This is a genomic window from Plantibacter sp. ME-Dv--P-095, from assembly GCF_030209365.1.
Classification (GTDB): Bacteria; Actinomycetota; Actinomycetes; order Actinomycetales; family Microbacteriaceae; genus Plantibacter.
The window spans coordinates 114,087-171,757 of the sequence record NZ_JARVSB010000004.1; the positions used below are offsets into that span (position 1 = coordinate 114,087).

At 68.5% G+C, this 57,671-nt stretch carries 46 protein-coding genes, 2 tRNA genes and 1 pseudogene (1 of these 49 only partly in view); 27 read left to right on the forward strand and 22 right to left on the reverse strand.

Annotation, left to right across the window (positions count from 1 at the left end; translation table 11 throughout):
- The first annotated feature begins 14 nt into the window (after positions 1-14).
- The gene (locus QRN26_RS05700; protein WP_082455859.1) at positions 15-737 is read left to right on the forward strand and encodes a ferritin-like fold-containing protein; all 723 of its coding nucleotides are present in this window, start codon (positions 15-17) and stop codon (positions 735-737) included.
- Between the two features lie 75 nt (positions 738-812).
- Here QRN26_RS05700 and QRN26_RS05705 read toward each other — a convergent pair whose 3' ends face one another.
- Positions 813-1,112, reverse strand: coding sequence for a hypothetical protein (locus tag QRN26_RS05705; RefSeq protein ID WP_056007235.1), 300 nt, complete (start codon positions 1,110-1,112; stop codon positions 813-815).
- Between the two features lie 2 nt (positions 1,113-1,114).
- Entirely contained in the window at positions 1,115-1,339 is a 225-nt protein-coding gene (locus tag QRN26_RS05710; protein WP_056007232.1) for a DUF3107 domain-containing protein, read from the reverse strand.
- A gap of 140 nt (positions 1,340-1,479) precedes the next feature.
- Here QRN26_RS05710 and QRN26_RS05715 point away from each other — a divergent pair, with 140 nt between their 5' ends.
- On the forward strand, positions 1,480-4,653 hold the full coding sequence (locus QRN26_RS05715) for a UrvD/REP family ATP-dependent DNA helicase (protein WP_285035817.1): 3,174 nt from the start codon (positions 1,480-1,482) through the stop codon (positions 4,651-4,653).
- Positions 4,650-7,925: an ATP-dependent helicase gene (locus tag QRN26_RS05720; protein WP_285035819.1), complete on the forward strand. Its 3,276-nt coding sequence runs from the start codon at positions 4,650-4,652 to the stop codon at positions 7,923-7,925. Before QRN26_RS05715 ends, QRN26_RS05720 begins: the two co-directional genes overlap by 4 nt.
- Here QRN26_RS05720 and QRN26_RS05725 read toward each other — a convergent pair.
- Positions 7,835-9,064, reverse strand: coding sequence for a phosphotransferase (locus tag QRN26_RS05725; protein WP_082498478.1), 1,230 nt, complete (start codon positions 9,062-9,064; stop codon positions 7,835-7,837). The two genes, QRN26_RS05720 and QRN26_RS05725, sit on opposite strands and share 91 nt — an antisense overlap.
- 63 nt (positions 9,065-9,127) lie before the next feature.
- On the opposite strand from QRN26_RS05725, the gene nudC reads away from it, so the two are divergent.
- Positions 9,128-10,066, forward strand: a complete 939-nt coding sequence (gene nudC / locus QRN26_RS05730; RefSeq protein WP_056007227.1) for an NAD(+) diphosphatase — start codon at positions 9,128-9,130, stop codon at positions 10,064-10,066.
- 25 nt (positions 10,067-10,091) lie between these two features.
- Positions 10,092-11,822, forward strand: coding sequence for an ATP-dependent helicase (locus QRN26_RS05735; protein ID WP_056778271.1), 1,731 nt, complete (start codon positions 10,092-10,094; stop codon positions 11,820-11,822).
- Here the strand turns inward: QRN26_RS05735 and QRN26_RS05740 are convergent.
- Positions 11,776-12,579 (reverse strand): annotated as a pseudogene (locus QRN26_RS05740) (TOMM precursor leader peptide-binding protein); the annotation flags it as partial. The gene QRN26_RS05735 and the pseudogene QRN26_RS05740 sit on opposite strands and share 47 nt — an antisense overlap.
- A 75-nt stretch (positions 12,580-12,654) precedes the next feature.
- Entirely contained in the window at positions 12,655-14,070 is a 1,416-nt protein-coding gene (locus QRN26_RS05745) for a zinc-dependent metalloprotease (protein WP_369796414.1), read from the reverse strand.
- Positions 14,071-14,190: 120 nt separating this feature from the next.
- On the opposite strand from QRN26_RS05745, the gene QRN26_RS05750 reads away from it, so the two are divergent.
- The 3 genes from QRN26_RS05750 to QRN26_RS05760 all read left to right on the forward strand — a co-directional run bounded on the left by QRN26_RS05750 (position 14,191) and on the right by QRN26_RS05760 (position 18,558).
- Positions 14,191-15,321: a YlbL family protein gene (locus QRN26_RS05750; RefSeq protein ID WP_056007220.1), complete on the forward strand. Its 1,131-nt coding sequence runs from the start codon at positions 14,191-14,193 to the stop codon at positions 15,319-15,321.
- Between the two features lie 70 nt (positions 15,322-15,391).
- Positions 15,392-18,316 carry a UPF0182 family membrane protein gene (locus tag QRN26_RS05755; protein ID WP_082455856.1) on the forward strand — a complete coding sequence of 975 codons (2,925 nt, stop codon included), beginning with the start codon at positions 15,392-15,394 and terminating at the stop codon, positions 18,314-18,316.
- A gap of 168 nt (positions 18,317-18,484) precedes the next feature.
- A tRNA-Met gene (locus tag QRN26_RS05760) sits at positions 18,485-18,558 on the forward strand.
- A gap of 96 nt (positions 18,559-18,654) precedes the next feature.
- On the opposite strand, the gene ald is transcribed toward QRN26_RS05760, so the two are convergent.
- Positions 18,655-19,779: an alanine dehydrogenase gene (gene ald, locus QRN26_RS05765; RefSeq protein WP_285035843.1), complete on the reverse strand. Its 1,125-nt coding sequence runs from the start codon at positions 19,777-19,779 to the stop codon at positions 18,655-18,657.
- Between the two features lie 170 nt (positions 19,780-19,949).
- On the opposite strand from ald, the gene QRN26_RS05770 reads away from it, so the two are divergent.
- From QRN26_RS05770 to QRN26_RS05785, 4 genes are all read left to right on the forward strand, one after another.
- Positions 19,950-20,432 carry an Lrp/AsnC family transcriptional regulator gene (locus tag QRN26_RS05770; protein WP_056007214.1) on the forward strand — a complete coding sequence of 161 codons (483 nt, stop codon included), beginning with the start codon at positions 19,950-19,952 and terminating at the stop codon, positions 20,430-20,432.
- Between the two features lie 398 nt (positions 20,433-20,830).
- Positions 20,831-22,201, forward strand: coding sequence for a quaternary amine ABC transporter ATP-binding protein (locus QRN26_RS05775; RefSeq protein WP_285035844.1), 1,371 nt, complete (start codon positions 20,831-20,833; stop codon positions 22,199-22,201).
- Entirely contained in the window at positions 22,198-23,199 is a 1,002-nt protein-coding gene (locus QRN26_RS05780) for an ABC transporter permease (protein WP_285035845.1), read from the forward strand. Before QRN26_RS05775 ends, QRN26_RS05780 begins: the two co-directional genes overlap by 4 nt.
- A gap of 68 nt (positions 23,200-23,267) precedes the next feature.
- Positions 23,268-24,164, forward strand: a complete 897-nt coding sequence (locus tag QRN26_RS05785; protein ID WP_285035846.1) for a glycine betaine ABC transporter substrate-binding protein — start codon at positions 23,268-23,270, stop codon at positions 24,162-24,164.
- A gap of 60 nt (positions 24,165-24,224) precedes the next feature.
- Here the strand turns inward: QRN26_RS05785 and QRN26_RS05790 are convergent, their stop codons facing one another.
- Positions 24,225-25,421 (reverse strand): aminotransferase class I/II-fold pyridoxal phosphate-dependent enzyme, encoded by a 1,197-nt coding sequence (locus QRN26_RS05790; RefSeq protein ID WP_285035847.1) that lies wholly within the window; start codon positions 25,419-25,421, stop codon positions 24,225-24,227.
- Between the two features lie 158 nt (positions 25,422-25,579).
- Here QRN26_RS05790 and QRN26_RS05795 point away from each other — a divergent pair, with 158 nt between their 5' ends.
- The 6 genes from QRN26_RS05795 (at position 25,580) to QRN26_RS05820 (ending at position 32,784) form a co-directional block, all read left to right on the forward strand.
- Entirely contained in the window at positions 25,580-27,262 is a 1,683-nt protein-coding gene (locus tag QRN26_RS05795; protein WP_285035848.1) for a S1C family serine protease, read from the forward strand.
- Between the two features lie 120 nt (positions 27,263-27,382).
- Positions 27,383-28,450 carry a glycosyltransferase family 2 protein gene (locus QRN26_RS05800; protein WP_285035849.1) on the forward strand — a complete coding sequence of 356 codons (1,068 nt, stop codon included), beginning with the start codon at positions 27,383-27,385 and terminating at the stop codon, positions 28,448-28,450.
- Positions 28,451-29,278, forward strand: coding sequence for a CDP-alcohol phosphatidyltransferase family protein (locus tag QRN26_RS05805; RefSeq protein ID WP_056007196.1), 828 nt, complete (start codon positions 28,451-28,453; stop codon positions 29,276-29,278).
- Positions 29,278-30,162 (forward strand): glycosyltransferase family 2 protein, encoded by an 885-nt coding sequence (locus QRN26_RS05810; RefSeq protein WP_056778255.1) that lies wholly within the window; start codon positions 29,278-29,280, stop codon positions 30,160-30,162. The genes QRN26_RS05805 and QRN26_RS05810 overlap by 1 nt, the downstream gene beginning before the upstream one ends.
- Positions 30,163-30,229: 67 nt before the next feature.
- Positions 30,230-31,522, forward strand: a complete 1,293-nt coding sequence (locus QRN26_RS05815; RefSeq protein ID WP_285035850.1) for a CDP-glycerol glycerophosphotransferase family protein — start codon at positions 30,230-30,232, stop codon at positions 31,520-31,522.
- A gap of 53 nt (positions 31,523-31,575) precedes the next feature.
- Complete coding sequence (locus QRN26_RS05820; RefSeq protein ID WP_285035851.1) at positions 31,576-32,784, forward strand: acyltransferase family protein; 1,209 nt, start codon at positions 31,576-31,578, stop codon at positions 32,782-32,784.
- Here QRN26_RS05820 and QRN26_RS05825 read toward each other — a convergent pair.
- From QRN26_RS05825 to QRN26_RS05845, 5 genes are all read right to left on the reverse strand, one after another.
- Positions 32,705-34,180 carry a glycosyltransferase gene (locus tag QRN26_RS05825; RefSeq protein WP_285035852.1) on the reverse strand — a complete coding sequence of 492 codons (1,476 nt, stop codon included), beginning with the start codon at positions 34,178-34,180 and terminating at the stop codon, positions 32,705-32,707. The genes QRN26_RS05820 and QRN26_RS05825 overlap by 80 nt on opposite strands.
- Before the next feature lie 52 nt (positions 34,181-34,232).
- Positions 34,233-35,129, reverse strand: a complete 897-nt coding sequence (locus QRN26_RS05830; protein ID WP_056007182.1) for a hypothetical protein — start codon at positions 35,127-35,129, stop codon at positions 34,233-34,235.
- A 74-nt stretch (positions 35,130-35,203) separates the two neighbouring features.
- On the reverse strand, positions 35,204-35,962 hold the full coding sequence (locus QRN26_RS05835) for an ABC transporter ATP-binding protein (protein WP_056007179.1): 759 nt from the start codon (positions 35,960-35,962) through the stop codon (positions 35,204-35,206).
- Positions 35,962-36,729 (reverse strand): ABC transporter permease, encoded by a 768-nt coding sequence (locus QRN26_RS05840; protein ID WP_056007176.1) that lies wholly within the window; start codon positions 36,727-36,729, stop codon positions 35,962-35,964. The genes QRN26_RS05835 and QRN26_RS05840 overlap by 1 nt, the downstream gene beginning before the upstream one ends.
- Positions 36,730-36,846: 117 nt before the next feature.
- The gene (locus QRN26_RS05845) at positions 36,847-37,539 is read right to left on the reverse strand and encodes a phosphocholine cytidylyltransferase family protein (RefSeq protein WP_056778242.1); all 693 of its coding nucleotides are present in this window, start codon (positions 37,537-37,539) and stop codon (positions 36,847-36,849) included.
- Positions 37,540-37,810: 271 nt separating this feature from the next.
- On the opposite strand from QRN26_RS05845, the gene QRN26_RS18955 reads away from it, so the two are divergent.
- From QRN26_RS18955 to QRN26_RS05860, 3 genes are all read left to right on the forward strand, one after another.
- Positions 37,811-39,649 (forward strand): ABC transporter ATP-binding protein, encoded by a 1,839-nt coding sequence (locus tag QRN26_RS18955; protein ID WP_502927370.1) that lies wholly within the window; start codon positions 37,811-37,813, stop codon positions 39,647-39,649.
- Positions 39,625-41,196 (forward strand): hypothetical protein, encoded by a 1,572-nt coding sequence (locus tag QRN26_RS05855; RefSeq protein WP_285035853.1) that lies wholly within the window; start codon positions 39,625-39,627, stop codon positions 41,194-41,196. Before QRN26_RS18955 ends, QRN26_RS05855 begins: the two co-directional genes overlap by 25 nt.
- 100 nt (positions 41,197-41,296) lie before the next feature.
- A complete protein-coding gene (locus tag QRN26_RS05860; protein WP_086473833.1) occupies positions 41,297-41,572 on the forward strand; it encodes a DUF3039 domain-containing protein in 276 nt (91 codons plus the stop codon).
- Between the two features lie 41 nt (positions 41,573-41,613).
- Here QRN26_RS05860 and QRN26_RS05865 read toward each other — a convergent pair whose 3' ends face one another.
- Positions 41,614-42,942, reverse strand: coding sequence for a nicotinate phosphoribosyltransferase (locus QRN26_RS05865; RefSeq protein WP_285035854.1), 1,329 nt, complete (start codon positions 42,940-42,942; stop codon positions 41,614-41,616).
- 88 nt (positions 42,943-43,030) lie between these two features.
- Between QRN26_RS05865 and murI the strand changes: the two genes are divergently transcribed.
- The 4 genes from murI (at position 43,031) to QRN26_RS05885 (ending at position 46,224) form a co-directional block, all read left to right on the forward strand.
- Entirely contained in the window at positions 43,031-43,876 is an 846-nt protein-coding gene (gene murI / locus QRN26_RS05870) for a glutamate racemase (protein ID WP_285035855.1), read from the forward strand.
- A complete protein-coding gene (rph, locus tag QRN26_RS05875) occupies positions 43,869-44,603 on the forward strand; it encodes a ribonuclease PH (protein WP_056778236.1) in 735 nt (244 codons plus the stop codon). Before murI ends, rph begins: the two co-directional genes overlap by 8 nt.
- Positions 44,603-45,232 carry a non-canonical purine NTP pyrophosphatase gene (locus tag QRN26_RS05880; RefSeq protein ID WP_056778234.1) on the forward strand — a complete coding sequence of 210 codons (630 nt, stop codon included), beginning with the start codon at positions 44,603-44,605 and terminating at the stop codon, positions 45,230-45,232. Before rph ends, QRN26_RS05880 begins: the two co-directional genes overlap by 1 nt.
- Positions 45,233-45,309: 77 nt before the next feature.
- A complete protein-coding gene (locus QRN26_RS05885) occupies positions 45,310-46,224 on the forward strand; it encodes a cation diffusion facilitator family transporter (RefSeq protein ID WP_056778231.1) in 915 nt (304 codons plus the stop codon).
- A gap of 45 nt (positions 46,225-46,269) precedes the next feature.
- Here QRN26_RS05885 and QRN26_RS05890 read toward each other — a convergent pair whose 3' ends face one another.
- Together QRN26_RS05890 and QRN26_RS05895 are read right to left on the reverse strand one after the other, a co-directional pair.
- Complete coding sequence (locus tag QRN26_RS05890; protein ID WP_056778227.1) at positions 46,270-47,016, reverse strand: DedA family protein; 747 nt, start codon at positions 47,014-47,016, stop codon at positions 46,270-46,272.
- Between the two features lie 52 nt (positions 47,017-47,068).
- Positions 47,069-47,150 (reverse strand) — tRNA-Leu (locus tag QRN26_RS05895).
- A gap of 255 nt (positions 47,151-47,405) precedes the next feature.
- Between QRN26_RS05895 and QRN26_RS05900 the strand changes: the two genes are divergently transcribed.
- Positions 47,406-49,319: an anthranilate synthase family protein gene (locus tag QRN26_RS05900; RefSeq protein ID WP_056778224.1), complete on the forward strand. Its 1,914-nt coding sequence runs from the start codon at positions 47,406-47,408 to the stop codon at positions 49,317-49,319.
- Positions 49,320-49,374: 55 nt separating this feature from the next.
- Here the strand turns inward: QRN26_RS05900 and QRN26_RS05905 are convergent, their stop codons facing one another.
- The 5 genes from QRN26_RS05905 to QRN26_RS05925 form a co-directional block, all read right to left on the reverse strand.
- On the reverse strand, positions 49,375-50,118 hold the full coding sequence (locus tag QRN26_RS05905; protein WP_285035856.1) for an NAD(P)H-hydrate epimerase: 744 nt from the start codon (positions 50,116-50,118) through the stop codon (positions 49,375-49,377).
- A gap of 73 nt (positions 50,119-50,191) precedes the next feature.
- Positions 50,192-50,584: a barstar family protein gene (locus QRN26_RS05910; RefSeq protein ID WP_285035857.1), complete on the reverse strand. Its 393-nt coding sequence runs from the start codon at positions 50,582-50,584 to the stop codon at positions 50,192-50,194.
- Positions 50,585-51,362: 778 nt separating this feature from the next.
- Entirely contained in the window at positions 51,363-54,107 is a 2,745-nt protein-coding gene (locus QRN26_RS05915) for an ATP-dependent DNA helicase (protein WP_285035858.1), read from the reverse strand.
- A 131-nt stretch (positions 54,108-54,238) separates the two neighbouring features.
- Complete coding sequence (locus QRN26_RS05920) at positions 54,239-54,496, reverse strand: hypothetical protein (RefSeq protein ID WP_285035859.1); 258 nt, start codon at positions 54,494-54,496, stop codon at positions 54,239-54,241.
- A gap of 12 nt (positions 54,497-54,508) precedes the next feature.
- Positions 54,509-54,706 carry a hypothetical protein gene (locus QRN26_RS05925; protein ID WP_285035860.1) on the reverse strand — a complete coding sequence of 66 codons (198 nt, stop codon included), beginning with the start codon at positions 54,704-54,706 and terminating at the stop codon, positions 54,509-54,511.
- Between the two features lie 1,070 nt (positions 54,707-55,776).
- On the opposite strand from QRN26_RS05925, the gene QRN26_RS05930 reads away from it, so the two are divergent.
- Positions 55,777-57,000, forward strand: a complete 1,224-nt coding sequence (locus tag QRN26_RS05930) for an SAVED domain-containing protein (RefSeq protein ID WP_285036071.1) — start codon at positions 55,777-55,779, stop codon at positions 56,998-57,000.
- Here the strand turns inward: QRN26_RS05930 and QRN26_RS18905 are convergent.
- Both QRN26_RS18905 and QRN26_RS05935 read right to left on the reverse strand, forming a co-directional pair.
- Entirely contained in the window at positions 56,898-57,476 is a 579-nt protein-coding gene (locus QRN26_RS18905) for a M67 family metallopeptidase (protein WP_350223911.1), read from the reverse strand. The two genes, QRN26_RS05930 and QRN26_RS18905, sit on opposite strands and share 103 nt — an antisense overlap.
- Positions 57,452-57,671 carry the end of a HesA/MoeB/ThiF family protein gene (locus QRN26_RS05935; RefSeq protein ID WP_285035862.1) on the reverse strand. The gene runs 1,076 nt beyond the window's last position, so the window shows 220 of its 1,296 coding nt (coding positions 1,077-1,296); its start codon lies beyond the right edge, outside the window; the stop codon is at positions 57,452-57,454. Before QRN26_RS05935 ends, QRN26_RS18905 begins: the two co-directional genes overlap by 25 nt.

Here is a 57,671-nt window from a genome sequence, read left to right on the forward strand (position 1 = left end):
GATAGGGTGGTCGCATGGCAGGTTGGTTTGCACGACGTCGGCGTCGTCCCGGCACGGAGACGCCTCGGTTGCGCTCCCGCGGCGACACGGTCCAGGCGACTCGCGTCGATCTCCACGAACTCGCTCCGAGCACGGCGGACTACCTCGGTCAGGTGGCGCAACTGCAGCTCGGCTTCTTCATGACGCTCTCGTTCGCGGTCGAACACGCCCCGAGCGACGCCGATCGCGAGACGCTCGCCGAGGCGGCCGCGACCGCCCTGCGCAAACACCAGGCGCTCCTCGCCTGGCTCCGCCGGACGAACGACGACCCGACCGCGGTGCTCGCACCGTTCGCCAGGTCCCGCGACGAGTTCCAGGCGATCCTGCGCACCGGCACGTGGGACGAACTCCTCCTCGGCATCCTCGTCACCCGCGGATTCCTCGACGAGTTCTTCGCGGAGCTCGCGCGCGGCCTCGACGGAGCGGACGCCCGCGACCTCGCGGCGATCGTCGCCCCGGGTCCGGAGGAGGACCCGCTCGTCGGGATCCTGCACCGCGTGATCGCCTCCCACCCGGAACGTGCCTCGACCCTCGCGATGTGGGGACGACGCCTCCTCGGCGACACGATGCTCGTCGCGAGGTCGGCGCTCGTGACCGAGAGCAAGGCCCTGCCCGACGACGCCAGGGTCGAACCGATCTACACGGAGCTCATCGCGAACCACACGAGGAGGATGGACGCCCTCGGTCTGACGGCCTGAACGACGTCACCACCTCCGACGAACGATGCCGCCGCTCCGGATGGAGCGGCGGCATCGTTCGGTCTGGCGGGCGCGTCAGACGGTGACCCCGTGCTGGAGCCGCGCGAGCATGGCGTCGTCGGATGCGGTGCGGACACGCACGAGCACGATGTCGACCACGACGCTCACGATCGCTGAGGCGCCGAAGGCGGCGACCCAGATCCAACCGCCGTCCCAGGCCATGCCGGCCCAGGTCGCCACGACCCACACGACGGCGGCGACGAGGGTGGCGACCGCCGGGACGAGCGCCGCTCCGTGCTGGTCCCTGCCCGGCAGGAGGTAGCGGACGGCCAGCCCGAGGATGGCGCCGCCGAGCACGACGAAGAGGAGCTCCATGATCAGCCGACGAATCCGATGCGGCGCGACTCCTCGGTTCCGAGCTCGACATAGCCGATGCCCGCGGTCGGGATGAGGTAGCTGGTGCCCTTGTCGTCCTTCAGCGAGAGCAGCTTCGCATCCGTCTCGAGGGCGGTCTTGACCGCCTGTTCGATCTCGGCGGCGGGCTGCGAGGTCTCGAAGCCGATCTCGCGAGGGCTGTTGAGGATTCCGATGCGAATTTCCACTTTGAGTGCCTTTCGGTTGCGTAGGGCAAGACTACGGGAGTCATCGTCGACGGACCGGCCGCGGTCGCCTGCTGTCAGCGAACACCGGAACGCCGCCCCGGGTCGCGACGATGTCGGCGGGCTCCGGTAACGTGCGGTCCATGACCGGTTCCGACGCCTCCGACCTCCCAACGGTCGCGGTCCACGACCAGCACCGCGCGGCCTCCGTCGAGGCCCTCGTCCCACTCGACGACGCGCAGTCCGCCGTGCTGCGGCTCCCGGACGCACGGTCGGCCGTGGTGCTCGGTGCGCCGGGCTCCGGGAAGACGACGACGCTCGTCGAGGCGGTCGCCGAGCGCGTGCACGCTCGCGGCTACGGTACCGACGAACTGCTCGTCATCGCTGCATCCCGATCCTCCGCGCAAGTCCTCCGCGACCGCCTCGAGGCGCGGGTCGGCAGGGCGACGCCCGGGTCGCTCGCCCGCACGGCGATCTCCCTGGCACTCGAGGTCATCGCGGGGTCGGGGGCGTTCGCTGGCACCGGGCGGCCCCGGCTGCTCACCGGTGGCGAGCAAGACCAGACCATCGCCGAACGCCTCCTCGGCGACGAGGTGGACGGCACCGGCCCGGTCTGGCCCGCGGAGCTCGGGCCCGAGGTCAGGCGACTCCAGGGCTTCCGCACCGAACTCCGCAACCTCATGGAGCGGAGCGTCGAACACGACGTCGCGCCCGCGGAGCTGCGTCGGCTCGGCTCGCTCCACGACCGCCCGGAGTGGATCGCCTCCGCCGCCTTCATCGAGGGCTTCCTGGCCGACGACTGGCGCGGTCACCTCACACCGGCTGCCGCGCTGGCGCGTGCGGCACGGCTCCTCGACGAGCAGCAGCCGGGCACCGGTGTCCTCGGTCGGCTCCGGGTGGTCTTCGTGGACGATGCGCAGGAGGCGACGCACGGGGTGCTGCAGCTCCTGGCCGCTCTCGCCCGCCACGGGATCACCATCGTCGCCTTCGGCGACCCCGACCTCACCACCGGCGCCTTCCACGGTGCTCGCGCCGACGCCCTCGGGCGGTTCGGCGAGGTGCTCGGCCGCCCCGTGGACACGCTGCTCCTCGAACAGGTGCATCGCGGCACCCCCGGCATCCGAGCGACCGTGCGCGGCGTGACCGACCGCATCGGGACGGCGGGTGCCGGACGCCACCGGCAGGCCGCGGCACCGATCGCGGACGCCGCGGCTCAGGCGCGCCCCGTCGTCACCGTCGCCGCAGGGTCGCCCGCCGAGCAGATCGCCGTCATCGCGAGGTTCCTCCGTGAACGTCACGTGCTCGACGGGGTCCCGTGGGCCGAGATGGCCGTGGTCGTGCGGAGCGGCGGGCTCATCCCGGCGATCGAGCGCGGGTTGTCGTCGCTCGAAGTGCCCACGCGGGCCAGTACCGGCGGAGCGCCACTGCGGGAGCACCCGTTCGTCAGGGCGGTCCTCCTCGCCGTGTCGGTCGCGCTCGGACGCACGCCGCTCGACGCCGAAGTCGTGACCGAGCTGCTCCACAGTGCCCTCGGCGGGCTCGACTCGATCGGCGTCAGACGCCTCCGAGCGGCGCTCCGGCACGCCGACCTCGCGCACGGGCTCGACCGCAGCGCCGATCGTCTGCTGGAAGAGGCGTTCGCCGTCCCCGGCGCGCTGATCGGACTCGAGACGCCGTCGGCCGCCCGCGCCCGGTCCCTCGCCGACAGCCTCGCCGAGGCCCGCGCGCAGGCCGCGGCAGGGGCTTCGGCAGAGGAACTCGTCTACGGGCTCTGGTCCCGGAGTGGTCTCGAACGCGGCTGGGTGGCCTTGTCGAAGGGCAGCGGTCAGGCTGCCGAGGAGGCGAACCGCGACCTCGACGCGATCACGCAGCTGGCCGACGCCGCACGCACCTTCGTCGAGTCCGAACCCGAGACCCCGGCATCCGTCTTCCTCGACCGACTCCTCGAACAGACGGTCGGCGACGATTCCCTGGCTCCGACGGGATTCCGGCAGGCGGTCACGATCGCGACACCGGCCGCCCTCGTCGGGACGGCGTTCGACACCGTCGTGGTCGCCGGGATGCAGGACGGGGTCTGGCCGAACCTCCGGGTCCGGGACTCCCTGCTCGGTGCCTCGGAGCTCGTCGAGCTGCTGGAGGGCACCGCGACGCCCACCGCCGACGCCAGACGGGCGGTCCTGCACGACGAGCTCCGACTCTTCGCGCAGGCGACCTCGCGGGCGAACCGGTCGCTCATGGTGGTCGCGGTCGTCGACGACGACCACCAGGCGAGCCCGTTCCTCACCCTGCTTCCGGAACCGGACCCACATCGTGCGGCGCTCTCACCCTTGTCGCTCCGTGGGCTCGTCGGCAACCTCCGTCGCTCGCTCACCCGTCGTGTCCGTCCCGCCGACCCGGCGGAGCGCGCCGCGGCGGCGTCCGCCCTGGCCATCCTCGCGGAGGCGGGCGTACCGGGTGCGCCGCCGGAGGAGTGGTACGGCGTGGCGGATCCCACCTCGACGGAACCGCTCCACGACCCGACCGTCGAGGAGCTCCCGGTCTCCCCGTCGCGCATGGAGGCCTTCGAGGAGTGCCCGTTGCACTGGGCGATCGCCCGCCTGGGCGGCGGAGCGTCGGGGTTCGCCTCCGGACTCGGCACGATCGTCCATGCCGCTCTCGAACACGCCGAGTCGTCCGACGAGTCGGCGCTCTGGGCGGCCGTCGAGGACCGCTGGGACGAGCTGCACTTCGAGGCCTCCTGGGAGGGCGAGGCGACGAAGCGCCGGGCGGCGGAACTCGTCCACCGTCTGTCCGCGTACCTGCACGATGCGGAGCGGGCCGGGGTGACGTCGATCGGGAACGAGAGCCGGTTCAGCCTCCGTATCCCGATCGGTGAGCTGGGCGGGGCAGCCGTCCTCGGCGGGTCGATCGACCGCGTCGAAGTCGTGCCGGCCACCGACGGCACGAGGCGCGTGGTGATCGCCGACCTCAAGACGGGCGGTTCGGCACCCCGACAGGATCGCGATGTCGCCGACATGGCTCAGCTCGGCGCCTACCAGCTCGCCCTCGCGTCCGGCGCGATCGCCGGCACCGAAGGGATGCCGAGCGGTGGGGCGAAGCTCATCGTCGTCTCGGCGGGAACCAAGCGCAAGGAGTACTACGACCCGGCTCAACCGGCGCTCGACGACGAGGCACTCGACCGCTTCCGCGAGCGCGTGGTCGCCGACGCCATCGGCATGGCCGGCGCGGTGTTCGAGGCGCGGGTCGGCACCCACTGCCACGACCCGTTCGCCTTCGGCGAGTGCGCGATCCACGTCGTCCCAGCGGTAAGCTCATGAGCACGGACCAGACGTATTCGGCCGAGACCCTCGCAGGCCTGCTCGGACTCCCGCAACCGACCGCACAGCAGGTGGAGGTCATCGAAGCGCCGATGGCTCCGGTGCTCGTCGTCGCCGGAGCGGGGAGTGGGAAGACCGAGACGATGGCGTCGAGGGTCGTCTGGCTGCTGGCCAACCGCCACGTCGACGTCGGCGGCATCCTCGGTCTCACCTTCACCAGGAAGGCGGCGGGGGAGCTCGCGGCCCGGATCGGGAAGCGGATCGCCGCCCTCCAGGACGTCGGGATCCTCGATCCCGCGGCAGACGCCCTCTTCGACCGCCCGGACGTCTCGACCTACAACGCCTACGCGAACGCGCTCTTCCGCGACAACGCCCTCCTCGTGGGCCGCGAACCGGAGTCCGTCCTGCTGTCGGAGGCGTCGGCGTGGCGGCTCGCGCGCCGCATCGTCGTCCGACACGGCGACGAACGGCTGTCGAGCCTCGGCAAATCGGTCGACCAGGTCGCCGAACTCGTCCTCTCGCTCAGTCATGAACTGGCGGAGATCGACGGCACGACCGAGGAGCTGCTGGGCTTCGTCGAGCAGTTCGTCGGGATCGCCGAGCTGCCCGACGGCGGCCGTGGTTCCTACGCACATGTGGATCAGGCGGTCGCCGTCGTCGGTGCGCTGCCGGTCCTCCTCGACCTGGCTCTGCGCTACGCGGACGAGAAGCGACGGCAGGGACTCGTCGAGTTCTCCGATCAAGTCGCGCTCGCGCTGGCCGCGTGCGAGCGGTCGCCGAAGGTCGCCAAGGTCGCGCGCGAACGAGCGGGCGTCGTCCTGCTCGACGAGTACCAGGACACCTCCGTCGTGCAGACGAGACTCCTGTCGACGTTGTTCGCCGACCACCCCGTCATGGCGGTCGGCGATCCCCATCAGTCCATCTACGGCTGGCGTGGTGCGAGCGCCGCGAACCTGGCCCGGTTCTCCCGCGACTTCGGGCGGGAGGTCACCGCGACGCAGTTCAACCTGTCGACGAGTTGGCGGAACGACCGCCGGATCCTCGAGGCGGCGAACGTCCTCGTCCGCCCGCTCCAGCAGCAGGCGAAGGCGGCAGCGCGGCTGCGCGTCCTCGACCTCGAGCCGAAGCCGGGGGCTGGTGAGGGGTCGCTCTCGGTCGACGTCAGTGAGACGAGTACCGAGGAGGTGCGCGCGGTCGCCGAATGGTGCGCCGACCGCCTGCTCGCCCACCGCGGGGGAGATCCGGCCGGTTCCGCCGCCATCCTGTTCCGCGCCCGGCGGCCCATGCAGGACTTCGCCGACGGCCTGGCCGCGCTGGGCGTGCCACACCACATCCTCGGGCTCGGCGGTCTGCTCTCGTCCCCTGAGATCGTCGACGTGACGGCCGCGCTCCGCGTCATCCACGACCCGGGCGCGGGATCCGCGCTCATCAGGCTCCTGAGCGGTCCACGCTGGCGGATCGGCGTCCGTGATCTCGGCCACCTCGTGGAGGTGGCACGCTACCTGCAGGCCATCGACTGGAAGACGAAGCGGTACGACGCCGAGCTCGCCGCCAGGCTCCGCGAGTCGGTCGCCGATGACGACGGACGGTCCATCATCGATGCGGTCGACTTCATCGCCGCCGACCGTGTGCCGGCCGGACTCGCGGCGGGGTTCACCGAGGAGGGTCGCGCCCGGCTCCGCGAGGCCGGGCTCGTGTTCGCGTCCCTCAGACGTCGGGTGGGCAGTGGCCTGCCCGACCTCGTGAGGTCCGTCGAGCGCGAGCTGCGACTCGACATCGAGGTCGTCGCGAACGAGTCGACCGGTTCTGCGGCGCGGGCGTCCGCCCGGCTGCAGGCGTTCCACGATGAGATCATCTCGTTCATCGCGGCCGAGGAGCAGGTCAACCTCGGGAGTCTGCTCGCCTGGATCGACCGGTCACTCGGTCGGGACGATCTCGGTCCGGCCGGTGAGGCGCCCGATCAGGGCGCCGTCCAGCTCCTGACCATCCACGGGTCGAAGGGACTCGAATGGGATCACGTGGTGATCCCGCGGCTCGTCGTCGACGAGCTCCCGGCGAAACCGAAGGACGGCAAGGGGTGGGTCGGGCTCGGCACCCTGCCCTACGACTTCCGCGGCGACGCAGCGGAACTCCCGGAGTTCGCCTGGCGCACGGCCGAGACCCGGAAGGAGGTCGTCGACGCCCAGGCCGCCTTCTCGGATGCGCTGTCCGCACGGGCGCTCGACGAAGAACGACGCCTCGCCTACGTGGCGGTCACGCGGGCGAAACACGACCTCCTGCTCACCGGATCGTTCTGGTCCGGCGAGCGGAAACGCCCTCGGGCGGCGAGCACGTACCTCGAGGAACTGGCCGACGCCGGCGTCATCGGTGACCTCCCCGCGGCGTCGGCGTTCGAGGAGAACCCCATCGACACCGGCGCCGCCGTGGTGCAGTGGCCGCTCGACCCGCTCGGACCCCGTCGCGCCGTCGTGGAACGGGCGGCGGCCGAGGTCGAGGAACGCCGCGGGCTCCCGGAGGCCGGACTCCTGGCGACCCTCGGACCGCTCGAGAACGAGCTGACCCTGCTGCTCGAGGAACGGCGCCGTGCCGCGACGACCAGCGCGCGCGGCGAACTCCCCGTGCGGATCCCGGCCTCGAGGTTCAAGGAGTTCGTCACCGAGCCAGAGGCCGCGCTCGAGCGGCTCAGGCGCCCGGTGCCCCAGCGGCCCTACCGACAGACCCGACTGGGCACCCGGTTCCATTCCTGGGTCGAGGCGCACTACGAGCGCTTCGGCCTCCAGGAACTCGTGGACGCGGACCCTGACGAACTCGATCTCGAAAAACCGGGTGTCGATGCGGCGGAGGGGATCGGTTTCGAGGAACTCGTCGAACGGTTCCTCGCCTCGGAGTGGGCGGATGTGCGGCCGATCGAGGTCGAGACGGAGATCCATGTTCCGTTGGGCGACACCGGCCGCCTGGTGGTGTGCAAGCTCGACGCCGTGTTCCAGCGTGGGGATCGCTTCGAGATCGTCGACTGGAAGACGGGAGCCGTGCCGACGACGCCTGAGGAGGTGCGGAACGCCTCGTTCCAGCTCGCGCTGTACCGACTCGCCTACGCGCACCACCGGGACGTCGACCCCGAGCGCATCGACGCCGTGCTCTACTACGTTACGCACGACGTGCAGCTGCGGCCGGAACGCCTCTACTCGGAGGAGGAGCTCCTGTCGGCCTGGGAGCGGTCCTTCGGGGCGGCCGCGGCGTCCCAGAGTTCGAACGACGAGGTGTCGATCTGATCCGTGGCGTTCGCGTCCTCCGCGGACGGGTCCTCGTCCTCGGAGGTGTCGGCGCTTCCGGTGTCCCGGCCGAGGGCTCGTTCGAGCTCTGAGCGGTCGTAGGTGTCGGTCTGCATCGCAATGCCGGGGGAGGACGATCCGAGGGGGGTGCGGTCGAGCATGTCCTCGACCTCGTCGACCGCCAGGACGGGGCCTGTGCTGCTCCCGAGCGGGTCGGTCACGTCGCCGAGCACCCGGTCCACGAGTCCGTCGAGCATGGCGACGGCGTCCTCGACGATCGTCTCGTCGTGGCCGTCCCGGCCGTGCAACAGCCAGCGGGCGATCTCCAACTCCGCGTAGAGCCTCGCGCGGAGGGTCACGAACCGGTCCGGGCCGCGGGAACACGAGGCCGCATAGGTGGACAGTGTCTGTTCGCCTGTGGTGCCGAGCGTCGCGATCCAATGGAGGTCGAGTGCCGGGTCGCCGACCCGGAGGGAGCCCCAGTCGAGGACGCCGTTGACGAGGCCGTGGCCGTCCTGGCGGATGACGAGGACCCGATCGGCGGCCAGGGAACCGTGGATGACGGTGGGCTGGAACTGCCAGAGCGAGTTGTCCTCGACCGCGGCCTGCCAGCGCTCGCGGACGGCGGTCGGGAGGAGTCGCGTCTCCGCCGCTCGGGAGACGATGCGGTGTGCGTCCGCGCGGATGAGTTCCGTCGTCAGCAGGGGGAGGCCGGCCTCCGCGACGAACGAGGTGGGGAGCGAGTGGATCGCGGCGATCGCGGCTCCGAGCGAGTCGGCGAGGACCTCGTCGCTGCTGAGTGCGGTCGGGTCGAGGTGGGTGCCTGCGACGAAGTCGAGCACCACGGCGCGGGTGCCGTCCACCGGGAGTTGACCGACGACCGTCGGTGCGTCGAACGGCAATCTGCTGCGGATCCCGGGCGTGAGGGCGCGGAGGGCGATGAGGTCGGCGGACTGCTCCGTCTCGGCCTGCTGCGAGGTCGGGATGCGCACGATCAGCTCGCGCCCGTCGCCCGTCACGAGTCGGGCTGCGTCGTAGTTCCCCTCGCCTCCTGCGGTGTGCGCGCCGGAGCCGCGGACCTGGAGGTCGGCGACGGCCGAGGTGGCCAACGCGGCTAGAGTGAGATGGGATCTGGCCATGACATCCAGGGTACGGGGCCGTCCCGGCGAGCCGTGCTCGCCACGCCCTCAGAGAGGTTGTCCATGACGATTCAGGTTCGCGCACTCGCCGGCCTACCGCTCGCGAGAGGCGGACTCGACCGTCACGGCGAGCTCCGATCACGGCCCGAGGTGCTCGACGAGCTGCGCGCCGATCCGACGGTGCGCGCCGTCGTCCTCAAGGGCAGACGCGCGCTCGTGACCGGAGACACCCTGGACCGCATGACGCCCTCGGAGCTGCCGGAGCCGGAGCTGCTGGTGTACCTCGGCCGCACGATCGACGAGACCCCCGGGACGCCGGCGGGCACCGGCATCCTCTTGTGGGTGCTCGGCGATGCGGAGGCCGACACGATCACGGCCGACGAGGACCGCTGGTTCGACCTGCGCCGGAGCGGTCATCGCCTCTCCGACACGGACGTCGGCATCCTCGCCACCTCGTTGGCGATCGCGGGCTGGCACCGTGCCGAACCCTTCTGTGCGCACTGCGGGTCCCCGACGACGGTCCGGAACGCCGGCTGGGCCAGGCACTGCCCGGTCGACGGCAACGAGCTGTTCCCGCGCATGGACCCGGCGGTCATCGTGGCGGTCGTCGACCCGGCCGGTCGGATCCTGCTGGGATCGAACGCGATGTGGGAGCACAACCGGTATTCGCTGCTCGCGGGGTACGTCGACGCCGGCGAGTCGCTCGAACAGGCCGTCTCCCGCGAGATCTTCGAGGAGTCCGGCATGCGCCTCGGGACGCCCGTCTACCTCGGCTCGCAGCCGTGGCCGTTCCCGCGCTCGCTCATGCTCGGGTTCGTCGCGCCGCTCGCCGCAGACCAGGACCCGGAGGCGCTCGTGCCGGACGGACAGGAGATCCTCGATCTCCGGTGGTTCACGCGCGAAGAGCTCGAGGACCCGTCGACGGACGTGATCCTGCCCGGTCCGTCGTCGATCGCCCGGGCCGTCATCGACGACTGGCTGAGCGGATCCTGGACGCGATGACCCGCGTCGTCCCCGAGGGTCCACGATGAGCAGTCCGGCCGAACTGCTCGCCGGACTCGACCCCGATCAAGCCGTCGCGGCGGAGGCGCTTCGCGGACCCGTGTGCATGCTCGCCGGTGCCGGCACCGGCAAGACCCGCGCGATCACCCACCGCATCGCCTACGGCGTCGCCACCGGGACGTACACCGCCTCACGGGTGATGGCCCTCACCTTCACGAGCCGTGCGGCCGCAGAGCTGCGCGGTCGATTGCGGGCGCTCGGTGCCGAGGGGGTCTCGGCGAGGACCTTCCACGCGTCGGCGCTGTCGCAGCTGAACTTCTTCTGGCCGCAGGTCGTCGGAGGACAGGTGCCGGCGCTCGTCGAGAGCAAGGGACGGGTGCTCGGCCACGCGGCGGAACGGCTCCGCCTGCGGGTCGACACGGCGACCCTGCGGGACGTCGCCGGTGAGATCGAGTGGCGGAAGGTGTCGGGCCTGACGTTGGAGCAGTACGCGGCGGCGAACCGCCCGCTGCCGGCGAAGCTCTCCCTCGAGCAGGTGGTGGCTCTCCAGGACAGTTACGAGCAGCTCAAGGACGAGCGCAAGCGGATCGACTTCGAGGACGTCCTGCTCGCTTGCGCCGGCATGATCGAGACCGAACCGTCGGTCGCGATGCAGGTCCATGAGCAGTACCGGTTCTTCGTCGTCGACGAGTACCAGGACGTGTCCCCGCTGCAGCACCGCCTGCTCGAACTCTGGTTGGGCGGCCGCCGAGACGTGTGCGTCGTCGGCGACGCGAGCCAGACCATCTACTCGTTCGCGGGTGCTCGCGCCGACTACCTCCTGGACTTCCCGACCCGGTACCACGACGCGACCGTGGTGCGCCTCGAACGCAACTACCGGTCAGCCCCGCCCGTCGTCGCCGCGGCGAACACGCTCATGCGCGGGCGCCCGGGGGCGCTGCAGCTCTCCGCGGTGCGAGCGGAGGACGAGTCGGCATCGTCCGTGCGCCCCGAGACCCCTGCCGTCGGGGTCCGCCAGTACCCGAACGAGCTGTCCGAGGCGAGAGGGGTGGCGTCGGAGATCCTCGATCAGCTGCAGTCGGGCGTCCCCGCGTCGGAGATCGCCGTGCTGTACCGCATCAACGTGCAGGCCGCTGCACTCGAGACGGCGCTGGGCGAGGCGGGCATCCCGTATGTCATGCACGGATCGAAGCGCTTCTTCGAACTCCCCGAGGTCCGTCAGGCGCTCCTGCAACTCCGGGCGGCCTCCGTCTCGATCAGCGGTGAACCGCTGTTCAAGTCCGTCAGCGACGTGCTCCGGTCCCTCGGGTGGAGCCAGGATCCTCCGGACGGCGGCGGCGCGGTGCGCGACCGCTGGGAGTCGCTCAACGCGATCATGGGGCTCGTCGACCAGGCGCCGGAGGGCACGACGTTCCGCGCCTTCACCGATGAACTGCAGACCCGTCAGGCTGCGCAGCACGAGCCGACGGTCGAGGCGGTCACCCTCGCCACCCTGCACTCGGCCAAAGGGCTCGAGTGGGAGGCCGTCCACCTCATCGGCCTGTCCGAGGGGTATCTCCCGATCTCCTATGCGAAGCACTTCGAGCAGGCGGACGAGGAGCGCCGGCTCCTGTACGTCGGGATCACCCGGGCCAAACGCCTCCTGCACCTGTCGTGGTCGGAGACGCAGCAGCGTGGGGGGAGACGGGAGCCGTCCCGCTTCCTGGCAGAGCTCGGCATGCGCACCTCGAGTGCTCCCGGACGACGCGGCGCCTGACCCCTCCCGAGGCGGCGTCGATCACCAGCTGCGTGTTCACGAGGATGGGCTGCGCCGCCTCGATCCGTCTGAGGACGAGGCGGGCGACCCGGGTCGCGACCTCGGAGCGGACCAGCAGGGTGTCGAGCGGGGAACGGTGTCCGAGGAGTTGCGACGCGACCGCCGGCCAGGCCGGGTCGTCGTCGGCGCGGTGCAACTCGACGCAGTGCAGGCACGGGCCGGCGCCCGGAGTGACGAACGGCCCGATCCGGACGTAGCGATCACCGAAGACGATCGGCAGATGCGGGACGTCGTCACGCAGCCACCGGGCGTACCGGCTCGGCGGCAGGACGAAGTCGGCGAACAGGATCGCGATGTCGACCGGATGCGGTGATGCCTCCGGTGCGTCGTCGACGGGTCCCGCCTCGGCGAGGTCGATCACCGACTGGTCCGCGAGCAGCCTGCGGAGCTGATCGGCCGACGGGCTCGCACCGGCCACAACGACGCGATGCGGCCGCCGGGGAGGATCTGCCCGCGTGCCGTGGTCGATCACCGGCTCGAGCGCCGTGAAGACACGTTCGACCTCGACTTCCGGGACACCGAACGCCCCCGCCAACCGACGGCCGACCGACGCCGGGAACCCTGCCCGCAGAGCGGACACGACCTGCTCGGTGTCGGTCATGACGCTGTCGAGGACGACGGCGTCGTCGACCCCGATCTGCAGACTGTGGGGCGTTCGCCAGAGGAGTGGTCTGCGGGGATCGAGCCGGGTCGTCATCCATCGATGATGACGGTTCCGCGAGCGGGTCCGTCGTGGCTCTCCACAGGCCCGCTCGCCGAGACGATCGTCGGATCAGACCGGGGGACCGCCGGTGCCGTCCGGGTCGGAGGAGTCCGGTCCCGGTTCATCGGTGCGAGCCTGGTCGTCCCGCGCGGCCTCGCCTCGTTCCTCGTCGCGGAGCAGGTCCTCGAGTGCGAGGTCCATCTCGTCCTGCTCCGGGCGCTCCCCGCGGGCTTCGGCCTCGAGGCGCGCCACGAGGGCGTCCGGTGCGTCGATGTCGGCCGCAGTGGGGACGAGGTCCGGGTGCGACCAGAGGGCGTCCCGCTGGGCCGTACCGACCGCGTCGGTGACCTGCTGCCACATCATCGCGGCTTCGCGAAGGCGGCGGGGGCGGAGCTCGAGTCCGACGAGCGCTCCCAGAGCCTGTTCGGCCGGTCCGCCAGCGGCGCGTCGGCGCCGGACGGTCTCGGCGATGGCTGCCGATCGCGGGAGACGCACGGTGGCCGCAGCCGTCACGACGTCCACCCAGCCCTCGATGAGCGCCAGCGTGGTCTCGAGTCGGGCGAGGCTCGCCTCCTGCGACTCGGTCCGAGCGGGGATGAGAGCACCGCTCGTCATCGCCTCGCGGAGCTCCTCTGGGTTGGACGGATCGAAGCTCTCGGCGAGCTCTTCGAGCCGTTCCGTGTCGATCCGGATGCCGCGGGCGAAGTCCGTGATCGAGGAGATGAGGTGCAGGCGGAGCCACCGCGCGTGGCGGAAGAGTCGCGCGTGGGCGAGTTCGCGGACGGCGAGGTAGATCTGCACCTGGTCGGCCGGGATATCGAGACCCTCGCCGAAGTCGGCGACGTTCTGGGGGACGAGTGCGGCCTCGTTGTCGTCGAGCAGCGGGATGCCGATGTCCCCACCGGAGACGACCTCCTTGGAGAGCTGACCGACCACCTGGCCGAGCTGCATCGCGAAGAGGGTGCCGCCGATGCCGCGGACGAGTTGTCCGGCGTTCGCGATCATGCCGGAGAGCTCCTCCGGAGCACGTTCGGTGAGGACGCCGGTGAGGGCGTTCGCGATGTTGGTCGCCACCGGTTCCGCGAGCTGGGTCCAGAACGGCATCGTCTTCGTCGCCCAACGGGTTCGCGTGTAGAGAGCGGGCTCGCTGGAGAGTTCGGCGACATCCGTGACGTCGGCCAGCCACAGGGACGCGATGTGGAACGCCTGCTCGTACTCGACGCGCTGCTCGGGCGTCGTGTCGCGAGCACCGTCGCCGGCGATCGTCTTCGCCTGCTGGAGCGAGGTGTCCCAGTTGATGCCGTCGCCGTTCGATTGCAGGGCGCCCTGCAGCTGCGACATGAGCGCGGCGAGACTGGCCGGGTCGCTCGGCAGGCCGGCGGCGCCGGCGAGTTGGCTCGGATCGAACGAGCCGTTGCCGGAGAGCAGCTCGCGGAGCATGTCGCGGAACTCGTCCTCCGGACTCTTGTCGGAATCCTCTGGCACGTCAGCCGCCTCTCAGATTGCTCGGTGCTGGGCCTTCTACGCTAGTCGCACCTCGCTGAAGAATCGCCGGGGTATGGTTGGTCGGGTTTCCGCCCACCGCGAACAGTCCGGAAGGCTTGCATGTCGCTCTTCGCCGATGAGGCTCCCACCGCTTCGGCGCCGACCGGCCATGGCCGGAACCGTCGTGCGCGCTTCGGATGGATCGTCCTCGTCCTCTCGTTGGTCCTCCTCGGTGTGCTCTCCGCAGTGCCCGCTCCGTACGTGATCGAGCAGCCGGGGCCGGTCTTCAACGTGCTCGGCACGACCGAGGGCGAGGACAAGGACGTTCCGCTCATCGAGGTCCACGACGCGAAGACCTACGACACCGGCGGCACCCTCGACATGCTCACGGTGCAGCTCGTCGGCAACCCGCAGCGGAGCCCCGGTTGGCTCGACATCGTCTCGGCCTGGTTCGACCCGAGCCGAGCCGTGGTCCCGATGGACCTCTACTTCCCGCCGGGCGTGACGTCGGAGCAGCGCGACGAGCAGAACGCGACGCTGATGGTGGACTCCCAGCAGGACTCCGTTGCCGCGGCGTTGCGCGAGCTCGGCTACGAGGTGCCGGAGCACGTCGTCGTCGCGCAGATCGCCGAGGGGGCGCCGGCGCAGGGCGTGTTGCGACTCGACGACGAGATCGTCGCCGTCGACGGCGTACCGGTGACGGGGCTCGAAAGCCTGCGCGGCGCCATCGCCGAGAACGGGACGGAGACCCCCGTCACCCTCGACATCGTCCGCGGGGGCTCGCCGGCCACCGTGCAGATCACGCCCACGACGGCGACCGCGAGCGATGGGACGACCTCGACGGTGATCGGCATCGGCACGAAGGTCACCTACGACCTCCCGGTCGACATCACCATCCAGCTCGACAACGTCGGCGGGCCGAGTGCCGGCATGATGTTCGCGCTGGGGATGATCGACCTGCTCACGCCCGGTGAGCTCAACGGCGGGAAGGACGTCGCCGGGACCGGCACGATCGACGCCGACGGCAACGTCGGAGCCATCGGCGGCATCCGCCAGAAGCTCTTCGGCGCCAAGGACGCCGGGGCCGAATGGTTCCTCGCTCCGGAGAGCAACTGCGACGAGGTCTCCGGGCACATCCCGGACGGACTGCAGGTCTTCGCCGTCAAGACGCTCGACGATTCGCTCTCGGCGCTCAAGGTGATCGCGGACGGTGGCGACACCAGCGCCCTCCCGACCTGCCCGGCGGGCTGAGCTCTAGGGCGCTCTCACAGGCCCGCCGCTTTAGGATGGTCACGACGACCCCTATCTGAAGAGGCCATACGTGACATCCGCAGCAGCAGAGAAGCCCCTGTCCACTCAGCGCCGACGCGCCCCGATAGCGATCACGGTGGCGGTCATCGCCGCGCTCCTCATCGGGTTCTTCGTGTTCTCGGGGTTCTACGCCGATCTGTTGTGGTTCCAGCAGCTCGGGTTCACCGAGGTGCTGACCACGCAGTGGATCGCCACCATCGCCATGTTCCTCATCGGCTTCGTCGGCATGGCGCTGCCCGTCTGGCTGGCCATCGAGATCGCCTACCGGACCCGCCCCGTCTACGCGAAGCTCAGTTCGCAGGTGGACCGCTACCAGCAGGTGGTCGAGCCGCTGCGCCGGCTGGCGACCTACGGTATCCCCGCGCTCTTCGGGCTCTTCGGTGGTGTGGCCGCCGCCTCGCGGTGGCAGCTGGCCCTGCTCTGGATGAACGGCACGCCGTCCGGCACGAAGGACCCGCAGTTCAACCTGGACGTCTCCTTCTACCTCTTCGACCTGCCGTTCTTCCAGGCGGTCGTCGCGTTCTCCTCCGCGGTCGTGCTGATCGCCCTGATCGCCACCGCCGTCGTCACCTACCTCTACGGAGGCATCCGGGTCGTCAGCCGCGAGGTCTGGATCTCCATGGCCGCCCGCGTGCAGATCTCGGTGCTCGCCGCGCTCTACCTGATCCTGCAGGCGGTCAGCCTGTGGCTCGACCAGTACACGACACTGAACGACACCGGTACCCTCATCACCGGAGCGTCCTACACGGACGTCGCCGCGATCATCCCCGGTCGCGTGATCCTCGCCGGCATCGCGCTCATGGTGGCCGTGCTGTTCGTCGTGACGGCCTTCATCGGCCGCTGGCGTCTGCCGCTCGTCGGCACCGCGCTCCTGATCGTCGCCTCCCTCATCGTCGGCAGCCTCTACCCGTGGATCGTGCAGCGGTTCCAGGTGGAGCCGAACGCGAAGAGCCTCGAGACGCCGTACATCCAGAAGAACATCGACATGACGCGCGACGCCTACGGCATCGCCGACGTGCAGGAGGAGGAGTACGAGGCGACCACCGACGCGACACCGGGCGCCCTGCGTCAGGACGCGGAGACGACCGCGAACATCCGCATCATCGACCCCTCGCTGGTGAGCGCCTCGGTCGCGCAGCTCGAGCAGTTCAAGCAGTTCTATTCTTTCGACAAGCAGCTCGACGTCGACCGCTACACGATCGACGGCAAGACGCAGGACACCGTCGTCGCGGTCCGCGAACTGAACGTCTCCGGCCTCGACAACTCGCAGTCGTGGATCAACAACACGGTCGTGTACACCCACGGGTACGGCCTGGTCGCCGCCTACGGCAACCAGCGTTCCGCCTCGGGTGAGCCGGTCTTCCTCGAGTCCGGCATCCCGACGACGGGTGCGCTCGGGGACTTCGAGCCCCGGGTGTACTTCGGCGAGCAGTCTCCCGACTACTCGATCGTCGGTGCTCCGAAGGGCAGCGATCCGATCGAGCTCGACTACCCGTCGGGCACGCAGGGGGAGTCGCAGACGTACACGACCTTCGACGGTGACGGTGGTCCGAAGCTCGACAACGTCTTCAAGAAGCTCGTCTACGCGCTGAAGTTCCAGTCCGAGCAGATCTTCCTGTCCGACTCGGTGAACGACCAGTCGCAGATCCTGTACGACCGTGAGCCCCTCACGCGCGTCCAGAAGGTCGCGCCCTACCTGACGCTCGACTCCGACCCCTACCCGTCGGTGGTGGACGGACAGATCGTCTGGATCGTGGACGGCTACACGACGAGCGCCAGCTACCCGTACTCGAAGACCGTGAGCCTCTCGGACACGATCTCCGACTCGGTCACGCCGGTGCAGAACTACGCTCTCGACGACGTGAACTACATCCGCAACTCGGTGAAGGCCACGGTCAACGCCTACGACGGCAAGGTCACGCTCTACAGCTGGGACGACAAGGACCCGATCCTCGAGACCTGGCAGAAGGTCTTCCCGTCCACGGTGAAGCCGATGTCCGAGATGTCCGGCGACCTCATGAGCCATGTCCGGTACCCCGCCGACCTCTTCAAGGTCCAGCGTTCGGTGCTCGGCCAGTACCACGTCACGAACGCCGGTTCCTTCTACTCGAGCGAGGACGCGTGGGTGACCCCCAACGACCCGCAGTCCACCGACACCGAGAAGAAGTACCAGCCGCCGTACTACCTGACGATGCAGCTCCCCGAGCAGCAGGCGCCGTCGTTCTCGCTGTACTCGACCTTCATCCCTCGCCAGGGTGGCGAACAGTCGCGGAACGTGCTCACCGGCTACCTGGCCGTGGACGCGAACGCGGGCGGCGAAGACGGCAAGCGCAGCTCCGACTACGGCAAGATCAGGCTCCTGACGCTGCCGAAGGACGACACCGTCCCGGGCCCGGGCCAGGTGCAGAACACCTTCGACTCCGACCCGAGCGTGTCGAGCCAGATCAACATCCTGAAACAGGGCCAGACGGAGGTGCTGAACGGCAACCTGCTGACGGTGCCGGTCGGTGGTGGGCTCCTCTACGTGCAGCCGGTCTACGTCAAGTCGACGGGTGACACGAGCTTCCCGCTGCTGCAGAAGGTGCTCGTGGCCTTCGGTGATCAGATCGCCTTCGAGGACACGCTCGACGAGGCGCTCGACACCCTCTTCGGCGGAGACTCGGGAGCCGACGCCGGTGACACGAACGTCCCAGGAGACACGACGACCCCACCGGCCGACGGGACGGACACCGGTGACGGCACCGACACCGGGACGACCCCGAGCACGGGCGATCCCGCGGTCGACGCGCAGATCAAGACCCTGCTGAGCGAGGCCCGTGCGGCCATCCTGGAGAAGGATGCCGCGATGGCCAGTGGCGACTGGGCCGCGTACGGTGTCGCCGACAAGAAGGTCTCCGACGCGCTCGCGAAGGCGTTGGACCTGCTGAACGGCTGATCCGAGCTGCTGCTCGACGGGACGGCGTCACCCTCCGGGGTGGCGCCGTTCCGTCGTTCCCGGCCGTCGTCCTCGTCCGAGGATCGTCAGCCGCAGGCTCCGATCGGGACCGCTGACGGCACTCGATTTGCGGGGCCTGGAAATGCATGCTAGCTTTATCTCTTGTGCCGCAGGGTGGAGCAGTTCGGTAGCTCGCTGGGCTCATAACCCAGAGGTCGTAGGTTCAAATCCTGCCCCTGCAACAGAAAAGAAGAAATCCCGGTCTCGTCGAGACCGGGATTTCTTCGTTAACACACCGTCGGTCGCACCGACGCAGAGGCGTCGGTGCGACCGTCGGGTCATCGCAGCACCGAGGGGTGCTCCTCCAGGTCCGCGAGGGGCAGGCCGAAGGCGGCCGCGACGCCGCTGTTCGTGACCTCGCCCGCACGGACGTTCACGCCGGCGCGCAGGGCCGGGTCGGCTGCCACCGCCTGTTCGGTGCCCTGATCCGCGATCGCCAGCGCATACCGGAGGGTCGCGTTGGTCAGGGCCCGTGTCGAGGTCTCCGGGACGGCGCCGGGCATGTTGGCGACGCAGTAGTAGAGGCTGTCGTGGACCTGGAACGTCGGGTCGTCGTGCGTCGTGGGCCTGGATCCCTCGAAGCAGCCACCCTGGTCGATCGCGATGTCGACGAGGACGGATCCCGGCTTCATGTCGGCCACCATCGCATCGGTCACGAGCTTGGGTGCCTGGGCGCCGGGGATGAGGACCGAGCCGATGACGAGGTCGGCGTCCCGCAGCTGTTCGGCGATCTCGTAGGCGGACGACGGCCTCGTCTGCACGTGTCCTCCGAAGCGGTTCTCGAGCTCCCGGAGCCGGGGGATCGAGATGTCGATGATCGTGACGTCCGCCTGCATGCCGAGGGCGTTCGCTGCGGCGTGCTCGCCGGCAACGCCGCCGCCGATGACGACGACCTTCGCCTTCGGGGTGCCGGGCACGCCGCCGAGGAGGATGCCCCGACCGCCGGCTGCCCGCATCAGGTGGTAGGCCCCGACCTGGGTCGAGAGTCGCCCGGCCACCTCGCTCATCGGCTGGAGCAGGGGGAGGGAGTGGTTCGCGAGCTGCACGGTCTCGTAGGCGATCGCCGTCGTCCCCGACGCGAGCAGAGCGTCCGTGAGTGCTCGATCCGCTGCGAGGTGCAGGTAGGTGAAGAGCGTCTGATCGGCGCGCAGGTACCCGTATTCGGCGGCGACGGGTTCCTTCACCTTGAGGAGGAGGTCGCCCGCCGCCCAGACGGAGGCTGCATCCGGCAGCACGGTCGCCCCGGCGTCGCGGTATGCCTCGTCGAGGTTGCCTGAGCCGATGCCGGCGCCCGCCTGGACGACGACCTCGTGTCCGTGGCGGACGAGCTCGTGGACGCCGCCTGGGGTCGCGGCGACCCGGTTCTCGTTGTTCTTGACCTCAGTGGGGATGCCGATGCGCATGAGTGCTTCCTCTCGCGGGCCCGCGGCGTTCAGCTCGGCTCCCGCTCGTCGGTGGACGGTGTGGGACTATTCTGGGGTTCCTGCGAGCCTGACCGCGATGGGCTGCAGAAATCCGGACATCCATCTCGCAAATCGACGATGCTTCGGACAATGGGGAGGATGATCGCAGGATGACGAACAATCTTCGCCGTAACGTCGACCTCGACGACGTGGACCGCACGCTGCTTCGGCTGCTGCAGGAGAACGCCCGGATGACGAACGCCCGGATGGCGGAACTCGCGGGGATCGCGCCGTCGACCTGTGTCGCGCGGATCCGTTCACTGGTCGATCGCGGGGTGATCACCGGGTTCGCTGCGAGCATCGACCCGGTGGCGGTCGGGCTCGGGCTCGAAGCCCTCATCAGTGTCAACATCCGGGCCGGCGCCCGAGCGCGCATCGCCGAGTTCAGCGCCGGCATCCGACGATTGCCGGAGGTCGTCCAGGTGTTCTTCCTCGGCGGCTCCGAGGACTTCGTCATCCATCTCGCCGCCCGCGACAGCGCACACGTCCGCGACTTCGTCGTCGAGCACCTCTCCGCCGACCCGACGGTCGCCTCCACGCGGACGAGTCTGGTGTTCGAGCATGCCTTCATCGGTGTCGAGGTGGGGGAGTGAGCCTCGGTTCGCGAGGGATCGACCGCGCAAAGGTCACAAACAGGTAACGAAGACGCTTCGCGGAAAAGCCTGGTGATGATCGGTTTTCGTGCGTATCGCCGCGGCTGTGTCCGCCTTTCGGGGGATTGTCGATTAGCCACCAGCTGTGAGTTTCGTTAGCGTTGTCGACGGCCCGCAAGGGCTGACCTACGTAACCGCGTCCCGCCCCCTGTCGCCTTCGTGACGGCGTGCTGGACGTACGGTCGAACGCAACGTGGTAGCCGTCGACGCCCCACGTGATCCGAGCCCGCGCGCTGTCTGTCAGTGCGCCGATGGGGCGGATCCTGAGTCGTTCGACCCGGCCTGACGATCGACAGGAAGAGTGCAACGCGGCTCCGCGTGCGCTTCCGGGAGAAAGAATGACCGAAACGATTGCCGTCTCAGCGACGGGTCTGTACAAAGTCTTCGGCAGGAAGCCGAAGGACGCCGTCAAGCGTCTGCAAGCGGGTGCGTCCCGCGACGAGATCGCGACGAGCGGGACCGCTGCCGTCATCGACGCGTCATTCGACGTGAAGCAGGGCGAGATCTTCGTCGTGATGGGCCTCTCCGGCTCGGGCAAGTCGACGCTCATCCGCATGCTCAACGGCTTGCTCGAGCCGACCGCCGGTACGGTGACGGTCGCTGGGCAGCCGATCTCCGGCGTCTCCTCCAAGCAGCTTCGTGCGGTGCGCCAGGAGAACATCTCGATGGTCTTCCAGCACTTCGCCCTGCTGCCCCACCGCACGGTCCTCGAGAACGCGGCCTACGGGCTGGAGGTCAAGGGTGTGCCCGCGGCGGAGCGTCGCGAGCGTGCTCAGGCCGTCGTCGAACGGGTGGGACTCGCCGGCTGGGAGGACAAGCTCCCCGGCCAGCTCTCCGGCGGGATGCAGCAGCGCGTCGGACTGGCCCGCGCACTCGCGTCCGACACCGACATCCTCCTGATGGACGAGGCCTTCTCCGCGCTCGACCCGCTCATCCGTCGCGAGATGCAGGAGCAGCTCGTCGAGCTGCAGGCTGAGCTGGGGAAGACGATCATCTTCATCACCCACGACCTCAACGAGGCGATGTTCCTCGGCGACCGGATCGCCGTCATGCGCGACGGTCGGATCGTCCAGGTCGGTACGCCGAACGACATCCTCACCGACCCGGCGAACGACTACGTGGCGCAGTTCGTCCAGGACGTCGACCGCGCTCGCGTGCTCACGGCCGGCGGTGTGATGGAGCCTGCGCGTTCCGTCGTGTCCGCGTCCGCCGGTCCGCGGGCGGCGTTGCGCATCATGCGCGATCTGCAGACCTCGACCGCGTTCGTCGTCGGCCCGGGACGCCAGCTGCTCGGCGTCGTCCGCGACAAGGACGTCCTTCGTCTCGTCCGGGCGGGCGACCACGAGCTCGGCAGCGTCATCACCGCGGACCTCGCCACCGTCTCCCCGGAGGCCGCGCTCGTCGACCTGTTCGAGTCCGCGGTCGAGAGTGCCCTCCCGGTCGCCGTCGTGGACGAGCGGACGCGTCTCCTCGGCGTCGTCCCGCGGGTGACCCTGCTCGCCGCCGTCGGCAACGTCTCCACCAACACGGACGAGATCAGCCTCGTCGGTCCGCCGGCGACCGTGCCCGTCGAGCTCATCACGGCGACCCTGCGGTCGACCGCGGAAGACCCGCAGCACCCCGACGACGGTGGATCCGTCGACCCGACGGCCGCTGAACCGTCCACGACCGAACCCTCCGCCGCCCTCCAGGAAGGGAACGTCCGATGAACGGCCTCCGTCTCCAATCGTCCGACCTCATCGACGCCATCACCCGCCCCGAGATCGGAGCGTGGGTCGAAGCGTTCGTCGACTTCATCACCGACGTGTTCCAGCCGGTGTTCGACGTGATCCGCGCGGTCTTCCAGGGACTCTACGACGGGGTCGACACGATCCTCAGCGGACCGCCCTTCTGGGTGATCATCCTCGTCGCAGCGATCCTCGCGCTCATCGTCCGCGGCCCTGTGTTCGCGATCGGCTCGGCCCTCGGTCTGCTGATCATCGTCGGCGTGGAGCAGTGGGAGAACGCGATGGACTCGCTCTCGCTCGTCCTCGTCGCCGGCCTCATCGCGATCGTCATCGGCATACCGCTCGGGATCCTGGCTGCCCGCTCGAAGGTCGCCTCGTCGATCATCCGGCCGTTGCTCGACTTCATGCAGACGACCCCGGCGTTCGTCTACCTCATCCCGGCGCTCATCCTGTTCCGCATCGGCGTCGTCCCGGGCATCGTGGCGACGATCGTCTTCGCGTTGGCCCCGGCCGTCCGGCTCACGGAGCTGGGCATCCGCAACGTCGACCGGGAGGTCGTCGAGGCCGGCAACGCGTTCGGAGCCTCCTCGTGGCGGATCCTGCGCCAGATCCAACTGCCGCTCGCGATGCCGAACATCATGGCCGGCGTCAACCAGGTCATCATGCTCTCGCTCTCCATGGTCGTCATCGCCGGGATGGTCGGCGCCGGTGGACTGGGTGGCGACGTGGTGAAGAGCCTCTCCAGGATCGACATCCAGCTCGGCTCCGAAGCGGGCCTGTCGGTCGTCATCCTGGCGATCTTCCTGGACCGCCTCACCGCCTCGCTCGGCGCCGGTCGCAAGCGTGGGCGGCGCGTGAAGCCGACGCCGGCACCGGGTGGCATCCGCCCCGCGCCTGCCTCGAGCACCACCACGACGGACTCGACCAGCCATGTCGAGTCGAGCGGGAAGCCCGCTCCGTCCCCGGCCGGCTCACGCTGACGCCCGGCCCTCCCGACTTCAACCGACGACACCGATCCCCGTTCGCGGGACGAAAGGAATCATCGAACATGCAGTACCGCACCAAGATCGCCACCACCATCGCAGCGGGGGCGGCGGCGACGCTCGCCATCTCCGGCTGCTCCGCAGGCGCGTCCGAGGAGACGCTCGAGAACGGCGACAAGCAGGCCGTGACCATCGCCGTCTTCAGCGGCTGGGACGAGGGCATCGCCGCCTCCGAGCTGTGGAAGGCCGTGCTCGAGGAGCAGGGCTACGACGTCACGCTCGAGGAGGCGGAGCCGGCCCCGGTGTTCTCCGGATTGAGCACGGGCGACTATGACCTCACACTCGACGTCTGGCTGCCGACCACCCACGCGAGCTACATCGAGAAGTTCGGGGACGACGTCGTCGACCTCGGCGCCTGGAACACCGACGCCAAGCTCACGATCGCGGTGAACGAGGACGCTCCCGTCGACTCCCTCGAGGATCTGGCCGCGAACGCCGACCTCTTCGACAACCGCCTCGTGGGCATCGACCCGGGTGCCGGCCTCACCGAGGCGACCCAGGACAAGGTCATCCCCGAGTACGGTCTCGAGGACTGGGAGTTCCTCACCTCGGGTACTCCCGCGATGCTCTCCGAGCTCAAGGCGGCCACCGATGCCGGCGAGAACATCGCCGTCACGCTCTGGCGTCCGCACTGGGCCTACGACGCGTTCCCGATCAAGGACCTCGAGGACCCGAAGGGCGCGCTCGGCGACGCCGAAGGCATCCACAGCTTCGGCAAGGCCGACTTCGCCGAGGAGTACCCGACGCTCGCCGGATGGCTGAAGGACTTCGACTTCGACTCCGAACGCCTGTTCTCGCTCGAGAACGCCATGTTCAACGAGGGTGACTCGAAGGACTACGCGCCGGTGGTCGAGAAGTGGATCAGCGACAACCAGGAGTACGTGGACTCGCTCACGAAGTAGCGGATCACGACGACGACGGGCACCGGAGCGATCCGGTGCCCGTCGTCGTCTGCACCGGGGTCAGCGTGCGAGCCGCGCGAGTCCGTCGACGGCGCGCGCGAGCACCTCGGTGCGTTTGCAGAACGCGAATCGGACGAGTGACGCATAGTCCGGGTCGCGCCGGTCCAGGCAGAACGCCGACAACGGCACGGCGACGACGCCGGCGAGCTCCGGCAGGGCGCGACAGAACGCGGCCGCGTCGCGATGGCCGAGTGGCGCCGCGTCCGCCACGATGAAGTAGGTGCCGTCGGGTCGGAACGTCTCGAAGCCGGCTGCGGAGAGTCCCTCGCTCAGGAGGTCGCGTTTTCCCCGGAGGCCGTCGGCGATCGCGGTGAAGGCGGCGTCTGGGAGTCGGAGCCCTGTCGCCATCGCCGGCTGGAACGGGGCGCCGTTGACATAGCTGAGGTACTGCTTCACGGTCGACACCGCTGCGACGAGCTCGCGGGGGCCGGTCAGCCAACCGATCTTCCAGCCCGTCGTGCTGAAGGTCTTCCCGCCCGAGGAGATCGTCAGCGTGCGCTCCGCGGCCCCCGGAAGGGTCGCGATCGGGACGTGGGGGACGTCGAACGTCAGGTGTTCGTAGACCTCGTCGGTCACGATGAGGGCGTCGTGGCGGTCGGCGAGTTCGACGATGAGTTCGAGGGTCGGCCGGTCGAGGACCGTGCCGGTCGGATTGTGCGGCGTGTTGACCAGGATGATCCGCGTCCGGTCGTTCACCGCGGCACGGAGTTCCTCCGGATCGGGTTGGAAGTCCGGTGCGCGCAGCTTCACGGTCCGGTGCCTGCCCCCTGCGAGCGCGATGAGGCCGCCGTACGCGTCGTAGAACGGTTCGAAGGTCACCACCTCGTCACCGCGCTCGACGAGGGCGAGCAGGGAGGCGGCGAGCGCCTCAGTCGCTCCGGCCGTGACGAGCACCTCTCCTTGGGGATCGGCGTCGAGACCGTAGAAGCGTCGTTGGTGCTCCGCGATGGCGGTGCGGAGGTCGAGGGTGCCGGGGCCCGGCGGGTACTGGTTCTCGCCCCGCTCGATCGCGGCGATCGCTTCGGCGAGGACGGATTCCGGTCCGTCCTCGTCGGGGAACCCCTGGCCGAGGTTCACCGCGCCGGTCTGCAGGGCGAGGGCGCTCATCTCGGCGAAGATCGTCGAGGAGACGGCGCCCTCCTCGTCCACGAGTCCGGCGCCCTCCGCAGTGCGGCGCCAGGGTCCGTCAACCACCATGTCGATCTCCCTCCGCGGCCTGAGTGACAGGCCGCCTCCAATCTAGGACACCACCCACGGCGGCTTGCGGCGAAGACCTAGCCCGCGTACAGCCCGTGCGAATGAAACACACAGCTCGGCGCGCGAAGCTGACTGCGCTTGGAAGGAGCAGAACCACCATGACCGAACCCGCAGACGGACAGCAGCCCGCCGAACACCCCGAGTCCACCCCCGCCGGGGAGACCACGCCGCAGTCCGCCGCCGCTGAGCAGGCCGGCGGTCCCGCCGCCGCGGGTGAGACCCGGCCGTCGACGGCCGGTGCGTACTTCCCGCCGCCGACGGCGACGCAGCCGACCGAGCCGCTGTACGGCCAGGCCGCGCAGCCGCCGCTCGGGTCGCCGCAGCAGGGGTCTCCCTACCAGCAGCCGTCGCAGTATCCGAGCGCGGCGTTCACGCGTCAGCCGCAGCCGAACGCGTACGGCGCCTACCAGCAGCAGCCCGCCCAGCCGCAGGCAGGGCACCCGCAGCCAGGCCACCCGCAGTCCGGCCAGCCCGGGACGGGGCAGTACCAGCCCGGTCAGCAGCCCGGGGCCTACGGTGCGTCGCCCTACGCGCAGCAGCACGTCGGGACCCCGCCGGCACCCCGCCCCAAGAAGACGAACCGCCCGCTCGCCGGGATGGTCGCGATGCTCGCGGTCGGAGCCCTCATCGGCGGCGCGTCCGGCGCGGGCGCGACCCTCTGGGTGACGAACGCGACGAAGTCGAGCGTGTCGAGCAACGAGGCCGGATCGAAGGCCTTCGCGATCAACGACGACGCCGACGTCAGCCTCACGACGGCCATCGCCGCCACGGCCGGGCCGAGCGTCGTGACGCTGTCGGTGCAAGGGGGCCAGAGCGCCGGTACCGGTTCGGGCATCGTGCTCAGCAAGGACGGGTACGTCCTGACGAACACCCACGTTGTTACCCTCGACGGTCAGGTCGCCGACCCGACCATCCGGGTCACGGACGCGAACGGCAAGTTGTACTCCGCCAAGCTCGTCGGCACGGACCCCGTCTACGACCTCGCCGTCATCAAGCTCGAAGACGCATCCGGCCTCAGCCCGATGGAGTTCGCGAACTCCGACAAGCTCAACGTCGGCGAGACGGCCGTCGCGATCGGCGCACCGCTCGGCTTGGCCGGAACGGTCACCGACGGGATCGTCAGCGCCCTGAACCGGAGCATCACCGTCGCTTCGTCCGCAGTGCCGGATTCCGGTTCCGGCGACGACGGCGGCTCGGACGACCCGAACGGCGACAACCAGAGCCCCTGGAACTTCGACGTCCCGGGCAAGACGCCGACGGCGCCGACCTCCTCGATCTCCATCGCGGTCATCCAGACCGACGCGGCGATCAACCCCGGCAACTCCGGTGGCGCACTCGTCGACGGCACCGGCAAGCTCATCGGCGTCAACGTCGCCATCGCGAGCGCCGGGAGCACCGACTCGTCCTCGCAGAGCGGGAGCATCGGCGTCGGCTTCGCCATCCCCGCCAACATCGCCAAGCGCGTCTCGGACGAGATCATCAAGACGGGGAAGGCGACCCACGGCTTGCTCGGCGCCACCGTGAAGGATGCCGCGAGCGACGCGAAGAGCACCGTCGCCGGGGCGCTCATCGACAAGGTGACCGACAACGGTGCCGCCCAGGCCGCCGGCCTGAAGTCGGGCGACGTCGTGACGGAGTTCAACGGCGTGCCGATCACCGGAGCGAACGACCTGACCGCGCAGGTCCGGGCGCTCGCCGGTGGGGCGACGGCGAAGGTCACCTTCACCCGGGGGAGCGATTCGCAGAGCGCCGAGGTCACCCTCGGGGAACTCGCGCTCTGACGCTCGCGACCCGCAGTCCAGGAGACGCCCGCACGGCACCGTGCGGGCGTCTCCGCGTCCGGGCCCGGGCCCGCGACCGGCTGCTAGGCTCGATCGAACGAATCACGGAGTGAACCCCACATGTCGAACGACCGAGGCCAGGCCGACGCACCGTCGTTGCCCGGAGTCTCCTACGTGATGCCCGTGTTGAACGACGCACGGCACGTTCGAGCAGCCGTCGACAGCCTGCTCGCGCAGGACTACGCGGGCGACGTCGAGATCACGATCGCCGTCGGTCCGAGCATCGACGGGACGACGGAACTGGTCCGGTCGCTCCAGGCCGCGGATCCGCGCATCCACGTGCTCGAGAACCGCGTCGGCTCGACCCCGGCCGGGCTGAACCTCGCCATCTCGGCGTCGACCCATCCGATCGTCATCCGGGTCGACGCCCATTCGGAGCTCCCGAGCGACTACGCCAGGATCGCCGTCGAGACGATGCTGCGCACCGGTGCGCAGAATGTCGGCGGGATCATGGACGCTCGCGGGCGCACTGCGTTCGAGACGGCGGTGGCACGGGCGTACGGCTCGCGGGTGGGCCTCGGCGGCACGCCGCACCACGTCGGCGGGCGTGAGGGGCCGGCCGACACGGTCTACCTCGGCGTGTTCGACCGCGAGATGCTCGTACGGGTCGGCATGTTCGACGAGCGCATCAAGCGCGGGCAGGACTGGGAGCTCAACCGCCGCATCAAGCACGCGGGCGGTCTCGTCTGGTTCACCCCCGAGCTGCGTGTCGTGTACCGTCCGCGGGCGAGCATGCGCGCCCTCGCCCGTCAGTTCTTCTCCACCGGTCTCTGGCGCGGCGAGCTCAGTCGGAGCTTCCCCACGCGCGGCACGCTCAGGTATTTCGCCCCGCCGGTGCTCGTGCTCGGGATCGTCCTCGGCACCCTGCTCGGCCTCGGCGGGCTCCTTCAGCTCGCTGCCGGCATCCCTCCGTGGCTCCTGATCGGGTTCGCGGCACCCATCGGGTACGCGCTCATCGTGTTGCTCGCGAGCATCATCGTCACCGGGCGGGACGGGGTGCGCACGAGCCTGTGGATGCTCGTCGTGCTCCCGTGCATCCATTTCTGCTGGGGCACCGGTTTCGTGCTCGGCTACGGCTCGCTCGCGAAGGACATCTCCGCTCTGCGCAACCCACCGAAGGCGGTCTAGATGTCGGATCCCCGTGCAGACGCTCCGGGTCCGCGGCTCACCCCGCCACGGACGATCGCCGAACTCCGGGCCGTGGCGCAGCCCCCCGAGGTCCGAGCCCGCAAGAACGCGGAACACTGGACGGCGGACCTCTACCTCCGCGACCTGTCGCCGTACGTCACCTGGCTGCTGTTGCGCACCAGCATCAGCGCGAACGGCGTGACCGGACTCATGATCCTCACCGGTTGGGCTGCTGCTGCGGCGTTGCTCATCCCGGGCTTCGGCGGCGCCGCGCTCGCCCTCGTCCTGGGTCAGACGCAGATGCTCGTCGACTGCTGCGACGGCGAGGTCGCGCGGTGGCGCAGGACGTCCAGTCCCGCAGGGGCGTTCCTCGACTCGGTGGGACACTACTCGACCGAGTCACTCATCGCCATCGCGCTCGGTGTCCGGGCGGCCGGATGGCCGGTCGACGCACCGGCCGACCTCACCTGGATCACGCTCGGGTTCGCGCTCGCCCTGTTCGTCGTGCTGAACAAGGCCCTGAACGACATGGTGCGCGTCGCCCGCGCCGGCTTCGGTGCCCCCAAGCTCACGTACTCGACGGAGGAGTCGGCACCTCGTGGGGGAGTCCTCGCGATGGCCAGACGGGTCGCGCGGTTCCTGCCGTTCCACCGCCTCTTCCACTCGGTCGAACTCACGATGGTCGTCTTCGCGGCATCCGTCGTCGGACTCTTCGTCGGCGACGTCGAGGCGATGCGGTGGACCCTCGCGGTCCTCGTGCCGCTGGCCCTCCTGACGGTCGTCGGCCACTTCGTCGCGATCGTCTCGTCGAATCGACTGCGCGCGTGATGTCGGGACCGATCCCGGTCACCCGATCCGTCGGCGTCGTCGTGCTGACGCAGGGGACCAGGCCCGTCGAGCTGGCCGCCGGTGTCGCGAGCGTGCTCGCCCAGCGTGGCGTCGAACTCGATGTCGTGGTGGTCGGCAACGGCTGGGAACCGTCCGGGCTCCCATCGGGGGTGCGCGGGCTGGCGCTGGCCGAGAACCTCGGGATCCCCGCCGGTCGCAACCGTGGTGCCGCCACCGTCAACGGCGAGTTCATCTTCTTCCTCGACGACGACGCGACCATCCCGTCGACGACGTTCCTCCAGGACGCGATCGCGATCCTCGACGCCGACCGGTCGATCGGGCTGCTCCAGCCCAGGCTCGCCGACGCGACCGGTGTCCCGACGCCGTCCCGCTGGGTGCCCAGGACCCGCGACAAGGATCCACAGCACTCGAGCGCGGTCTTCTCCTGCCTCGAAGCGGCGGTCCTCCTGCCTCGCCGGGTGTTCGACGCCGTCGGCGGTTGGGCCGAGCCGTTCTTCTACGCACACGAGGGCATCGAACTCGCCTGGCGGGTCTGGGACCAGGGGAGGCGCGCCTGGTACGAGGCGTCGCTCGAGGCCAACCACCCGGTCACCGAGCCGACCAGACACACCGCGTACTACCGCCTGAACGCTCGGAACCGCGTCTGGCTCGCTCGGCGGAACCTCCCGCTCCCGCTCGTCCCGCTCTACGTCGGTTCCTGGACGGCGATCCAGATCGCGCGGTGGTGGCGCAAGCCCGAGGCGCTCCGGCCCTGGTTCGGTGGGTGGCGCGAGGGGTGGAGGACCGACCCGGGCGGACGCCGGCCACTGCGCTGGCGGACGGTCTGGCGGATGGCCAGAGCGGGTCGGCCTCCGGTCATCTGACCACCGGGCACCGTCGTGACCCCACTGTGACCTGGCGTCGTTACGCTTGACGGATGCTGGAGCTGACATGGGACTGATCAGAGACGGTCGGCGCGCCATCACCCTGGCGCGGGACCTGCTCGCCAACCGGCGGGCGAGAGCCGTCCTCGCCGTCCAGATGCAGGCGGCTCCCGTGATCGAACCCGGCCGCTTCAAGGTGGCGGTGTACTTCGCCGATGGCGCCGTGAACATGTACCAGATCCGGCAGTGGTACCGCCCGCTCGCCGAGCTCTCCAAGCGCTGGCCGGTTCTCATCCTCAGCCGCGGAGCGACGGCGGCCGCGAAGCTGTTCGAGGAGTCGCCCGTCCCCACGGCCTACGTCCGGACGGTCGTCGCGCTCGAACGGACGCTCGCCGAGCAGGACATCCGCGTCGTGCTGTACGTCAACCAGAACGCCAGGAACTTCCAGATGTTCCGGTACGGCTCCCGCTGGCACGTGTTCGTCAACCATGGCGAGAGCGACAAGATGTACATGACCACGAACCAGTTCAAGGCCTACGACTACAGCCTCATCGCCGGTCAGGCCGCGAGGAACCGACTCGAGCGGGTGCTCTGGGACTACGACTTCGACAAGCGCGCGATCATGATCGGCCGTCCACAGGCGGACCACTACTCGGGAGCGCTGCCGTACACGCCGGACGAACGGATCGTCGTCCTCTACGCCCCGACCTGGGAGGGGGACCGCGCCGCGGCCGCGTACGGGTCGATCGCCAGTCACGGCGTCGCCCTCGTCCGGGCACTCATCGCGACGGGCCGTCACCGTGTCGTGTACCGGCCGCACCCGCGGAGCGGTGTCGTCGACGCGTCCTACGCCAGTGCCAACCGAGAGATCATGTCCGCCCTGCAGGAGGCGAACCGCACGGACGCCTCCGCCCAGCACGTCGTCGACACCGGCGCCGAACTCGGGTGGCAACTGGCGGCGGCCGATGCGGCGATCGTCGACATCTCCGCCATGGTCTACGACCGGCTGGCCAGCGGGAAGCCGCTCATGATCACGCGTCCGGTGCATCCCGAGGCCGAGATCGACACCGGCGGATACCTCTCGGCCTGCGAGTGGCTCGACGCGTCGGACGCGTCGGACATCGTGGGCGGCATCGACCGCCTGCTCCAGGATCCGGACACCGTGGCACGGCTGCAGCACTGGGTCGAGTACTACTTCGGCGACACGACTCCCGGGGTGACGACGGCCCGGTTCCACGAGGCCATCGAGCACCTGATGGCGGAATGGGACCGGTTCGCGCTCCTCCACGCGGATGACCGCCCGGAGCTCGACGAACATGAGGACGACGAGGACGAGGACGACGACGAGGATCGCGCCTGAGGCGCGCTGGATCGTTGAGTCCGCGCCCAGGAGAACCACGTAGGGTCGGGCAGGTGAATCCGTCCTCCGGGCGACTGGCCTCCCTCGACGGAGTCCGTGGTGTCGCCAGCGTCGTCGTGGTGCTCTACCACGTGTCGTTGTTGGCGCGACCCTTCGCCACCGGCCGCATCTCGGAACCGGCGTGGGACATCGCGACGGAGACGCCGCTCAAGCTGCTGTTCGCCGGAACCGAGGCAGTGCAGGTGTTCTTCGTCCTGAGCGGCCTCGTCGTGGCGTTGCCGCTGTTGCGCGGTGGCGCGAGCTGGCCTGGCTTCTTCGCCGCCCGTTTCGTGCGGCTGTACCTGCCGGTCTGGGGAGCGCTCCTGTTCGCGGCCGCGCTCATCCTGCTCATCCCGCGGGATCAGGCCTCGGTCACGACCGGCGAGTGGATCGCCAACGCGAACGCGACGAGCGTGGACCCGCTGCACCTCCTGTCGGAGGCCACCCTCACGCCCGTCAGCTACACGCTCGTCAACACGCTCTGGTCGTTGCGGTGGGAACTCATCTTCACGCTCCTCCTGCCCGTCGCCGTCGTGCTCGCACGGCTGCTCCGTCGCTGGGCGTGGCCGATCGCGGCACTCATGTCGGTCGTGATGGTCGTCGGTCGCGTCGCGGGCGTCGACGCCGCCGTGTACCTCCCGGCCTTCTTCATCGGTACGTTGATCGCGGTCCGGCTCGAGAGCCTCCGGGACTGGGCGGTGGAGCGGTCACGCCCGTGGCAGTGGGGCATCCTGACCGGCGTCTCCGCCCTGCTCCTCGTGGCCAGCTGGTTGTCCCGTCCCTTCGTCGAGTCGTCCTCGTCGCTCGGCCAGGCGCTCTGGGGGCTCTCCGGTGTGGGTGCGGCCGGACTCATCGTCGTCGCCATCGGAAGCCCGCTCGCCCGACGACTGCTCGAGGTCCGACCGGTCCTGTGGCTCGGGAAAGTGTCGTTCAGCCTCTACCTCGTGCACGCGCCGATCCTGGCGACGCTGGCGTTCTCCTTCGGTGATGCACGCTGGTGGCTGGTCGGCATTGTCGGTGTCCCACTCAGCCTGCTGGTCGCCGCCGCGTTCTTCCAGCTCGTCGAGCGGCCCTCACACGGCCTCGCGCGTCGCGTCGGCCGGGCCGTCCAGGCGCAGACGGAAGCGGTGCGTTCGTGGGCCGTCAGCCGACGCGGGGGACGAGCGCCTTCCGCTTCTTCCGACGATCGGCCGCGCGCAACTCCTGAGCCCACCGACGGGTGACGGCCTCGTCGTCGTACTGCTCGGCGGTGGTCCGCGCGTGGCGGCGCATGGCGTCCACCTCGTGGTCGGGGAGCGCGAGCAGCCGTTCGATGGCAGCGGCGACGACGGCCGGCTCGGCGGACGGGACGAGGAACCCGTTGCGTCCATCGGTGACGATGTCGGCCGGTCCGTAGGGAACGTCGACGACGATCGGCAGGCAGCCCGCCGCCATCGCCTCGACGAGGACGAGCGGGAAGCCCTCCGAGGTCGAGGTCATGACGAGGAACGAGCCGGCGCCGAGCTGTTCGCGGGCCGAGCGGTCGTAGCCGTGGAGGACGATGCGGTGCTCGGGATCCTCCGCGGTCAGGATGGCCTGCAGTTCGCCGAGCAGCTCGCCGCCGCCGTAGACGTCGAGCGTCGGAGGCGTGCCGACGGCGGGTGTCGCTGCCAGGACGGCCCGGATGGCGTGAGCGGGGCGCTTGCGCGCCGTGAGCGACCCGAGGAACATCCCGCGATGACGGGGACGCGCTGCCTGCGCGACGTGCTTGTCGACGAGGTCGCGCGAGTTCGGGATGACCGCGAGCGAGGCGTGGTCACCGAGCATGGTCCGCACGTCGGCCAGTTGACGCTCACTCAGGAGGGCGACGAGGTCGAAGTCGTCGAGCGCCTCGAAGACCGCGCGCCGCGACTCCCGCAGTCGACCGTGCGGTCGTTCGGTGCCCTGGAGGTGGGAGGCGTGCACGACATGCGCCGTGACCACGTTCCGGTTGCGATAGCTGAGGACGAACGGGGCGGTGGTCTTGCTGTCGACGATCATCCAGGCCGGGGCCCCGGCGGTGATCGCGTCGAACCACGCCCGATACAGCGACCAGATCCGACCCCAGGCGCGCACCGGCTGGCCGTGGTCGTCACACAGCACGACAGAGCGGCCGCCCTTGGTGCCCAGCTCCTTAGTGTCGCGGCGGTCGGAGAGGAGGAGGGTGCCGTCGGTGCGGTAGACGTCGACCTGCAGCACCTGGCCGGCGTCGTCGCGACGCTCCCGGCTCAGGACGGCCTCGCCGCGGCGCCGCTCGGTGCCGTCGTCGACTGTGGGGAGCGGCGTGAACGGATACCGCTCGAGGTCGAGGGAGCCACCCGGCAGCGGGTTCGAACGCAACCAGTCGTAGAGGTTGACGATCCGCATGTCGTCCACGAGGTCACCACGGGATCGGAGCCGCTGCTCGAGGGCGGGGTAGTCCGGTCGCTGGTCGAAGGTGAGGATGTCGACGGGCGTACCGGCCAGACGCACGAACGCCCGCGAACGGTGGAACATCGCTTCGGTCATCCCCCCGAAGTCGTCCGTCAGGCCCCACGTGACCGCGAAGTGACGACCTTCGGGGAGGAGGCTCTGGGAACGACGAAGGAAGGGAAGTTTCACGACTCGACGCTACGCGACGGACCTGGAGAGATGCCGCATCGCCTGCAGCGACTCACGGACCGACTGGCGGGTCCTGGGCAGGGCCTGCGGGGTGGCCCGGCGCGCCAGGGCCGGACTCGATGGCCTGCTGCCCAGTTCGGCGGAACACCTGGTCGCGGAACCTGCCGAGGCGGGACGTGCCGGTGACCGCGCGCATCCGCGGTTCGAGGTCCAGCGGAACAACGAACGGCGCCGGTCCGAACGCCTGGCGCGCGGCACGGACCACCTGCCGTCCGAGGAGGTGGTTGCCGATACCGCCGACGGCCGCGCCCACACCGAACGGCAGGGCCTTGCCGATGACGCCGGCGCCGCCGCTCGCGGCGAAGTGCTTGACGAACCGCACCCGCAGCTGATCTGCGACCGGTCCCACGATCATCGAGGGCAGCCCCTGGGTGATCGTCTGACCCCAGAACGCCTGTCGGGGGATGCCCTTGCCGGTCGCCTGGGACCCGAAGTTGCGGAGGAGGTCGGTGCCGGCCTTCCCGAGCATCATCGTCATGACGAGCGCGCGGGACCTGACCGGATCGGCCAGGGCGATGCCGTGGACCTCCGTGACCGACTGCGCGAACAACGCCGTGGCCTCGAGGAAGCCGGCCGTTTCGACGCCGGAGAGCGCGAGGGTCGTCGCGGTCCCGATGGCGGGCACGACGGCGGTCGCACCGACGGCGGCGCCGGTCGTCGTCACCGTCGCGAGGTATCGACGCTCCAGAACGCGGATCAGCTGATCGGCCGTCGCGTTGGGGTACATACGTCGGATCGACCGGATGTGGGCCACGACCACCGGCCGCTGCACCCAGAGGACGCGGTCGAGGGCCCGCACCCACCCGGGCTCGGGGAGCATCGGCTGTTGCGTTGCGGGGTTCGGATAGTGGGCGGGACCGGGAACCGGTCCCTGCTGCGGTCCGGTCATGTCGGCCTCCTCGTGGGCGGGGCGGCCAGTCTACGTCGTGGTCCTTCAGGACCGCCGACGGTTGCTGCGGCGGCTCAGCTGTTGTAGTCGGCGTTGTAGCGGTCGAGCACGTCGTCGATCGACGCGTCGAGGACGAGGGCACCTTTGTCGAGGTAGAGGCCGCGCGTGCAGAACCGGCGGAGGTCCTTCTCGTTGTGCGAGACGAAGAACAGCGTCCGCCCGCCCTCGAGGAGCTCCTCGATCCGGCGGTAGCACTTCTCACGGAAGGCCCGGTCGCCGACGGCCAGCACCTCGTCCACGAGGATGATCGGTTCCTCGAGCTGCGCGATGACCGCGAACGCGATGCGGACCTTCATGCCGCTGGAGAGGTGCTTGTACGGGGTGTCGACGAAATCGGCGATCTCGGCGAAGGCGATGATGTCGTCGAACCGTTCGTCGATCTCGCGACGCGACATGCCGTGGAGTCCCGAGGTCAGGTAGACGTTGTCGCGGACGGTGAGGTCGTTGACGAAGCCGCCCGTGATCTCGATCAGGGGCGCGACCCCCTCGCGGACGCCCACGGTTCCCTCGTCGGGCAGGACGACGCCGGCGACGAGCTTCAGGAGCGTCGACTTGCCCTGTCCGTTCCGGCCGACCACGCCGATCGCCTCCCCGGGCGCGACTTCGAACGAGACGTGCCGCAACGGCCAGAACTCGCCTGGGCGCGATCGGCGGTCCCGTCCCGCGAAGAGGTCCTTGAAGCTGCGCCGACCGCCGCGGTTCCGGCGGAAGCGGATGCCGGCGTCGGTCACCGAGATGGCGGCGCGGGTCGTGGGGGAGCTGTCGGTCGACATCAGATCTCCTTTAGCACGGAGCGCTCGCACCGCTTGAAGATCAGCAGGCCGAGCGCCAGGATCACGGCGGACATCCCGGCCGAGACGCCCACGAGGTACCAGTCGAGTTCCTGCGGGAAGAACGCGGATCGGTACAGCGCGAAGATGCCGCTCAGGGGGTTGAGCGCGGCGAAGGGCTCGATGCGGTCCGGCAGGGCGGTCGTGCTGTAGATGATCGGGGTCGCGTAGAACATGAAGCGCAGCACGAGTTTGACCGCGCGTTCCAGGTCGCGGAAGAACACGACGAGGGGCGCGACGATCAGGCAGAGCCCGACGGTGAGGACGGCCTGGATGGCGATCGCGAGCGGGAAGAGCAGGATGTCGAGGTTGACCGACGCGCCGCTGAAGACGGCGAACGCCGCGAGGACGGGGAGTGCTGCGAGGAACTCGATGCCCTTCGACAGCACGATGCGGTTGACCCAGATGGTGCGGGGGATCGTCGTCGACCGCACCAGCTTCGCCTCGCGCAGGAACGCACGGGTGCTGTCCGACACCGACCCGGTGAACCACATCCACGGCAACAGCGCCGCGAGGAGGAAGACGATGTACGGCTCCTCACCGACATCGCGCCGGAACACCTGCGTGAAGACGAACCAGTAGATCCCGCTCATGACGAGCGGGTCGAGGATGGACCACACGTACCCGAGCGCACTCGTCGAATAGCGCACGCGCAGATCCCGGACCGTCAGGATCCAGAGCGCGTGGCGGTATCTGGCCGAACGCGACATCCTTGGCCGCGTCTCAGCTGAAGAACTCACGGGACCAACCTTATCGAGGTCGCGCAGGAACGCCGTCCTCGACGCTCAGCGTCGGGACGGCGTTCGGGTGCGGAGCGGACGGGATGCTCAGACGAAGAGGTTCGCTCGCTCGAGGTCCTCGGCGAAGTCGACCTCCACCGCGTACAGGTCCGAGATGTCGACCGGTTCGACGAGCATGCCCTCGCGTTCGATGGCGAGCTCGATACCGCGCTCGAAGTAGTCCTGGTCGCCGACCTTCGCGAGGTAGCGGTGCAGCATCGCCTTGTCCTGCGAGGAGATGTAGTTGATGCCGACGGCCTCGCCGAGCCCGCCCACGACCGTCTTGGAGAGTTCCTTGATGAACCCCTCGGCGCTGGTCGTGTACTTCACTTCCTCGTCGGACACCTTCGAGGTGTTGACGGTGACGAAGGAGCGGTCCTTGGCGATCATCGCCGCGGCGCGGTCGAGGACCGCCGGGTCGAAGACGACGTCGCCGTTCATCCAGAGGACGCCACCGGCCTGCGATGCGGCGAGTGCACGCATGAGGCTTTTCGAGGTGTTGGTCTGGTCGTACTGCTCGTTGTAGACGAAGGACGCGTCGGGGAAGGCCTCGATGATGTGCTCGAGCTTGTATCCGACGACGATCGTCACCTTCGCGCTCGCCCCGAACGCGTGGTGGATATTGTCGAACTGCTGCTGCATGATGGTGCGGCCGTCGCTGAGCTCGGTCAGGGGCTTCGGGAGCGAGCGGCCGAGACGGCTGCCCATTCCGGCGGCAAGGATCACTACCTGGGTGGTCACGTTGTTCTCCTCAGTGTGGGTATGGAATCACGCGGTGCCACGAAGCTGTGGACAATTCACCGAGGATTTACCAAGACGTGCATTGAAAGACACTCCGTCATGCCAAAATACAGGCTAGCCGCGGTGAACTCCGTCTGTCATGGGTTCACAGGGTCCGTTGTCGTTTCGTGATCGACCACCCGGCGTTTACACAGCTTGGGGGAGATGTGTCAACTGTTCATCCTGTGACTCCGCTGTCCGCTGCGGGCGCTGCTGTTGGTAGGTTTGCTTGGTGACTTCCACGACTCCGCCAGATCCCGCCGAGCAGCCCGCGCCTGCCGACGGGCCGTCGACGAGTCCGCCGGCGGCGTCCGCTCCCGACGCACCAGGGGTGGCGCAGCCGAGTGCACCGGACGAGCAGTCCGCTTCGGCACCGTCTGCCGCGAAACGCGCACCCCGGACGACCACTCCGCGAGCCACCGGCACGGCGAAGGCCCCGGCGAAGCGCCCGAGTGCTGCACGCACCACCACCGGAGCGGACTCGACGGACGCCACGGGCGCGAAGAAGACGACGGCGACCCGCTCGACGGGTTCGCGGACCACGGCGGCGAAGACCGGCACGGCGCGGACCACCGCGGCCAAGACCGGGACGGCCCGGACCACCGCGGCGAAGCGCACGCCCGCCAAGGCGGCGCCCGAGACGGACCCGAGCACCGCGACGCCAGCGTCCCCGGACGACGGATCGACCCCCGCGGTTCCGGCATCGACGCCGAGGGCTCCCAGGACGACGACGCGCACGACCGGAGCTTCGTCGGGCACCAAGACGCCGGCAGCGAAGACCGGCACGAGCCGGACCACCGCCGCGAAGTCCACGACGACCCGGACGCCCGCGAAGCGGACGCCGGCCCGCTCCGGCACCGCTCGCACCACGACGCCGAAGCCGAACGAACAGACGGCGGCCGCGAGTGCCGGTGTCCTCGACGAGGTCCGAGCCCCGGTGGTCGGAGACACGTCCGCGCCAGCCGCCGAGCCCGGGTCCACCCCGGACATCGACACCACGGTGACGCCGACCGAGTCCGACCGCGTCGACGGATCCACGGCCGCTTCGGAACCGACGACCGCGACGACGGTCGACCCGGTCACCGCTCCCGAGACCGCCGCGACGACCACGACGGAGGATCCCCGCCCGACCGTCGAGTCGGCGCGCACCGAGCCGGCTTCGGACGTGCAGGCCGCGCCGCCGTCGGTGGCAGCCCCGCCGGTCGCGCCGAAGCGTCCGGTCGCCCGTCCCACGACGACGAAGCCGCCGTCGACGCCCGCTGAGTCGCCGGCCGCTGGCAAGGGCGCCGACACCGCGGCGCCCGAGGCCAACCCCATCGTGCTGTCGATCTCCGGGCTCGTGAAGCAGTTCGGCGACACGGTCGCCGTCGACGGCGTCGACCTCGAGGTCCGACGCGGCTCCTTCTACGGCATCGTCGGTCCGAACGGCGCCGGGAAGACGACGACGCTGTCCATGGTCACCGGCCTGCTGCGCCCCGATGCCGGATCCATCCGGGTCCAGGGCGTCGACGTCTGGCAGGACCCCGCCGAGGCGAAGCGTGCGATCGGCGTCCTCCCGGACCGCCTGCGGCTCTTCGACCGCCTCACGGGCAACCAGCTGCTCTACTACTCCGGCGTCCTCCGCGGACTCGACCCGGCGACGGTGAAGTCGCGGACCACGGACCTGGCTCGGGCGTTCGGTCTCGACGACGCGCTCGGTCGTCTCGTGTCCGACTACTCCGCCGGCATGACGAAGAAGATCGCGCTCGCGGCGGCGCTCATCCACTCGCCCCGTCTCCTCATCCTCGACGAGCCGTTCGAGTCGGTCGACCCGGTGTCGGCCGCCAACGTCATCGAGATCCTGCAGCGCTACGTCGCCAACGGCGGAACCGTCGTGCTCTCGAGTCACGGCATGGACTTCATCCAGCGTGTGTGCGATCACGTGGCCATCATCGTCCAGGGCAAGGTGCTCGCCGCCGGGTCCGTGGACGAGGTGCGGGGGACGGGGACGCTCGAAGAGCGCTTCGTCGAACTCGCCGGGGGCCGCAAGTCGGCAGAGGGAATGGAATGGTTGCACAGCTTCTCCGACTGAAACTGCAGCTGACGCTGAACGCGTTCCGCCGCAGTCCCTGGCGACTGGTTGGACTCGTCCTGGCGATCGCGCTCGGTGTCTGGGTCGTGGTGCTCGCGAGCACCGGGCTCGTCGCGCTCCGCACGACCGATCCGGAAGTGACCCGGAACCTCCTCGTACTCGTCGGCTCCGTCATCGTCCTGGGCTTCATCGTGCTGCCGCTCGTGTTCGGGGTGGACGACCAGCTCGACCCGAGGGCGTTCTCGCTCTACGGTCTCCCCAACCGGACCCTGTCGGCGGGGCTGATCGTCGCCGCACTCGTCTCCGTTCCGTCGATCGTCCTCGCCGTGCTCGCTGCATCCTCCGTCGTGACCTGGTCGAGGTCGCCGCTCCCGGCGGTCCTCGCCGTCATGTCGGCAGTGCTCGGCGTCCTGCTGTGCGCACTCCTGGCACGGATCGCGACGTCGATCTCCGCGAGCCTGCTGTCGACGCGGCGCGCCAAAGAGGTCATGGGTGTGCTCGGACTCGTGCTCATCATCGCCGTGAGCCCGGCCATCATCGCCCTGACCACGGTCGACTGGCAGCGTGACGGCTTCGCCGTGCTCGGCCGGGTGGCCGACATCCTGAGCTGGACCCCCCTGGGTGCCGTGTGGTCCTTCCCCGGCGACGCGGCCATCGGCGACATCGTGCCGGCCGTGGTCAAGCTGTTGCTGACCGCGGCGACGATCGCGCTCCTCTGGTTCGCCTGGCAAGCCTTCGTCGCGCGGTTGCTCGTCGCACCGGAGCGCATCGGAACCGGTCGCGAGAGCACCGGTCTGGGATGGTTCGATCTCCTGCCGGGACGCCCGGCCGGCGTCATCGCCGCCCGCAGCATGACCTACTGGTTGCGCGACCCGCGCTACCTCGTCTCCCTGGTGATCATCCCGATCGCCCCCTTCATCTTCTTCGTCCCGCTGCTGGTCGCCGGCATCCCGTTGAACGTCCTCGCGCTGGTGCCGCTCCCGGTCGTGTGCTGGTTCCTCGGCTGGCTCCTGCACAACGACCTGGCCTTCGACTCGACCGCGGTCTGGTTGCACGTGGCCTCGGGGGTCCGCGGGCGGGCAGACCGCATCGGCCGCCTCTTCCCGGTACTGCTCATCGGCATCCCGCTCATCGCCGTCGGATCGACGCTCAGCATCCTGTTCTACGGCGATTGGGACGCCCTGCCGTCGATGATCGGCGTGAGCACGTGTCTGTTGCTGAGCGGTGCCGGCATCGCGAGCTTCGTCTCCGCACGGTTCCCGTACCCGACCTCGCTGCCGGGTGACAGCCCGTTCCAGCAGCCGCAGGTCCCCGGCAGCAGCGGACTGTCCGCACAGTTCATGAGCCTGCTGGGCACCGTGGTCCTCACGGTCCCGGCCGCCTGGTTGGCGGTCCTCGGCCTCACAGGCGAGCCGAACTGGAACTTCGGCGCGCTCGCGGTGGGCGTCGGGACCGGGCTGCTCGTCCTGGTCATCGGGATCCTCGCCGGTGGTCGGGTCTTCGACCGCCGCAGCCCCGAGATCGTCGGCTTCGCCAGCTCCCACTGATCCGAGGCCTCCGACGGACTCCGACAGGACCACAGGAGCCCCGGCTCGTCTGCGGCGGTACCATGGAGCCATGGCGCAGCATGACAGCACGAAGCAGCAGATGAGCACGATCGACCCCGGCGGGACACCGGACGGGGGGAGCACCGCGATCATGGATCGCGAGCTCGAGGAGCTCATCGAGAGCGAGAACATCGAACCCGGCGATCATGAACGCTTCTCGCACTACGTGAAGAAGGAGAAGATCCTCGAGTCGGCGCTCAGCGGGAAGCCGGTGAAGGCGTTGTGCGGCAAGAAGTGGACCCCGGGTCGCGACCCGGAGAAGTTCCCGATCTGCCCGTCGTGCAAGGAGATCTACGAGAAGCTCCTGCGCGACTGATCCGCCCGCGGGTCAGAACCTGGTCCGGTGCGACGGGGTCGTCAGCCTTCGAGGTAGACGGTCGGAAGCACCGGGTCTCCGCGCGTCAGGCTGACGGCGCGGGGCGGCAGTTCCGCGACCGAACGCTCGCGGTGCTCCCTCGCCTGCCGCGTTCCCGCGGCACCGAGGTACTGCTCGTCGACGAGACCGCCGACCACGAGCGGGACCATGAGCGGGCGTTCCGTATCGGCGTCGGCCGCCCCCTCGTGCTGACCGGCCGGCCCGTCGCCGAGGTAGATGCGCTCCTCCCGGGCGACGCCGTTGCGGTCGTAGGCGCGTGCCGCGGTCTTGCGGCCGCCGACGGTCGCCTTCTCGGCGGACTTCTTGGCGACGCTGATCCAGTCGCCCTGGTCGTCGCGGTGGGACACGAGTTTGTAGACCATCCCCATCGCCGGCGAGCCGGATCCGGTGACGACGGACGTCCCGACGCCGTAGGAGTCGACGGGTGAGGCGGCCAAGGCGGCGACGGCATGCTCGTCGAGGTCGTTCGTGACCGTGATGCGGGTCGTGGTGGCGCCGAGCTCATCGAGCAGTCGCCGCACCTGGTCGACGACGATCGGCAGGTCGCCGGAGTCGATGCGGACCGCGCCGAGCTCGGGCCCTGCGAGGCGCACGCCGAGCCGCACCGCCGCTTCGATGTCATAGGTGTCGACGAGCAGCGTCGTCCCCGCGCCCATCGTGTCGATCTGTGCCCGGAACGCGTCCTCCTCGGAGTCGTGCAGGAGGGTGAAGGAGTGTGCGGCGGTACCCATCGTCGGGATACCCCAACTGCGGCCGGCTTCGAGGTTGGACGTGGCGCTGAAGCCCGCGATGTAGGCGGCCCTGGCGGCGGCGATCGCCGACCGCTCACCGGTCCGGCGCGAGCCCATCTCGGCGAGGGGGCGTGTACCGGCGGCCGAGGTCATGCGTGCGGCCGCGGTGGCGACCGCGCTGTCGTAGTTGAAGACGCTGAGCGCGAGGGTCTCGAGGATGACGGCCTCCGCGAAGGTACCCTCCACGACGAGGATCGGCGAACCGGGGAAGAACACCTCGCCTTCCCGGTACCCCCAGACCGAACCGGAGAAGCGGTAGTCGGCGAGCCAGTCGAGTGCCGCCGTGCTGACCACGCCTTCCTCGCGCAGCCACTCCAGTTCCGCCTCGCCGAACCGGAACCGCTTGAGCAGTTCGAGGAACCGGCCGGTACCGGCGACCACCCCGTAGCGTCGTCCGCCTGAGAGCCTGCGGGCGAACAGCTCGAAGAGGCACTCCCGATCGGCGGTGCCGCGGTGGAGGGCGGCGTCCAGCATCGTGAGTTCGTAACGGTCGGTGAGGAGAGCTGAGGACTCGTGCACCCGTTCAGCCTAGCCGCGCGGGTGCACGGATCGCGGTGATCGGGCGGTCCGGCATGACGAGGGGTCATGCGGGGTAGGCTGGACCATCGTGAACGACGCACCCATCGGCATCTTCGACTCAGGCGTCGGCGGACTCACGGTGGCGAGAGCGGTCAGCGACCAACTCCCGGCCGAATCCGTGATCTACATCGGCGACACCGCCCATTCGCCCTACGGGCCGAAACCCATCGCCGACGTCCGACGGTATTCCCTCGAGGTGCTCGACACCCTCGTCGACCAGGGCGTCAAGATGCTCGTCATCGCGTGCAACACCGCATCGGCGGCGATGCTGCGCGACGCCCGCGAACGGTACTCGGTCCCGGTGGTCGAGGTCATCCAGCCGGCGGTCCGAACCGCGGTCCGCAGCACCCGTAACGGCCGCATCGGGGTCATCGGAACCGAGGGCACCATCAACTCGCGCGCCTATCAGGACCTGTTCGAGGTTAACCCCGAGCTGACGGTGTTCGGGCAGGCCTGCCCGCGGTTCGTGGAGTTCGTCGAGGCGGGTGTCACGACCGGTCCGGACCTCCTGGAGGCCGCGGAGGAGTACCTCGCACCGCTCCGGCACGCCGGGGTCGACACGGTCGTGCTGGGCTGCACCCACTACCCCTTCCTGAAGGGCGCGATCAGTTACGTGATGGGCCCGCAGGTGTCCCTCGTCTCGAGCGACACGGAGACCGCGAACGACGTGTACCGGGTCCTCGTCACCCGCGACCTGCTCCGCGACAGCGGCGAACCGCCCGCCCACCGGTACGAGGCGACGGGGAGCAGCGCCGACGACTTCATCGCCCTCGCCAACCGCCTGATGGGCCGGGAGATCTCAACGGTCTCGCTCGTCCAGACCGGCGTCATCGACCTTCCATCCCACCAGTTCGAGGAGCACATCCATGAGTGACATCCAGCGCGCCGACGGCCGCACCAACGACCAGCTGCGTCCCATCACCATCGAGCGGGGCTGGAGCGAGCAGGCCGAGGGCTCGGCGCTCATCAGTTTCGGGCGGACCAAGGTGCTGTGCACCGCGTCGTTCACGAACGGGGTGCCCCGGTGGCTGAACGGCAAGGGTCGGGGCTGGGTCACCGCCGAGTACTCCATGCTGCCGCGATCCACCAACGAGCGGATGGACCGTGAGGCGGTCAAGGGACGCATCGGAGGCCGGACCCATGAGATCTCCCGGCTCATCGGCCGCAGCCTCCGTGCCGTGATCGACACGAAGGCGCTCGGTGAGAACACGATCGTGATCGACTGTGACGTCCTGCAGGCCGACGGTGGCACGCGGACCGCCGCGATCACGGGCGCTTACGTGGCCCTCGCCGACGCCATCGAATGGGCGCGCGGGAAGAAGTTCATCTCGCAGAAGGCCGCACCACTCACGGACAGCGTCTCCGCCGTCTCGGTCGGGATCATCGACGGTGTCCCGATGCTCGACCTCGCCTATGTCGAGGACGTGCGCGCCGAGACCGACATGAACGTCGTGGTGACCGGAGGGGGCTCGTTCGTCGAGGTGCAGGGGACGGCCGAGGGGGCACCGTTCGACCGCCGGGAGCTCGACTCGTTGCTCGATCTGGCCGTCGGTGGTGCGGCGTCGCTCAAGGCGATCCAGTTCGAGGCCCTCGGCCGCTGATGTCCGTCGAGATCGTCCTCGCGACGCACAACCAGCACAAGGTCGAGGAGTTCCAGCGGCTGGTGAGCCTCGATGTGCCGGGCATCACGGTCCTCGGCTACGACGGCCCTGAGCCCGTCGAGGACGGGACGTCGTTCAGCGAGAACGCGTTGATCAAGGCCCGCGTGGCCGCCGCCCACACGGGCTCGATCGCCCTCGCGGACGACTCGGGGATCGGTGTCGACATCCTGGGTGGCGCGCCCGGCATCTTCTCGGCGCGTTGGGCGGGCTCGCACCACGACTCGTCGGCGAACCTCGCGCTCCTGCTCGATCAGCTGCGCGACGTGCGTGCGGAGCACCGTTCGGCATGGTTCGCCTGCCACCTCGCGCTCGTCGTGCCCGCGGGGATCCCGGGGACGGACCCCTTCGAGCATGTGGCGGTCGGAACCTGGCGTGGGGTGCTCGCCACGGAGCCGATCGGCACGAACGGCTTCGGCTACGATCCGGCCTTCATCCCCAGCGGCGACCACCGCACCGCGGCCCAACTGACACCGGCGGAGAAGAACGAGTCGAGCCACCGGGCGATCGCCTTCCGCGAACTGGTCCCGGTGTTGCGGGGCCTCCTGCCCGCGCCGGCGGCCGCCAACTGAGCATGATACTCAGGACCATTCCTATCTCGGCATGAACCCTTCCCGGGGCCCCGGGAAGCTCGTACGGTGGTCACATCATGGGTCACGATCACACGCACGCCGGCAGCGCCACCAACCGTTCGCGACTGGTGGCGGCGATCGCCATCATCGCGACCATCCTGGTCGTCGAGCTGGTCGGCGCGTGGGTGAGCGGTTCGCTGTCGTTGCTCGCGGACGCCGGGCACATGTTGTCGGATCTGACCGGGCTGGTCATCGCGCTCGTGGCGACGATCGTCGCTGCCCGACCGGCCACCGACCGCCAGACGTTCGGGTATCAGCGGGCCGAGGTGTTCGGGGCCCTGATCAACGCGTTGATCCTGATCGCCGTGGCCGTGTCGGTGCTCCTCGAAGGGATCGCGCGGCTCGTCGAACCTTCGTCGGGCGAGGTCCAGAGCCTGCCGATGCTGGTCGTCGCGGTCATCGGCCTCGTCGCGAACCTCGGGGCGCTCTGGATCCTCAGGGGAGGCCGTGAGTCCTCGATCAACATGCGCGGCGCGTACCTCGAGGTCCTCGGCGACCTCTTGGGGTCGATCGCCGTCATCATCGCCGCGGTCGTCATCCTGCTGACGGGGTTCGCCCAGGCGGACGCCATCGCGTCGCTCGCGATCGCCGCGATGATCGTGCCGCGCGCCTGGGCGTTGCTCCGCGACGTCGTCCACGTCCTGAGCGAGTCCGCGCCCTCCGACACCGACGTGCAGGAGATCAGGGACCACCTGATCGGGACGGACGGGGTCGTCGCCGTGCACGACGTCCACGTCTGGCAGATCACCTCCGGGCAGCCGGTGTTTTCCGCACACGTCGTCGTCGAGCAGCGGGTGTTCGCGCTCGGCGGGACGGGGGAGCTGCTCGACCGTCTGGGCTCGTGTCTTCACGACCACTTTGACGTGGAGCATTCCACGTTCCAGCTGGAGCCTGAGGAGCACGCCTCACACGAGGAGTCCCACCACCGCTGACCCGGCGCGGTGGCCGCGGTAGCGGGCGGGCGGTGCCGCCGGTGATCAGGCCGGGTCGTTGCCGCGGTCGCGGTTGAAGACGTCCTGGTCGGCCAGCTTGGAGGCCGCCGCGCGACGCTCCTCTTCGGAGATGGTGCCCTGGAGCGCCTTCGCCTTCCGGCTCGACTGGATGTAGTGCCACGTGGTCGGGATGAGGGTGAGGACGACCGCGCCGATGAGGATGACGTCGATGTAGTTCTGCACGAAGGTGGCGACCGGCGGGATGTAGCCGAGGAGATAGCCGAAGAACGTCAGACCGGCGCCCCAGATCAACGCGCCGATGAGGTTGTAGAGCGAGTACTTCTTGTAGTTCATGTGCCCGATGCCCGCGGCGACCGGCGCGAAGGTCCGGACGATCGGGACGAAGCGGGCCAGGATGACCGCGAGGGCGCCGAAGCGCTCGAAGAAGGCGTTCGTACGCTCGACGTTCTTGATGCTGAAGAGGCCGGACTCCTTGCGCTCGAAGACCTTCGGCCCGAGTTTGTGTCCGATCAGATAGCCGACCTCGCCTCCGAGGAACGCCGCGAATCCGATGGCGAGGCAGACCCACCAGATGTCGATCTCGATGACGCGCGCGGATCCGAACGCGAGGAGGCCGGTGATGACGAGGAGGGTGTCTCCGGGCAGGAGGAACCCGACGAGGAGGCCGGTCTCGGCGAAGACGATCGCGCACACGACGACCAGGGCCCACGGACCGACGGCCGTGATGATGCCCTCCGGGTCGAGCCAGGGGATGAGGGCGGTGTGGACCATGCGGAGCTCCTGCTGTCGGGGGAGGGATGGAACGGCGTACGACGGTGTCGCGTGCGGGAGAAGGGACTTGAACCCTCACGCTCGAAAGCACAGGAACCTAAATCCTGCGTGTCTGCCAATTCCACCACTCCCGCGGCTCGGCTCAGTCTACGGGAGCGAGGTCGGGAACGTCCTGTGCTTCGTGGCGCCGCGGCGGACGCTCCGACGCCCAGCAGAGCCGGTGCCGCGCCGTGTATGCTCGGCTCCATGCGAACGACGTGTGCAACGAGCTGGTGGCCCGCCTCCTAGGCGGACCGCGCACGTGCACACACGACGACTCGACCGCCTGACAGGGCGGTCGTTCTCGTTCGGAGGCCCTGTCGGATCGGTCCCAGCCTGAGGACACCACCATGACCACCCTGCTCAACCGCGTGCTGCACGCCGGCCCCGACTTCCCGTTCGCGGTGATCCGCCGCCACGGCAGCGACACCGTCGACCTTTACACCGGCGACGTCGTCGACGTCGACTCGCTCGCCGACATCCCGCTCGGAGCGGCCGGCGACGCACGCCGACCGGAGGTCCTCACCCTCGTGCCGTACCGACAGGTGCGTGAGCGCGGCTTCGCAGCGATGGACGACGGCGCGCCGCTGCGATGCCTCGTTGTCGAGGAACGGGAGTCGGTCGCCCTCGGCGAGTTGCTCGACCGGCTGCCGATCGACGTGGTCCCGCTGCTCGACGGCGGGTTCGACGTCTCCGACGAGGACTACGCGGCGATCGTCCGCCGCGTGATCGAGGATGAGATCGGCCGCGGTGAAGGCGCGAACTTCGTCATCCGCCGCGAGTTCACCGCGACGACCGAGGTGCCCGCCGAGCGCGCGGTCCTCGCCTGGTTGCGGGCGCTCCTCTCGGGGGAGACCGGAGCCTACTGGACGTTCGCCGTGCACACGCCGGGGGTCTCGATGGCCGGCGCGACGCCTGAGCGGCACGTCGCCGTCTCCCGCGACGCGTCGACGGGCGAGCGGACCGTGACGATGAACCCCATCAGCGGGACGTTCCGCCACCCGCGCTCCGGCGCGACCGGCGACGAGTTCCGCGCGTTCCTGGGTGACGTCAAGGAGACCGAGGAACTCTTCATGGTCGTCGACGAGGAGATGAAGATGATGAGCCGGGTCTGTGCATCCGGCGGACGCATCCTCGGGCCCTACGTCAAGCAGATGTCGCGCCTCACGCACACCGAGTACCTGCTGGCCGGAACGAGCGACCTCGACGTCCGGGAGGTGCTGCGGCTGACGATGTTCGCGCCGACGGTCACGGGGTCGCCCATGCAGAACGCCTGCGCCGTCATCGCCCGACACGAGCGCAACCCGCGCGGTTATTATTCGGGCGTCCTCGCGCTGTTCACCCCGATGGACGACGGCGACTACGAACTCGACGCCCCGATCCTCATCCGCACGGCCTACCTCGACGACGCAGGGCTCGTCCGGGTCCCCGCCGGGGCGACGCTGGTCCGGCATTCGGATCCCGTCTCCGAGGTGGCCGAGACGGCTGCGAAGGCGGCCGGTGTGCTCACGGCGCTCGGCGTCATGGCTCCGCCCGAGCTCGGCCCGACGGTCGACCTCGCCGCCGAGCCGGGGGTCGAGGAGGCGCTTCGGGCCCGCAACGAGCGGCTCGCACCCTTCTGGTTGCAGCCCCAGCACGCGGCGCCGACCGGTCCGTTGTCCGGCCGTTCCGCGATCATCGTCGACGCCGAGGACGAGTTCACCGCGATGCTCGCCCACCAACTTCGCCACTTCGGCATGACCGTCGACGTCGAGCACTGGTCGACGGTGAACGACTCGCGCTTGGACGCCGACCTGCTCGTCGCCGGACCCGGACCAGGCGACCCGCTCGACCTCGCCGAGCCCCGGGTCCGCCGCCTCCACGAGATCGTGTCAGCACGCCTCGCGGCCGGTGCCCCCCTCCTCGCGGTGTGCCTGAGCCACCAGGTGCTGGCGATCCAGCTCGGCCTGCCGATCGCCCGCCTCGACGCTCCTCGCCAGGGGCTGCAACTCGACCTCGACCTCTTCGGCGAGCAGTCGTTGATCGGGTTCTACAACACCTTCACGGCCCGCTCCTCGGGAGATGCGCCGGTGGGCGGGGTCGAGATCGCCGCGGACCCCGTCTCCGGCGACGTCTTCGCCATGCGCGGTCGCGGGTTCGCCTCGGTGCAGGGACACCTGGAATCGGTGCTGTCCAGGGACGGGCTCCGCACCCTCGGTTCGCTCGCAGGGCACGCGCTCGCCGGCGTGGCGTCAGGGGTGTCGGCTGCGCCGGTCGACGCCTGACCGCGTCCCGACGCCGCGCTCCGCGACCGCCTGGGGATAACTCCTCGAGGCGGTGTCAGGCGTCGGCCTGGTCGAGCATCGTGAACGGGGTGACGCCCGCGAGCTGTGGCCCGAGGCCGATGTCGATCAGCCGCACGTCTCCCGCGTAGGCGGAGCCGGGTGGGATGAGGAGTCCGGCCTTCACCGCGCCGAAGGTGACCGTGACCTCGGCCGGGAGGACGGCGCCCTCGGGCACGCTTCCCTCGTCGGGGTCGATGCCGCTCGGGACGTCCACGGCCACCACCGTGGGCCCGCCGGCGCTCTGCACGACCGGGAGGACGGCCTCGACGATCGCCTTGGGTGCGCCGCGGAGGCTCGGGTTCCGGCTCGCTCCGATGCCGAAGACCGCGTCCACCACGAGCGCCGCACCCTTCGCCTCGTCGGCGGTGTCGTCCGGTTCGGCGGGGGAGTTGACGAGGAAGCGCACGCCGGCCTCGACGGCGGCGGCGTAGCCGGCCTCGTGTGCGTGGTCGCCGGTGCGTGCGACGACGAGGTCGAGCGGTACCCCTCCGGGGCCCTCCGAGCCGGCCAGTTCAGCGGCGGCGAACAGGGCGTCCCCGCCGTTGTCGCCGGATCCCACGAGCAGGAGGATCCTCCAGGCCTCCGGCGCGGTGCCGTCGAGTCCCGCCGCGCGGTCCGCCAGGACGGCCCGCAGCTCCTCGGCGAGGCCGTGGGCGGCTCGCGCCATGAGCGGTTCACCCGCATCCAGCAGTGGTGCCTCGGCGGCTCGGACCTGGTCTGCGGTGTAGCCGTTCATCATGGCGCCCACTCTTCCCGCTGATCCTGTCGGCCGCAAGCGGTTGCGGTCGGGTCGTCTGCGGCCCGGTGTGGGTTCAGGCGAGGTCGAGTCGAAGCCCGGGGTGACCGGCGAAGACGTCGAGGATCAGCTCGAAGTACGTCGTTCCACGACCCGTGTCGAGGTCGTGCAGCTGCGCCGTGAGGCGGTCGGTGTCGAACGGAGCGCCTCGGTCGACCTTCTCCTGCAGCCAGGCACGGGTGGCCGCGACGCCGAGCGCGGCGCGACTGCGTTCGCACCCGGTCCAGATGAAGCGGACCTCGTCGAGATTGCGGAGCGCACCGATCCCGCCGTACAGGACGTCGTCGAGGGCATCGAGGCTCGGGCCGAGATCCCAGTCCTCATCCCGCATGAGCAGGGCGTTCATCACGTCGTAGAACGAGGCGATGTCGTGGATCTCGGACCCGTCGATGTGGAAGGTGGTCGGCACGATCCGAGCCTACCGAGCGGCCCCGGACACCCGGGGCGGTGGTGCTGTGGATAACTTCTGCGAGCTGCGGCCGGTGTTCGTCAGGATGGCGGCATGGGGACAGCGGTTGAGATCATCACGGCGCGCGTGCGTGACCGAGTGCGTGAGGAGTTCGGGGAGCCGGGTCGGCGTGGGGGAGGAGGTGCGTCGCTACAACGAGCGGGCGTTGAACGACACGACGCCGCTGATCGACGATGAGCACGGGATGACGAGCGAGGTGCTCGCCGCGGTGACGGGGTTCGGGGACTGGCGCTCCCGTTCGCAGCACCGCTTCCCGCGGTCGGGGCGGTGGCCGGAATCGTCCTCCGCGACCAGGTTGAATGGGTTGAGTCGCCTAACACTCACCGTAAGCGAGAGCACATCGAGTCGCACGAGTTCGTTCCCCTTGAGCACTGAACTCGACGTCCTGCGCAATCTCGTGGAGTGGTCGTTGACATTGATAGATGACGGACTGCCTCCGCAATTCTCTGCTGGCACGGCAGCTGTCTGGGTAGCCGCATTAGATGACGCACTGATGACTCAGCCGACGTATCGCGGTCGGCGCGACAAGCATCTCGACGGGCGAGTCGTAGACGGCCTGAGGCTCGCACGGAACGCTGTAGTGCATGGAGCGGTCCTCGCGACTGAAGCGGAGGGGATGAATTTCCCGCTGACGTTTCCGTTGGACTCTGGCCCTATGGTGTGGGTTCGTATGAGCGGCTGACCGCTCAATGGAAGCCGAAGGGGAACCCTTCAAGCATCAGATCGATGGGCGAGACTTCGCCAGCTTGGGCCTCGGAGCGACCGGCACGACTTTCCGCCGCGCCCGCAGCAGCGCTTCGTCCTTCGAGTTCTCCCGAACCGCCATCCGGCTCAGCATTCGCTGCTGGACCTCCGGAGTCCAGAAGATCTCAAGGAATTGACGCGACCGCGTGATCGCGGTGTAGAAGATCGCATGCGAGATTCGTTCCTCATTAGCATCAGTGATGACCACCTTCACTGAGTCGAACTCGAGTCCTTGCGCTTTATGGATGGAGACGGCGTAGGCGATCTGGAACGGGACGATGGTGGTTGTGGTGTCGTCGTCATCATCGGTATTGCCGCGCTCCACGATGTCGAACTGCACCACCGACCCGCCGAGCCAGCGGATGTCGAGCAGAAACATGAAGTCCGAGGCGTTCAGCGTACGGTCGATTTCGACGTCAAAGGTGATCTGTCCCTTCGACTTGGCGATATCGACGATCGTGCCCTTGAGGTTGTTGTAGAGGATGCCGCCGAAGCGGCTTGTCTCGTTGAACAGCACCGGGTCTCCCACCTTGAATGTGGACTCACCCCACTCGACTGCAGGGCTGGGATTGCTCGCCTGCAGGAAGCGGTTGACGTTGTTGATGCCGTACAGCCCGTCGTAGTTCAGGCACAGCACAATTTCGTCAGGGCGGCGTGCCTGAAATAGCGAATCACCGAGGATCGTCGCGTATTTGTTCTTCGACATCGATTCCTCGATCTTGTCGTCGAGGTTGCGGACACGATCCCAGAAAGTCAGCAGGGCGGGGTCGCTGGTGCGGAAGGGCTTAGTAAGTTCGAAGACAGACTCGGTTGGCAGGTACGACCGTATGGTCGAGAACCAGTTTCCAAACTCGATCGACTCGATTTGGTAGACGTCGCCCACGAGAACTAGCAGATCGAACGAGGTCGTCTCGAGAACCCTAAGCAGACTGGCGTTGCTAACAGTGCTGCACTCGTCAATGACCACAAGGCCGTAGTGCCTGCCTGTTGGCTTTTTCGTGTGGCTCGCGATGGTGCTGAACTCTGAATTCGACGCCGTCACCCGCCTCTTGAGATTGTCCACAGCGGGGTTAGTATGTGCCAGGAAGAGTTTCGAGTGCCCGTCCAAGTAGTTCGCAATGAGATCAACCATTGTGGTCTTGCCGGTCCCTGCGGCTCCGTAGATCAATGCCACCGTGGACTTGTCGAAAAGACCCCGCAGGGCGTCGCCCTTAAGTGGGTCGGTGATCATCCCGGGATTCGCTGCGATCCATGTCGTGGCGTCAGCGGTGTGATTTAGGACTCCCGCGCCGACGATCCCCTGAAGCTGGTCGATGATCGAAACCGTGCCGTCTTCGTAGCCCACCATGAACACGTGGCCCATGTCGCGCTTAAGCTTCCTGGGGGCATGGTTCGCAGTGGGCGGCAGCAGGTTGTTGTACTTCGTGATCAGTGCATCGAGATCACCGAAGTGAGTCAACTCGGTCTCCGGCGTGTAGATCGCGGCATGCTGCTCGACGTTGGTATTGATTCGCCGCGCAAGCAGTTCGTGCTTTCGCGACGCCGCGTCGAAAGTCTCCATCAAGTCCCCGAAGTTCGTGCCGTGCTTCCTCGGGCTCGTGCAGAACGGCATCGTGTCGAACGGCTTGCTCTGAGAGTTGATGTAGAGGTTCGACATCCAACCGGCGGGTGCATCCTGGTACTGCGCCTTGATGACCTCATTCCGCATTCGCAAGAGTAGATAGCGGAGCACGCGAGACCCACCGGCGTTCCGCCGGATAAGCGTGCGTGACCTGTCAAGAAGTTCGAATATCTGGGGTGTGCCCTTTGTCTTGCTCAATGCCCAGGCTCGGATGCGCTGGTAGTCGGCGTCCTCGAGGTCGATGAGGTCTAGCAGGCTCGATCGCGTGGTTGTGAGGTACTGCATCAGGCTTACGTACTCGCTCTGCGAGGTGCTCACCTTGCCCGAGGCGGGTCCGAAAAGTCGCGCGAAGTTGTCGAGTTCGCACGGTCGAATGGAGACCGCCCACGTCCGGATCACCGTTACTGGCATTGTCTCGCTGAACACGTTGATGGACCCGATCGCGAGTTCGAGTTGAGCGGCGTACTTATCCGTCATGTCGATGTCAGTGAAGGCAATGTTGCGATCGAACTTGCTGGTCCGGTTATGGGCCAGTGAGAAGGTGACCTCGTAGTAGATGCGTCCCTGCACGAAGAACGGCCGCGAGTGGTGGATGTAGTACCGCTCAGTTCGCTGGGTCGGAACGAGCGTGCCGTTCATGGTGTCCACGAGGGCCGCGATCTTCTCGTGATATTCGCGAAGGGCAGGGTCGGTGTTGAGAGGGAACTTGTGCAAATTGCCCAGGATCGCGATGCCGAAGTGTGATTTCGCGAGATCACGGGTACGAAGCAAGTACTCGTAGTACTTGAGCATTAGCCGTTCGGAGGGGTCTTCGCCCAGCGTGTAGTGCGAAACGCTCGCCTGAAGCTGATCGTGGAACCGGCTCAACAGTCGGTACTTCGCGGCGGCCCTAACGACAGCAGACGCCGCTCCCACTTGGTTGTAGTCGAAGACATCGGTGGGCTTTCGGTTCGCAGCCCAGACGATTAGACCCTCTACGAGGTTGCGAAGCTGCTGGAGCACGTTCTGTGACAGGAACCCGCGATCACTTGTCAGTGAGTCGATGTTCTTGACGATCACATCGCTGGCGTCACGCACTTGCGCTTCAATGGTCGCCATTGCCTCCTGCTTTCGAGGCGCGCGTGGCTCGCCCGTATGTACCGATGTGCTTCCACGATTGTATCGAGCGGTCCTCAGTACGAGAGAGCTGTACCCGGTGGAGGTTTGGCGCCTGAAGGGGGCGCTTCCGGCTAGTCGTCGTTTGACAGATGCCAGCCGTGCTCGCGATGACGCGTCTCGGGCGGGTTCTCGCGCGCATAGGCCTCGTTCGCGCGGCGCGCGATCTCACGGTCATAGCGATGCAAGTCGTTGTAGAGCAGCCTTGACTTCTTCATTACGTCGGTTGTGACGTAGCGCTGCCTCACTTCTTCGCGCTCCGCTTCGAGTTCGTCGTTGGACAGCTGGCCGAGGCTGCCCAGCGCTCGCGAAATCGAGTCGAAGATCCCCATGCGTGGATGCTGTCACCTTTCGGTGCTGGTGTCCTCGTCGTCTTCATCTAACTCCTCGTTCTCGTCGGAGAGGATCTCGTCGATCGACAGGGTGATCGCCGTTGGATCAGCACTGGTTGCCTCGTAAGCGAGGAAGTCGCTGAGTGATTCGCGCTGTTCCTCTTCCAGCGTGAGGGTGAGCGGGATGCTCGCCTGCAGCAGGTCGGCCATGAGGAGGACACAATCCGGCCCGAACTTGGCTGGATGCGAGTCTGCGTGCACCAATCTGGTCCGTACAGACAGTCATCTCACCGAGTTAGCCCGGTCGGCTAGTTCGCTGCGAGAAAGCGCTGCCCTAGCGCCCGTCCCTCTCGCGCGATCGATGATGGAGCGCGCCTCTCAGATCGACAGCATCGTCAGCGAATCGCGCCAGCCAAGTATTGCGAGTTTGGACACGCATGATGTCTGACGCACAGGTGCCGGCGGACTCGGAAATACGCGGGGAAGGAGACCTCGTGAGGCGAGCGATCATGGAGGCGATGCAACGGATAGCGCGTGGACGTCCAGAACACATTCGTGCGGGAGCGGTCTCGGTGAAGGATCTCGCTGCTGAAGCACGAGTGGGGCGACACCATCTATATCAGACGCATAGCGATCTACGAGCGCGGTTCAATGCTCTGATGGCTGATGATCAAGGTGTTGACGTTGTTCGCGCTCGAGAGCTGCTGATCAAGGCCACTGCAGAGACGAAGCGCCTTGGTGATCTGCACAAACGAGCGAGGGCAGACGCTATGAGTTGGAAAGCTACTTGTGGAGTGCTAAGTCGAGCCGTGAATGTCTTGCAGGAAGAGTTGCGACAGGAGCAATTGAAATCCGAAAGGCTCGCGCGGCAACTCGGCCGCTTACCGAGTCCCATCGTACCGATTCGACCGACGAGCTGAACTCGAACGAAGTTTGCGCAGATGCAATCTGCCATTGTCCCCACGCTATGCCAATGCGCACCAACCGACGTCATCGTGCAGGGTGCTCTGAACCAGCTCCACCAAGAGCTACCGCCGGGCAGCCTCAGCTTTTGCCGTCGCTTCTCATTCATGTAGCAGGGTCATGAAAACAACACGACTTAGGTAGGTCGATGGTTGGGATCGATTGCCCACCGGCCACTCGCTACACGCTGTCGACCAGCTTGATCCAGCTGACGGCGGAGTGATGAAGCCCGCTCCGAGCCCGCGTATCGTTCGCAGGGACCGTAGGGTCGTCATGTGAGTATCTCGTCGCGTCCCCGCACAAACGTCCACGGTCCGGTGTTTATCTCCTATAGGCAGTCAGACGGCACAGCGATAGCGACGGAAGTGTCACGCCAGCTTCGTGCTTCGGGAGTTCCGGTATGGCGGGACGAGGACGATCTGCCGCCTGGAGACACGCTCGAGCGCTTGGCCGAAGCACTCGAGGCGGGAATCTCCGGAGCAGTGCTGGTCGTCACCGCTGACATCGTCGACAGCACCGTGGTGCGCGATACGGAGCTGCCGCAGCTGCTCGAGCTGCATCGCAATAGCGATTTCGCGCTCCAGATCGTTAACGATGTTGAGGATGAGCTCGGCGTGGTCGACTACTCGGCTCCTGATCGCTTGCTCGCCCGGCCCACCGGTGATCTGAAGGGGATCGATCAGCAGCCGACTAGGACGGCGGGCTTGCGGGCGGTTGCACGCGCTCTCGCAGAAGTGCGCGTGGGTCGGCATCGTGACGCCGGCCTGATTGCGGGAACGTTGCCCTTGTCGCTGCAAACTCGAAACGTCGGGCGGGCAGCTGACTGCACGGATGCTGTCCTTGATCTGCGGTTCGAGGCCGGAGAGGACAGGCTGCCTGCCCTTTCGGCGCTTGATGACCTCCGCACAACAGCAGCCATGCTGCCCATGTTGGTGACAATCAGTGGTGCGGGAGCTGTCGATCTCGTGGGAGGCGCGCATCTGTCCGTTGCCTTCGGACTCGGTTCGTCACTTCCTGCGACGCGGGTGGCCGCGTTGCGTGTGCGGCAAGACGACGACAGTCCGTGGTGGGGGCCGGCGTCTTCGGTCCCAAGACTGCCGCGGCGCGCTCTGCGCGTCAAACGACGCCGGGGCAGAGGTTTGGCGGACGCTGGTATTGCTGTGTTCGTGGATCTCGTCGAAAACCCCGATAGTGACCGGGCTTTCAAGGACTTCTGGAAGAAACGGCGCCGCGACTTCGCGAGTCGTCTCGTGATCACTCGGCGACGACGATCGTGGATGTCGGCGCAGGAAGGCACCGGCGTCACCCATGCCGTCATGACGGCGATCCGGCGTGAGTGGGGTAGACGGGGCAACGGCGAAGTGCACTTGTTTCTGAGGGTGCCGTTTCCGATGGCGGTGCTGATGGGTCATCTGAGCAACACGCTTGACGCTGTCGTTTACGAGTGGGGTGACAAAGGGTATGTGCCGGTGGCGCGGGTCAAATCTGGGTCCGGTGAGGGCGCGGTGCGTTTGACGCTGCGAGCGGAAGGATCATCGTAGATCGTCACCGGCAAACGAATGAGGGTCGTCGGGGACACCGACCAGCAAGCTACTAAGAGCTTGTCCGATGTTGGTCGTGCGATCACGCTGAGAAAGCGTTCGAACCTCAGTTCCGGGTCGTCAAGGTGACGGTGGTACGTCGCGAGATCGGTAGGGCTTGGGGCCAGACCTGAGCGTGGGTGCGTGTGCCATTCCCCAATCCATTCCGACCGGTCTTGCTCCCAAGCCTCTGCGGCGAGAGCTTGCGCGGTTCGTAGGTCGCGCAAGAACGCAGCCGGACGGTGGGTCGCGCTCGGGCCGGGTGGACCGAGCACGGTCACATCGAATTGTTCCGCGGACGTGCTGCCGAGCACGATGCCGCCGGTCTCATACCCATGTGTGACGGATCGTGCCAAGCGGTCCATTTCATCCCATTGAGTTCGGGGAATGGTCACGGCACCTGGCAGGCTATTCACTGGGCCGAACATGTCGCGCATCCTGTTCGAGGCGCCGGCACGGTGTCCCACCGGGCTTCCCCGGCCATAGTGACGTCGTATGGGGCGGGGAGTTCGCGTGTGGGTTGCAATCCTAGGACCAGGTGCTCACCGGGCAGCCGTTGGGAAGCGTCGCCGTGCCGAGACTCGAGAACGGTGGCGGTGACGACTTTAGCTGCGAAGTCCCCGACGAGCCGC

Bases quoted from the DNA above. Each gene is read 5' to 3' on its own strand.
- QRN26_RS05840 (WP_056007176.1), bottom strand. From the start codon at position 36,729: ATGTCGCGTTCGGCCAGATACCGCCACGCGCTCTGGATCCTGACGGTC.
- QRN26_RS18905 (WP_350223911.1), bottom strand. From the start codon at position 57,476: ATGCGCGACATGTTCGGCCCAGTGAATAGCCTGCCAGGTGCCGTGACC.
- QRN26_RS05770 (WP_056007214.1), top strand. From the start codon at position 19,950: ATGACGAACAATCTTCGCCGTAACGTCGACCTCGACGACGTGGACCGC.
- QRN26_RS05720 (WP_285035819.1), top strand. From the start codon at position 4,650: ATGAGCACGGACCAGACGTATTCGGCCGAGACCCTCGCAGGCCTGCTC.
- QRN26_RS05700 (WP_082455859.1), top strand. From the start codon at position 15: ATGGCAGGTTGGTTTGCACGACGTCGGCGTCGTCCCGGCACGGAGACG.
- QRN26_RS05810 (WP_056778255.1), top strand. From the start codon at position 29,278: ATGTCGGGACCGATCCCGGTCACCCGATCCGTCGGCGTCGTCGTGCTG.
- QRN26_RS05705 (WP_056007235.1), bottom strand. From the start codon at position 1,112: ATGGAGCTCCTCTTCGTCGTGCTCGGCGGCGCCATCCTCGGGCTGGCC.
- QRN26_RS05835 (WP_056007179.1), bottom strand. From the start codon at position 35,962: ATGTCGACCGACAGCTCCCCCACGACCCGCGCCGCCATCTCGGTGACC.
- QRN26_RS05750 (WP_056007220.1), top strand. From the start codon at position 14,191: ATGTCGCTCTTCGCCGATGAGGCTCCCACCGCTTCGGCGCCGACCGGC.
- QRN26_RS05885 (WP_056778231.1), top strand. From the start codon at position 45,310: ATGGGTCACGATCACACGCACGCCGGCAGCGCCACCAACCGTTCGCGA.
- QRN26_RS05815 (WP_285035850.1), top strand. From the start codon at position 30,230: ATGGGACTGATCAGAGACGGTCGGCGCGCCATCACCCTGGCGCGGGAC.
- QRN26_RS05805 (WP_056007196.1), top strand. From the start codon at position 28,451: ATGTCGGATCCCCGTGCAGACGCTCCGGGTCCGCGGCTCACCCCGCCA.
- QRN26_RS05915 (WP_285035858.1), bottom strand. From the start codon at position 54,107: ATGGCGACCATTGAAGCGCAAGTGCGTGACGCCAGCGATGTGATCGTC.
- QRN26_RS05860 (WP_086473833.1), top strand. From the start codon at position 41,297: ATGAGCACGATCGACCCCGGCGGGACACCGGACGGGGGGAGCACCGCG.
- QRN26_RS05785 (WP_285035846.1), top strand. From the start codon at position 23,268: ATGCAGTACCGCACCAAGATCGCCACCACCATCGCAGCGGGGGCGGCG.
- QRN26_RS05735 (WP_056778271.1), top strand. From the start codon at position 10,092: ATGAGCAGTCCGGCCGAACTGCTCGCCGGACTCGACCCCGATCAAGCC.
- QRN26_RS05725 (WP_082498478.1), bottom strand. From the start codon at position 9,064: ATGGCCAGATCCCATCTCACTCTAGCCGCGTTGGCCACCTCGGCCGTC.
- QRN26_RS05715 (WP_285035817.1), top strand. From the start codon at position 1,480: ATGACCGGTTCCGACGCCTCCGACCTCCCAACGGTCGCGGTCCACGAC.
- QRN26_RS05890 (WP_056778227.1), bottom strand. From the start codon at position 47,016: ATGGTCCACACCGCCCTCATCCCCTGGCTCGACCCGGAGGGCATCATC.
- ald (WP_285035843.1), bottom strand. From the start codon at position 19,779: ATGCGCATCGGCATCCCCACTGAGGTCAAGAACAACGAGAACCGGGTC.
- QRN26_RS05905 (WP_285035856.1), bottom strand. From the start codon at position 50,118: ATGATGAACGGCTACACCGCAGACCAGGTCCGAGCCGCCGAGGCACCA.
- rph (WP_056778236.1), top strand. From the start codon at position 43,869: ATGAGTGACATCCAGCGCGCCGACGGCCGCACCAACGACCAGCTGCGT.
- QRN26_RS05795 (WP_285035848.1), top strand. From the start codon at position 25,580: ATGACCGAACCCGCAGACGGACAGCAGCCCGCCGAACACCCCGAGTCC.
- QRN26_RS05790 (WP_285035847.1), bottom strand. From the start codon at position 25,421: ATGGTGGTTGACGGACCCTGGCGCCGCACTGCGGAGGGCGCCGGACTC.
- QRN26_RS05925 (WP_285035860.1), bottom strand. From the start codon at position 54,706: ATGGCCGACCTGCTGCAGGCGAGCATCCCGCTCACCCTCACGCTGGAA.
- QRN26_RS05880 (WP_056778234.1), top strand. From the start codon at position 44,603: ATGTCCGTCGAGATCGTCCTCGCGACGCACAACCAGCACAAGGTCGAG.
- QRN26_RS05780 (WP_285035845.1), top strand. From the start codon at position 22,198: ATGAACGGCCTCCGTCTCCAATCGTCCGACCTCATCGACGCCATCACC.
- QRN26_RS05800 (WP_285035849.1), top strand. From the start codon at position 27,383: ATGTCGAACGACCGAGGCCAGGCCGACGCACCGTCGTTGCCCGGAGTC.
- QRN26_RS05920 (WP_285035859.1), bottom strand. From the start codon at position 54,496: ATGGGGATCTTCGACTCGATTTCGCGAGCGCTGGGCAGCCTCGGCCAG.
- QRN26_RS05900 (WP_056778224.1), top strand. From the start codon at position 47,406: ATGACCACCCTGCTCAACCGCGTGCTGCACGCCGGCCCCGACTTCCCG.
- QRN26_RS05775 (WP_285035844.1), top strand. From the start codon at position 20,831: ATGACCGAAACGATTGCCGTCTCAGCGACGGGTCTGTACAAAGTCTTC.
- QRN26_RS05830 (WP_056007182.1), bottom strand. From the start codon at position 35,129: ATGACCGGACCGCAGCAGGGACCGGTTCCCGGTCCCGCCCACTATCCG.
- QRN26_RS05855 (WP_285035853.1), top strand. From the start codon at position 39,625: ATGGTTGCACAGCTTCTCCGACTGAAACTGCAGCTGACGCTGAACGCG.
- nudC (WP_056007227.1), top strand. From the start codon at position 9,128: ATGACGATTCAGGTTCGCGCACTCGCCGGCCTACCGCTCGCGAGAGGC.